General features: G+C 65.3%; 48 protein-coding genes (1 of these 48 only partly in view). 17 read left to right on the top strand and 31 right to left on the bottom strand.

Going from position 1 to position 57384, the window contains the following annotated elements; all coding sequences use genetic code 11:
* Both AC1RQP_RS21310 and AC1RQP_RS21305 read right to left on the bottom strand, forming a co-directional pair.
* Nucleotides 1-368: the 5' end (the start) of an alpha/beta fold hydrolase gene (locus AC1RQP_RS21310; RefSeq protein ID WP_492938390.1), read on the bottom strand. It extends 514 nt beyond the left edge of the window; only the first 368 of its 882 coding nucleotides appear in the window; the start codon lies at nt 366-368; the stop codon falls past the left edge of the window.
* 24 nt (nt 369-392) lie between these two features.
* Nucleotides 393-2012 carry a GMC family oxidoreductase gene (locus tag AC1RQP_RS21305; protein ID WP_492938389.1) on the bottom strand — a complete coding sequence of 540 codons (1620 nt, stop codon included), beginning with the start codon at nt 2010-2012 and terminating at the stop codon, nt 393-395.
* A gap of 174 nt (nt 2013-2186) precedes the next feature.
* Here AC1RQP_RS21305 and AC1RQP_RS21300 point away from each other — a divergent pair, with 174 nt between their 5' ends.
* Entirely contained in the window at nt 2187-3359 is a 1173-nt protein-coding gene (locus AC1RQP_RS21300; protein ID WP_492938388.1) for a M20 aminoacylase family protein, read from the top strand.
* 228 nt (nt 3360-3587) lie between these two features.
* Here the strand turns inward: AC1RQP_RS21300 and AC1RQP_RS21295 are convergent, their stop codons facing one another.
* The 3 genes from AC1RQP_RS21295 to AC1RQP_RS21285 form a co-directional block, all read right to left on the bottom strand.
* Entirely contained in the window at nt 3588-5216 is a 1629-nt protein-coding gene (locus AC1RQP_RS21295) for an inorganic phosphate transporter (RefSeq protein ID WP_492938387.1), read from the bottom strand.
* A 94-nt stretch (nt 5217-5310) separates the two neighbouring features.
* Nucleotides 5311-6753: a UdgX family uracil-DNA binding protein gene (locus AC1RQP_RS21290; RefSeq protein WP_492938386.1), complete on the bottom strand. Its 1443-nt coding sequence runs from the start codon at nt 6751-6753 to the stop codon at nt 5311-5313.
* Nucleotides 6753-7988, bottom strand: a complete 1236-nt coding sequence (locus tag AC1RQP_RS21285) for a putative DNA modification/repair radical SAM protein (protein ID WP_492938385.1) — start codon at nt 7986-7988, stop codon at nt 6753-6755. Before AC1RQP_RS21285 ends, AC1RQP_RS21290 begins: the two co-directional genes overlap by 1 nt.
* 162 nt (nt 7989-8150) lie before the next feature.
* Between AC1RQP_RS21285 and AC1RQP_RS21280 the strand changes: the two genes are divergently transcribed.
* The 3 genes from AC1RQP_RS21280 to AC1RQP_RS21270 are packed head-to-tail and all read left to right on the top strand — an operon-like array spanning nt 8151 to nt 14000.
* Nucleotides 8151-8957, top strand: coding sequence for an ImuA family protein (locus AC1RQP_RS21280; protein ID WP_492938384.1), 807 nt, complete (start codon nt 8151-8153; stop codon nt 8955-8957).
* On the top strand, nt 8854-10449 hold the full coding sequence (locus tag AC1RQP_RS21275; RefSeq protein WP_492938383.1) for a Y-family DNA polymerase: 1596 nt from the start codon (nt 8854-8856) through the stop codon (nt 10447-10449). The genes AC1RQP_RS21280 and AC1RQP_RS21275 overlap by 104 nt, the downstream gene beginning before the upstream one ends.
* Nucleotides 10446-14000, top strand: coding sequence for an error-prone DNA polymerase (locus AC1RQP_RS21270; RefSeq protein WP_492938382.1), 3555 nt, complete (start codon nt 10446-10448; stop codon nt 13998-14000). Before AC1RQP_RS21275 ends, AC1RQP_RS21270 begins: the two co-directional genes overlap by 4 nt.
* A gap of 155 nt (nt 14001-14155) precedes the next feature.
* Here the strand turns inward: AC1RQP_RS21270 and AC1RQP_RS21265 are convergent, their stop codons facing one another.
* Both AC1RQP_RS21265 and AC1RQP_RS21260 read right to left on the bottom strand, forming a co-directional pair.
* On the bottom strand, nt 14156-14926 hold the full coding sequence (locus tag AC1RQP_RS21265; protein WP_492938381.1) for an SDR family NAD(P)-dependent oxidoreductase: 771 nt from the start codon (nt 14924-14926) through the stop codon (nt 14156-14158).
* A gap of 172 nt (nt 14927-15098) precedes the next feature.
* Complete coding sequence (locus AC1RQP_RS21260; protein ID WP_197969196.1) at nt 15099-15386, bottom strand: hypothetical protein; 288 nt, start codon at nt 15384-15386, stop codon at nt 15099-15101.
* A 139-nt stretch (nt 15387-15525) separates the two neighbouring features.
* Between AC1RQP_RS21260 and AC1RQP_RS21255 the strand changes: the two genes are divergently transcribed.
* From AC1RQP_RS21255 to AC1RQP_RS21245, 3 genes are all read left to right on the top strand, one after another.
* Nucleotides 15526-16926, top strand: a complete 1401-nt coding sequence (locus AC1RQP_RS21255) for a CoA transferase (protein ID WP_492938380.1) — start codon at nt 15526-15528, stop codon at nt 16924-16926.
* Nucleotides 16927-17071: 145 nt separating this feature from the next.
* Nucleotides 17072-18316, top strand: coding sequence for an efflux RND transporter periplasmic adaptor subunit (locus AC1RQP_RS21250; RefSeq protein ID WP_492938379.1), 1245 nt, complete (start codon nt 17072-17074; stop codon nt 18314-18316).
* 219 nt (nt 18317-18535) lie between these two features.
* Complete coding sequence (locus AC1RQP_RS21245; RefSeq protein ID WP_239622351.1) at nt 18536-21652, top strand: efflux RND transporter permease subunit; 3117 nt, start codon at nt 18536-18538, stop codon at nt 21650-21652.
* A 10-nt stretch (nt 21653-21662) separates the two neighbouring features.
* On the opposite strand, the gene AC1RQP_RS21240 is transcribed toward AC1RQP_RS21245, so the two are convergent.
* The 5 genes from AC1RQP_RS21240 to AC1RQP_RS21220 all read right to left on the bottom strand — a co-directional run bounded on the left by AC1RQP_RS21240 (nt 21663) and on the right by AC1RQP_RS21220 (nt 26840).
* The gene (locus AC1RQP_RS21240) at nt 21663-22289 is read right to left on the bottom strand and encodes a LysE family translocator (RefSeq protein WP_492938378.1); all 627 of its coding nucleotides are present in this window, start codon (nt 22287-22289) and stop codon (nt 21663-21665) included.
* Nucleotides 22290-22488: 199 nt separating this feature from the next.
* Nucleotides 22489-23451, bottom strand: a complete 963-nt coding sequence (locus tag AC1RQP_RS21235; RefSeq protein ID WP_492938377.1) for an amidohydrolase family protein — start codon at nt 23449-23451, stop codon at nt 22489-22491.
* A 187-nt stretch (nt 23452-23638) separates the two neighbouring features.
* Complete coding sequence (locus AC1RQP_RS21230; RefSeq protein ID WP_239622353.1) at nt 23639-25069, bottom strand: TolC family outer membrane protein; 1431 nt, start codon at nt 25067-25069, stop codon at nt 23639-23641.
* Nucleotides 25070-25255: 186 nt separating this feature from the next.
* On the bottom strand, nt 25256-26035 hold the full coding sequence (locus tag AC1RQP_RS21225; RefSeq protein ID WP_194388492.1) for an enoyl-CoA hydratase: 780 nt from the start codon (nt 26033-26035) through the stop codon (nt 25256-25258).
* 145 nt (nt 26036-26180) lie between these two features.
* Nucleotides 26181-26840, bottom strand: a complete 660-nt coding sequence (locus tag AC1RQP_RS21220; protein ID WP_492938376.1) for a hypothetical protein — start codon at nt 26838-26840, stop codon at nt 26181-26183.
* Nucleotides 26841-27130: 290 nt separating this feature from the next.
* Here AC1RQP_RS21220 and AC1RQP_RS21215 point away from each other — a divergent pair, with 290 nt between their 5' ends.
* A complete protein-coding gene (locus tag AC1RQP_RS21215) occupies nt 27131-27676 on the top strand; it encodes a sigma-70 family RNA polymerase sigma factor (protein WP_239622355.1) in 546 nt (181 codons plus the stop codon).
* 2 nt (nt 27677-27678) lie between these two features.
* On the top strand, nt 27679-28317 hold the full coding sequence (locus tag AC1RQP_RS21210; RefSeq protein ID WP_492938375.1) for an NrsF family protein: 639 nt from the start codon (nt 27679-27681) through the stop codon (nt 28315-28317).
* A gap of 12 nt (nt 28318-28329) precedes the next feature.
* On the opposite strand, the gene AC1RQP_RS21205 is transcribed toward AC1RQP_RS21210, so the two are convergent.
* Entirely contained in the window at nt 28330-29433 is a 1104-nt protein-coding gene (locus tag AC1RQP_RS21205) for a DUF2336 domain-containing protein (RefSeq protein ID WP_239622357.1), read from the bottom strand.
* 63 nt (nt 29434-29496) lie between these two features.
* A complete protein-coding gene (locus tag AC1RQP_RS21200) occupies nt 29497-30654 on the bottom strand; it encodes a GGDEF domain-containing protein (protein ID WP_239622358.1) in 1158 nt (385 codons plus the stop codon).
* A 435-nt stretch (nt 30655-31089) separates the two neighbouring features.
* Between AC1RQP_RS21200 and AC1RQP_RS21195 the strand changes: the two genes are divergently transcribed.
* From AC1RQP_RS21195 to AC1RQP_RS21180, 4 genes are all read left to right on the top strand, one after another.
* Nucleotides 31090-31659 carry a sigma-70 family RNA polymerase sigma factor gene (locus tag AC1RQP_RS21195; RefSeq protein WP_239622359.1) on the top strand — a complete coding sequence of 190 codons (570 nt, stop codon included), beginning with the start codon at nt 31090-31092 and terminating at the stop codon, nt 31657-31659.
* Nucleotides 31656-32351: a hypothetical protein gene (locus AC1RQP_RS21190; RefSeq protein ID WP_492938374.1), complete on the top strand. Its 696-nt coding sequence runs from the start codon at nt 31656-31658 to the stop codon at nt 32349-32351. The genes AC1RQP_RS21195 and AC1RQP_RS21190 overlap by 4 nt, the downstream gene beginning before the upstream one ends.
* Nucleotides 32352-32367: 16 nt before the next feature.
* A complete protein-coding gene (locus AC1RQP_RS21185; protein WP_492938372.1) occupies nt 32368-34080 on the top strand; it encodes a S8 family serine peptidase in 1713 nt (570 codons plus the stop codon).
* 585 nt (nt 34081-34665) lie between these two features.
* Nucleotides 34666-35442, top strand: a complete 777-nt coding sequence (locus AC1RQP_RS21180) for a TIGR03809 family protein (protein ID WP_492938371.1) — start codon at nt 34666-34668, stop codon at nt 35440-35442.
* A 129-nt stretch (nt 35443-35571) separates the two neighbouring features.
* On the opposite strand, the gene AC1RQP_RS21175 is transcribed toward AC1RQP_RS21180, so the two are convergent.
* The 6 genes from AC1RQP_RS21175 to AC1RQP_RS21150 all read right to left on the bottom strand — a co-directional run bounded on the left by AC1RQP_RS21175 (nt 35572) and on the right by AC1RQP_RS21150 (nt 42017).
* A complete protein-coding gene (locus AC1RQP_RS21175; protein WP_492938370.1) occupies nt 35572-36942 on the bottom strand; it encodes a TIGR03808 family TAT-translocated repetitive protein in 1371 nt (456 codons plus the stop codon).
* A 200-nt stretch (nt 36943-37142) separates the two neighbouring features.
* Nucleotides 37143-37796, bottom strand: coding sequence for a pyroglutamyl-peptidase I (locus AC1RQP_RS21170; protein ID WP_492938369.1), 654 nt, complete (start codon nt 37794-37796; stop codon nt 37143-37145).
* Complete coding sequence (meaB, locus tag AC1RQP_RS21165) at nt 37793-38782, bottom strand: methylmalonyl Co-A mutase-associated GTPase MeaB (protein ID WP_492938368.1); 990 nt, start codon at nt 38780-38782, stop codon at nt 37793-37795. The genes AC1RQP_RS21170 and meaB overlap by 4 nt, the downstream gene beginning before the upstream one ends.
* Nucleotides 38783-38833: 51 nt before the next feature.
* The gene (locus tag AC1RQP_RS21160) at nt 38834-40345 is read right to left on the bottom strand and encodes a tripartite tricarboxylate transporter permease (protein WP_239622366.1); all 1512 of its coding nucleotides are present in this window, start codon (nt 40343-40345) and stop codon (nt 38834-38836) included.
* A 4-nt stretch (nt 40346-40349) separates the two neighbouring features.
* Nucleotides 40350-40841: a tripartite tricarboxylate transporter TctB family protein gene (locus tag AC1RQP_RS21155; protein ID WP_239622367.1), complete on the bottom strand. Its 492-nt coding sequence runs from the start codon at nt 40839-40841 to the stop codon at nt 40350-40352.
* A gap of 183 nt (nt 40842-41024) precedes the next feature.
* Nucleotides 41025-42017, bottom strand: coding sequence for a tripartite tricarboxylate transporter substrate binding protein (locus AC1RQP_RS21150; RefSeq protein ID WP_061878642.1), 993 nt, complete (start codon nt 42015-42017; stop codon nt 41025-41027).
* Nucleotides 42018-42234: 217 nt separating this feature from the next.
* Here AC1RQP_RS21150 and AC1RQP_RS21145 point away from each other — a divergent pair, with 217 nt between their 5' ends.
* The gene (locus AC1RQP_RS21145; protein WP_492938367.1) at nt 42235-42714 is read left to right on the top strand and encodes an SRPBCC family protein; all 480 of its coding nucleotides are present in this window, start codon (nt 42235-42237) and stop codon (nt 42712-42714) included.
* Between the two features lies 1 nt (nt 42715).
* Here the strand turns inward: AC1RQP_RS21145 and AC1RQP_RS21140 are convergent, their stop codons facing one another.
* The 10 genes from AC1RQP_RS21140 to AC1RQP_RS21095 all read right to left on the bottom strand — a co-directional run bounded on the left by AC1RQP_RS21140 (nt 42716) and on the right by AC1RQP_RS21095 (nt 51193).
* Entirely contained in the window at nt 42716-43495 is a 780-nt protein-coding gene (locus tag AC1RQP_RS21140; protein ID WP_492938366.1) for a DUF3298 and DUF4163 domain-containing protein, read from the bottom strand.
* Between the two features lie 22 nt (nt 43496-43517).
* Nucleotides 43518-43808 (bottom strand): nucleotidyltransferase family protein, encoded by a 291-nt coding sequence (locus tag AC1RQP_RS21135; RefSeq protein WP_492938365.1) that lies wholly within the window; start codon nt 43806-43808, stop codon nt 43518-43520.
* Between the two features lie 36 nt (nt 43809-43844).
* Nucleotides 43845-46001 (bottom strand): methylmalonyl-CoA mutase, encoded by a 2157-nt coding sequence (gene scpA, locus AC1RQP_RS21130; protein ID WP_492938364.1) that lies wholly within the window; start codon nt 45999-46001, stop codon nt 43845-43847.
* A 23-nt stretch (nt 46002-46024) separates the two neighbouring features.
* Nucleotides 46025-46489 carry a GFA family protein gene (locus AC1RQP_RS21125; protein ID WP_492938363.1) on the bottom strand — a complete coding sequence of 155 codons (465 nt, stop codon included), beginning with the start codon at nt 46487-46489 and terminating at the stop codon, nt 46025-46027.
* Nucleotides 46486-48357 carry a methylmalonyl-CoA mutase family protein gene (locus tag AC1RQP_RS21120; protein WP_492938362.1) on the bottom strand — a complete coding sequence of 624 codons (1872 nt, stop codon included), beginning with the start codon at nt 48355-48357 and terminating at the stop codon, nt 46486-46488. Before AC1RQP_RS21120 ends, AC1RQP_RS21125 begins: the two co-directional genes overlap by 4 nt.
* 81 nt (nt 48358-48438) lie before the next feature.
* Nucleotides 48439-48930, bottom strand: coding sequence for a 2-amino-4-hydroxy-6-hydroxymethyldihydropteridine diphosphokinase (gene folK / locus AC1RQP_RS21115; protein ID WP_239622375.1), 492 nt, complete (start codon nt 48928-48930; stop codon nt 48439-48441).
* Between the two features lies 1 nt (nt 48931).
* The gene (gene folB, locus AC1RQP_RS21110) at nt 48932-49300 is read right to left on the bottom strand and encodes a dihydroneopterin aldolase (protein WP_028176687.1); all 369 of its coding nucleotides are present in this window, start codon (nt 49298-49300) and stop codon (nt 48932-48934) included.
* Nucleotides 49297-50157 (bottom strand): dihydropteroate synthase, encoded by an 861-nt coding sequence (folP, locus tag AC1RQP_RS21105; RefSeq protein ID WP_492938361.1) that lies wholly within the window; start codon nt 50155-50157, stop codon nt 49297-49299. Before folP ends, folB begins: the two co-directional genes overlap by 4 nt.
* 237 nt (nt 50158-50394) lie before the next feature.
* Entirely contained in the window at nt 50395-50802 is a 408-nt protein-coding gene (locus AC1RQP_RS21100) for a DUF4332 domain-containing protein (protein WP_028176685.1), read from the bottom strand.
* Between the two features lie 25 nt (nt 50803-50827).
* A complete protein-coding gene (locus AC1RQP_RS21095; protein ID WP_239622377.1) occupies nt 50828-51193 on the bottom strand; it encodes a DUF2267 domain-containing protein in 366 nt (121 codons plus the stop codon).
* A 346-nt stretch (nt 51194-51539) separates the two neighbouring features.
* Here AC1RQP_RS21095 and AC1RQP_RS21090 point away from each other — a divergent pair, with 346 nt between their 5' ends.
* From AC1RQP_RS21090 to AC1RQP_RS21080, 3 genes are all read left to right on the top strand, one after another.
* Entirely contained in the window at nt 51540-53168 is a 1629-nt protein-coding gene (locus AC1RQP_RS21090; protein ID WP_492938360.1) for a helicase HerA-like domain-containing protein, read from the top strand.
* A gap of 156 nt (nt 53169-53324) precedes the next feature.
* A complete protein-coding gene (locus AC1RQP_RS21085) occupies nt 53325-54653 on the top strand; it encodes a glycosyltransferase family 87 protein (RefSeq protein WP_239622379.1) in 1329 nt (442 codons plus the stop codon).
* A gap of 24 nt (nt 54654-54677) precedes the next feature.
* Entirely contained in the window at nt 54678-56072 is a 1395-nt protein-coding gene (locus AC1RQP_RS21080; protein ID WP_492938359.1) for a M20/M25/M40 family metallo-hydrolase, read from the top strand.
* 406 nt (nt 56073-56478) lie between these two features.
* On the opposite strand, the gene AC1RQP_RS21075 is transcribed toward AC1RQP_RS21080, so the two are convergent.
* Nucleotides 56479-57258, bottom strand: coding sequence for a class II aldolase/adducin family protein (locus AC1RQP_RS21075; RefSeq protein ID WP_239622381.1), 780 nt, complete (start codon nt 57256-57258; stop codon nt 56479-56481).
* Nucleotides 57259-57384: the final 126 nt, after the last annotated feature.

The raw sequence follows: 57384 nt of genomic DNA, 5'->3' as shown, positions 1-57384 counted from the left end.
TCCATCACGAACATGCGCGTGAAGCGGCCGGGCAAGAGCTTCGCCGCGAGCAGGAGATCGGTCGCCCCCGCGCTGTGGCCAATGCCGTAGATGTCGCGGAGATCGAGCGCATCGATCACGTGGCAGACGTCCTGCGCATAGTCCAGGAAATGATAGGCACCGGGCTTGTGGCTCGCACCGTGGCCGCGACGGTCGAGTGCATAGACGGTGTAGGTCGATGCAAGCTCGCGCGCGACCTCATCCCAGACATGGGCGACGAAGCCGGTGCCATGCAGGAGCAGCGCGGGCGGCCTGCCGCTCTCGCCCCATTGCAACATGGCGATCTGCGCGTCGGCCGGGCCGATGGAAAAACGGTGCGGATTGATCATGGCAGTGATGCGCTGCGGGTTCGTTTACTTCGCGTCCTCCAGGATCATCGTGGCTCCTTTCTCCGCAATCATCGCCGTCGGCGTGTTGGTGTTGCCCGAGGTGATGGTCGGCATGATCGAGGCATCGACGATGCGTAAGCTTCCGAGGCCGTAGAAGCGCAGGCGCTCGTCGACCACCGCCATGGGATCGTTCGCCGTGCCCATCTTTGCGGTGCCGACGGGGTGGAAAATGGTGGTGCCGATATCGCCGGCGGCCTTGGCCAGCGAGGCGTCGTCGTCGCCGACGGAGGGGCCGGGCAAATATTCGCTGGGCCGGTACTTTGCGAGCGCCTTCTGCTGCATCAGGCGCCGCGTGGTGCGAATGGCGTCGGCGGCGACCTGGCGGTCGTCGTCGGTCGACAGGTAGTTCGGCGCGATGATCGGCTTCTCATCAGGTGTCGCCGCGCGCAAGCGAACGGTGCCGCGCGAGGTAGGCTGCAGATTGCAGGCGCTCACGGTGATGGCAGGAAAGCGGTGCAGGGGATCGCCGAACTTGTCGAGCGACAGCGGCTGCACGTGAAACTGGATGTTGGCGCGCGCGCGCGTCGCGTCCGAGCGCGTGAAGATGCCGAGCTGCGACGGCGCCATGGTCAGAGGACCGCGGCGGCGGAAGGCGTAGTCGAGTCCCATCAGGCCGCGGCGGAAGAGGTTGTAATAGGTCTCGTTCAGGGTGCGAACGCCCTCGACCCTGTAGATCGCGCGCTGCTGGAGGTGGTCCTGGAGATTGCGTCCCACACCGGGCTTGTCCATGACGATGTCGACGCCGAGCGGTGACAGCCAGTCGGCCGGTCCGATGCCGGAGCGATGCAGGACCTGCACCGAGCCGATCGAGCCTGCCGCGAGGATGACCTCGCGTTTCGCACGCGCCTCGACGATCTCGCCGTTCTGGATGAAGCGGACGCCGACGGCGCGGCCTTGCTCGATGATGAGGCGGTCGACCAGCACATGCTTCTCGAGCCGCAGATTGGGGCGGTTCAGTGCGGGCTTGAGGAAGCCGCGCGCCGACGACCAGCGCCGGCCGCGCTTCTGGTTGACGTGGAAATAGCTCGTGCCTTCGTTGTCGCCGGTGTTGAAATCCGGGATACGCTTGATGCCCATCTCCTCGGCGGCGTCACCGACGGCGTCGAGAACGGCCCATGACAGCCGCGGTGCCTCGATGCGCCAGCCGCCGCCGGCACCGTGATGCTCGCTGGCGCCGAGGAAGTGGTCTTCCAGCCGCTTGAACAGCGGCAGCACGTCATCATAGCCCCAGCCGGTCAGCCCAAGCTGGCGCCAATGATCGTAATCGGCGGCCTGTCCGCGCATCGAGATCATGGCGTTGATCGCCGAACAGCCGCCGATCACCTTGCCGCGGGGATAGGCGAGCGAACGGCCGTTCAGGCCGGGCTCCGCCTCGGTCTTGAACATCCAGTCCGAGCGGGGATTGCCGATGGCGAAGAGATAGCCGACCGGGATGTGGAACCAGATCCAATTGTCGTCGCCGCCAGCTTCGAGAATGAGGACCCGGTTGTTCGGATCGGCCGAGAGCCGGTTGGCGACGATGCAGCCGGCCGTACCGGCGCCGACGACAATGTAGTCAAACTCACCTTCGAGCCGCCTTGGCATTCTGTTTCCATCCGGATGGTCACTTTGCGTTCCGTCTAATAGGCAGACGCAGCGGATCGGGACAAGCCCGGCCATGACGAGAGAACAGAGCTACCCTGGACCCTCCGCCGGTTGGGTGGACCGGCGCTTGCATGGTAGACATTCCTGCATTGCTAACAAAGCTTGGGACCTTCCATGCCTATCGTGAACCGCGTCGCCGACCTTCAGCCCGACATCCAGACCTGGCGACGGGACATCCACCAGCACCCCGAGCTGCTGTACGACGTCCACCGCACCGCAGCATTCGTCGCGGACCGGCTGCGGGAGTTCGGCTGCGATGAGGTCGTGACCGGTCTCGGCCAGACCGGCGTGGTCGGAGTGATCAAGGGCAACAAGCCGGCCGGCGAGGGGCTCAAGGTGATCGGCATGCGTGCCGACATGGACGCGCTGCCGGTCGAGGAGCAGACCAATCTGCCTTACGCCTCCAAGATCCCCGGCAAGATGCACGCCTGCGGCCATGACGGCCATACTGCGATGCTGCTGGGGGCCGCCCGCTATCTCGCCGAGACCCGCAATTTTGCCGGCGATGCCGTGGTGATCTTCCAGCCGGCCGAGGAGGGCGGTGCCGGCGGCGCGGCCATGGTCAAGGACGGCCTGATGGAGCGCTTCGGCATCGACCAGGTCTACGGCATGCACAACGGGCCGGGCATCCCGATCGGCTCGTTCGCGATCCGGCCGGGTCCGATCATGGCGGCGACGGACGAGGTCGATATCATGATCGAGGGTGTCGGCGGCCACGCCGCGCGCCCGCACAGATGCGTCGATTCCGTGCTGGTCGGTGCGCAGGTGATCACGGCACTGCAGTCGATCGTCGCGCGCAGCGTCGATCCGCTTGAATCGGCCGTGATCTCGATCTGCGAATTCCACGCCGGCAACGCCCGCAACGTCATTCCGCAGACCGCGATGCTGAGAGGCACCATCCGCACCCTGTCGCCGGAGGTGCGCAAGCTGGTCGAGAAGCGCGTGCGTGAAGTTGTGGCAGGCGTGGCGCAGATCACCGGCGCCAAGATCGACCTGCGCTACAAGCGCAATTATCCCGTCGTGAACAATCATGCGGCGGAGACCGAAGTGGCGCGGCGCATCGCCGAGCAGGTCGCGGGCGAAGCCAATGTGCACGACATGGCCCCGCTGATGGGCGGCGAGGATTTCGCCTACATGCTGGAAGCGCGGCCCGGCGCCTTCATCTTCTGCGGCAACGGCGACAGCGCCGGCTTGCATCACCCCGCCTATAATTTCAACGACGAGGCGATCGTCTACGGCACGTCCTACTGGGTCAAGCTGGTCGAGGAACAGCTGGCGGCGTCGTAAGGCTTTTTCTTCACCTAGCCCCGCTTGCGGCCGGGCAATCCCGTATGAGGCTTGGGTTGGCACCGACAGTAACCACAGCGTCATGGCCGGGCCTGTCCCGGCCATCCACGCCTTTCCACGCAGCACTGAGAACGTGGATGCCCGGGACAAGCCCGGGCATGACGACGTCTGCTGAAGGTTCAAAAGCAATTGCCCTCTCCCCGTAAGAACGGGGCGAGGGAGAAGTCTTCAGAACATCCGCGAGAAGATCACGTAGAGAGTGGCCGACAGCATGATCGCACAGGGCAGCGTCAGCACCCAGGCCATCAGCAGGTTGCGGATCGTCGACCATTGCAGGCCCGAACCGTTCGCTGCCATGGTGCCGGCGACGCCCGACGACAGCACGTGCGTGGTCGAGACCGGCAGGCCGAACACGTCGGCGGCGCCGATCGTGGCGGCGGCCACGAGTTCGGCCGAGGCGCCTTGCGCGTAGGTGAGATGGGACTTGCCGATCTTCTCACCGACCGTGATCACGATGCGCTTCCAGCCGATCATGGTGCCGAGGCCGAGTGCGATGGCGACCGCGATCTTCACCCAGTTCGGGATGAACTTCGTGGCGGCGTCGAGCGAGCCCTTGTAGGCATTCAAGGTCGCGATCTCCTCCTTGTTGAGATCGTTTTCCTTGTCCTTCATCAGGAAGCGGATCGCTTCCGAGATCATGTACATGTCGTTGCGGGTGTTGCCGACGGCTTCCGCCGGCACCTTGTTCAGCGTGCCGTATTTGGCGACCTGGCCGCCGACATCCTTCACCAGCACGGCGAGCGAGGGATAGGTGCCCTCGTTGATGTGACGCAACGTGATGTACTGCGTCACGGCCGGACGGGGATCGCCGATGATGCTGTGGCCGGCGCCCTTCGCGGAGATCACCTTCGCGGCGGCATCCGAGGTCTTCTGGAACTGGACGACCTGGGATTCCGGCAATGCGCGGTTGAGCGCGTAGGCCGTCGGCACGGTGCCGATCAGGATCAGCATGATCAGGCCCATGCCCTTCTGGCCGTCGTTCGAGCCGTGAGCGAAGCTGACGCCGGTGCAGGTTGCGATCAGCAGGCCGCGAATCCAGAGCGGCGGCGGCTTGTTGCCTTCGGGGGCGGCATAGAGGGCCGGGTTGCGCACGATGAACTTGAGCAGCAGCAACAGCACGGCGGCGCAGATGAAACCGAACAGCGGCGACAGCAGCAGCGCATAGCCGATCTCGGTTGCCTTGCTCCAGTCCACGCCCGAGGTGCCGTCGCGGCCGCGCATCACGGCATTGGCGACGCCGACGCCGATGATCGAGCCGATCAGGGTGTGCGAGGAGGAGGCGGGCAGGCCGAAGAACCAGGTGCCGAGATTCCACAGGATCGCGGCGATCAGCAGTGCGAACACCATGGCGAAGCCGGCGCTGGAGCCGACCTGGAGGATCAACTCGACCGGCAGCAGCGAGACGATGCCGAAAGCGACCGCGCCGGAGGACAGGAGCACGCCGAGGAAGTTGAAGAAGCCAGACCACATCACCGCCACCTCCGCCGGCAGCGAATGGGTGTAGATGACCGTGGCCACCGCATTGGCGGTGTCGTGGAAGCCGTTGACGAATTCGAAGCCGAGCGCGATCAGGAGCGCAACGAACAGGAGGATGTAGGGCAGGTAGGTCGTCACCCGCACGCCCGTCGCGTTGACGTCGACATAGATGCTGTAGGCGACGAACAGCAGGCCGGCGGCGAGGATGCCGAAGAACAGGATCATCGTCAGCGGATTGAAGCCCTTGTCGAGATTTGGTCGCGAGGCTGGCTGGATCGGTGCGGGATCGGCTATTGCTCGGTCGAATGCAACATCGCTCATGTCTGGACGCCCCTTAACTTTCAGGTAAGGGTATTGTCCGCGATGGATTTGAAGGCCGGATGACACCTCAGGCGTGAAGGTCGACTTCCGGTGTTCAGGCAGCCCGGGCGGCCTTCTTCTGCAAGGCAGCGGCGATCTTCAAATCCTCGACAAAGCGCCGATACTCCAGCACCTTGGCTTCCGGATCCGGCAGCCGCAGCAGATAGGACGGATGCACCGTCACGAGTGCTTTGCGTCCGTCGGGAAGGTCCATGAGCCGACCGCGGTTCTTGCCGATTGGGGTGATCTTGCCGAACACGCTTTGCGCGGCGGTCGCGCCCATCGCCACGATGAGATCGGGCTGGATTGCCGCAACTTCCCGCTCGTACCATTGCCGGCAGGCTCGGATCTCAGGTGTGTTCGGCTTCTGGTGCAGGCGGATTTTTCCGCGCGGCACGAATTTGAAGTGCTTGACCGCGTTGGTGACATAGACCTTCTTGCGGTCGACGCCGGCTTCCTCCAGCGCACGGTCCAGCATCTGGCCGGCCGGGCCGACGAAGGGATGGCCGGTGAGGTCTTCCTTGTCGCCGGGCTGCTCGCCGACCAGCATGATGTTGGCGGACTTCGGGCCTTCGCCGAACACGGTCTGGGTCGCGTCCTTGTAGAGATGGCAGGCGCGGCAATGCGCGGCCTCCTCGCGGAGGGTTTCGAGATCGTCGGCAGCGGGCTTGCGTTTCATCGGTGCCTCCGGCCGCTTCTGGGGCTTGTGCGGATCGGTTGCGGCGTTGGCGATCATGGCACCGGTCATGCGCTCGGCGTCTTCGATCAGAGGCTTAATGATCGAAGCCTCGGGCAGGTTCCTCCAGTATTTCTTCGGCATCTCGGCCTGCATCGCCTTCACCTTGAGCCGCGCCGGATTGAAGATGCTGGCGTAGTAACGCCGCCAGGTTTCTTCCAGCCGGTCTTCGCTCGGTGCTTCGCTCCTGCTGACGCCGGATGTGAACGACAGTGCGTGGCCATCCCAATGCGCGCAGAGGTCCGGTGTCAGGATCGACCAGGGCATGTCGGCAAATCGCTTGGCGAAGAACGGCGCAGCGAGCTCGACGATATGATGCTCAGGCTCGAACCAGGCGACGTAATGCGCCTGGCGTTCCCGGCCGATCTCGCGGAAGCGGACGAAGGCATGCATCTTGTGCTCGTCGCGGTAAACCGCTTTTGCCATGGCCGTGACCTGTGCGACGTCAGGATCGGTCGCGACCTCGATGAGGTCGTGATTGTCCCTCAATCGCCAGAGCAGGCGATAGAGGATCGCAAAACGCTCGACATCGCGGTGCAGGATTGCGGCCTTGGCCAGCTCGACGAATTTTGCTGATACGTTGAAGGTGCCGTCGTTCACCTCCAGGATCGGAGACGGCGCGGGCGGTGCGAACAACTCCGCTTCGCCGCCTCGCACGGTCCAGGTGATATCACGCGGCTCCACATGATGTAGAACGAGCGTACGGGCGGCTTTGCGCCAGCCGTCGAAATCGGTTTCGGTATCGAGGGTGATGTACTGCATCAGAAGCCAAACCCCAGTTGCGTTGCCTTCGGCTTGAACCGTTCGATCAGCCCGGCAGCGTCGAGCCGATGGAGCGAGGGGCGGTGATCGCTGAGGACGATGAACGGCAGCGCCTTGTTCCGGGGCACGTGCAGCCGCGCGAGATCGGCGAGGCGGATCGTGGTGGTGCGCCGCGTCGCGATGATGCGTTCGACCGCCTTGGTGCCGAAGCCCGGCACGCGCAGCAATTCCTCGCGGCTGGCGCGGTTGACGTCGAGCGGGAAGCGGTCGCGATGGCGGAGCGCCCAGGCCAGCTTGGGATCGATGTCGAGCGGCAGCATCGCGCTGCCGTCGACGATCTCGCCGACGTCGAAGCCGTAGAACCGCATCAGCCAGTCGGCCTGGTAGAGTCTGTGCTCGCGCAGCAGCGGCGGCTGCACCAGAGGCAAAGCGCGGCTTGCGTCGGGGATCGGGCTGAAGGCGGAATAATAGACGCGTCGCAGCCGGTAGGCGCCGTAGAGATTGGCGCTGGTGTGGAGAATGGTGTGGTCGGAGGCGCTGTCGGCGCCGACGATCATCTGCGTGCTCTGGCCGGCCGGCGCGAAGCGTTGCGGCTTGGCCTTCGTCTTTGCGCTGCGGCCTTCCTCGGCCTCGTCCAGCTTCAGCCGCAGCCGGCCCATGGTGCGGCGGATCGCGCGCACGTCCTTCTCGGGCGCGAATTGCTGCAGGCTGGTCTCCTGCGGCATCTCGATGTTGATGGAGAGGCGGTCGGCATATTTGCCGGCCTCGGCGATCAGTGCGTCGTCGGCTTCGGGAATGGTCTTCAGGTGAATGTAGCCGCGGAAGTGATGCTCCTCGCGCAGCTTGCGCGCCACGCTGACCACCTGCTCCATGGTGTAGTCGGGGCTGCGGATGATGCCGGAGGAGAGAAACAGGCCCTCGATGTAGTTGCGCCGGTAGAAGTCGAGCGTCAGCTTGACCACCTCGTCGATGGTGAAGCGGGCGCGCGGCACGTTGGAGGAGGCGCGGTTGACGCAATAAAGACAGTCGTAATTGCAGGCGTTGGTCAGCAGCACCTTGAGCAGCGAGATGCAGCGTCCGTCCGGCGCATAGGAATGGCAGATGCCCATGCCGGGCGCGGTCGAGCCCATGCCCTTGCCGTCGCTGGAATCCCGCTTTTCGGTGCCGCTGGAGGCGCAGGACGCGTCGTACTTGGCGGCATCGGCCAGGATTTCCAGTTTGCGTTGCACGTCCATCTTGGAATCCCTTTGATTCAGCTCATGAATCCGAAAACGAGCCAATTCGATTGACTCTTCGAGCGCCGTTAGCTTTATATTAGAACATATCATGAACAAATGAGCCAGCCGTTGGTTCTTCTTTTGAAGGCCACGGCACCAATTCCTGAAGGAGCGGCGAGCATGAGCGGCGCACGTATGAGCGCGCTTGCGATCTTGCGCGGCCAGATCGAACGCATCGAGACCGCGGAGGTCGTCCATCAGCACGATCGCGTCGCGCTTGGCCATGGCGAGGCCGACAGCGTGCTGAAGGGCGGGCTCGCGCGCGCGGCGATTCACGAGGTGTTTTGCGAAGGGCGCCAGGGCGTGGCCGCAACGGGTTTTGTCATGGGGCTTGCGGGGCGCGTGGCGGCACGCAAGCCGCTGCTGTGGGTGCGGCAGGATTTTTCGGAAGTGGAAACAGGCGCGCTGTCGATGAGTGGGCTCAAAGAGCTCGGCCTCGATCCGCGCCGCGTGGTGATGGTGCGTGCCGCCGATGTCGAGAGCGCGCTGCGCACCTCGGCCGATGCGCTCGCCTGCGACGCGCTGGGCGCCGTCGTGCTCGAGCTCTGGGGAGAGATCAGACAGTTCGATCTCGTGGCAAGCCGCAAGCTGACGCTCGCCGCGCAATCTTCCGGCGTCACCGGGCTGCTCCTGCGCATGGCCGCACAACCTTTGCCCTCGACTGCGGAGACGCGATGGATGCTGCGCGCGGCGCATTCACCGCCGGGACCGGCTTCAATGCCTGCGGCGCCTTGGAGCACATGGGGCGCGCCGCGCTTCGATGCCACGCTCTTGCGCAATCGTCATGGCCCCTGCGGCCGGTGGATCATGGAATGGAATTGTGATGAGTGCCAGTTCAGCGAGCCGTCGACGTATTCTCAGCCTGTGGCTGCCGCGCCTGCCGATCGACAGGATTCAGCGGTTTTTCAACAGCGCCGGGCTGGGTAAAGCCAATCATGAGCCGAGCATCGTCGTCATCAAGGACAACAATGCGCTGGTGATCCATGCACTGGACGAGGCCGCCGAGCGCCTCGGCCTGTATATCGGCCAACCCCTGGCCAATGCGCGGGCGATGTGTCCCGACCTGAAGGTGTTCGATGCCGATATCGTGGCCGATGCGAAGACGCTCAGCGATATCGCCGACTGGTGCGACCGCTTCACGCCGCTGGTGGCGCTCGACGCGCCGCACGGGCTGTTCCTCGACATTACCGGCTGCGCGCATCTGTTCGGCGGCGAAGCCGCGCTGTTGCGGACGCTGGTCCGGGCGCTCGACCGGCAGGGCTTTGCCGTCAGCGCCGCGATTGCCGGGACCTCGGTCTGCGCGCGCACGCTGACGCGGCAGGCCACGGCAACCATCGTTGCAGATGGTGGGGAAGCGGCTGCAATCGACCAGTTTCCGGTGTCCGCACTCGGGGCGGGCGAGGCGATCACGACCGGCTTGCGCCGCGCCGGCTTGAAGACCATCGGCGATGTCGCCTCGCGCAGCTCCCACGAGATCACGGCGCGGTTTGGCGCGCGGTTCTCCACGCTGCTCGCGCATGCGCTGGGGCAGGGGGATGCGCCGATCAGCCCGCGCAAACCGCTGCCCGATTACATCGTGGAGAAGCGCTTCGCCGAGCCGATCGCAACCGACACCATGATCGCGATGACGCTGTCGCGGCTGGCGGACACGCTTGTTACATCCATGGAGAAGCAGGGCAAGGGCGCACGACGTCTCGAGGCCGCCTTCTTCCGCACCGACGGCGTGGTGCGCGCGATCACGGTCGAGACCGGACGTCCGGTGACGCGAAGCGCCGTGATCGACCGGCTGTTCCGCGAACGCCTCGATGCGCTCGCCGATCCCCTCGATCCCGGCTTCGGCTTCGACATGGTGCGGCTGTCGGCGAGCCGCACCGAGATCGTGGTGCAGGAGCAGCGCGATCTCGATGCGCATGTCCACGACAATGACGAGATTGCTGCGCTGATCGACCGCATCGCCGCGCGCATCGGGGGAAAGCGCGTCGTCGTGCATCTGCCGCAGGACACCCATATCCCCGAACGCGCGGTTTTGTCCGCCCCCGCCCAGCATCATCTCGCCGCCGCCATGCAGGCTGAATGGCCTGTTCGCACCGAGAGCGAGCCGCCGCTGCGCCCCTTGCGGCTGTTCGACAAGCCGGAGCCGATCAAGGTGCCGTTCGCGACCGTGCCGGATGGTCCGCCGCATCAATTCACCTGGCGCCGCGCGCTGCATGCGGTGGTGCGGGTGGAGGGGCCCGAGCGCATCGCGATGGAATGGTGGCAGCAGGACGGCAAGCAGCTGACGCGGGACTATTTCCGCATCGAGGATGCCGAAGGTCTGCGCTTCTGGATCTTTCGCGACGGTCTCTACGAGGGAGAGACGTTCGACGGCGAAGGCAAGCCCGTTTCCCCCAACTGGTATGTGCACGGTCTCTTCGCATGACCACGCCTGCCTATGCCGAGATCGGCATCACAACCAACTTCTCCTTCCTGCGCGGCGGCTCGGATCCGCGCGCCTATGTGCATCAGGCCAGCATCCTCGGCATTCCCGCGATCGGCATTGCCGATCACAACACGCTCGCCGGCGTGGTGCGGGCCTACAAGGAGCTCGACAATGCCGAAGTGCTGCACAAGCCGAAACTGCTGATCGGCGCGCGCATCGTCTTCGTCGACGGCACGCCCGACATCCTGGTCTATCCGCGCGACCGGGCCGCCTATGGCCGTCTGTGCCAGCTTCTCACCCGGGGCAAGCGCGGCGACGACGTCACGCGGATCGAGAAGGGCGAATGCCATCTCGCCTTCGCTGATCTCCTGGAATTTTCGGAAGGCCAGTTGCTGGTCCTGACGTTGCCGCATCGCTTCGAGCCCGCTCAGGCGCTGAATGTTCTTTCAAAGCTTAGGGATAGCCGCGCCGAGGGCGTGTGGCTGGCGGCGAGCCTGATCTATCGCGGCGACGACAGGCGTCGCCTGGCGCGGCTCGATGATCTCGCGGCAAAAGCCCAAGTGCCGCTGCTTGCGACCAACGAGGTGCTCTATCACCATCCCGCGCGCCGTCCCCTCCAGGACGTGCTGACCTGCATCCGGGAAAAGGCCACGATCGATGCAATCGGACGGAAGCTGGAGGCCAATGCCGAGCGGTTTCTGAAGCCGCCGCGAGAAATGGCGCGGCTGTTTCGCGATTTCCCCGATGCGATCGCGGAGACCATGCGCTTTGCAGACAAGATCGACTTCTCGCTCGACCAGCTCAAATACCAATATCCGGACGAGCCGGTGCCGCCGGGAAAGACCGCGCAGGGACATCTGGAGGATCTGACCTGGGCCGGCGTCGACAAATATTTCGGCGGCAAGATCGACGACAAGCTGCGCGCGACGCTGAAGAAGGAGCTCGCGCTGATCGCCGATCTGAAATACGCGCATTACTTCCTCACCGTGCACGACATCGTGCACTATGCACGCAGCCAGAACATCCTGTGCCAGGGGCGGGGATCGGCGGCGAATTCGGCCGTGTGCTACGTGCTCGGCATCACCTCGGTCGATCCGACCAAGGTCGACCTGTTGTTCGAGCGCTTCATCTCCAAGGAGCGACTGGAGCCGCCCGACATCGACGTCGATTTCGAGCATTCGCGGCGCGAGGAGGTGATGCAATATGTCTATCGCCGCTACGGCCGCCATCGTGCCGCGATCATCGCCACCGTCATCCATTATCGCCCGCGCAGCGCGATTCGCGACGTCGGCAAGGCGCTGGGCCTGACCGAGGACGTCACCGCCGCGCTCGCCGACACGGTTTGGGGCAGCTGGGGCAAGGGCCTCAACGACATGCAGGTCAGGCAGGCCGGGCTTGATCCGAACAATCCCATGATCAACCTCGCGGTCGAGCTTGCGACCGAGCTGATCGAATTCCCGCGCCATCTCTCCCAGCATGTCGGCGGCTACGTGCTCACCCAGGACCGGCTCGACACCTATGTGCCGATCGGCAACGCCGCGATGGACGACCGCACCTTCATCGAATGGGACAAGGACGACGTCGATGCGCTCAGCATGATGAAGGTCGACGTTCTGGCGCTCGGCATGCTGACCTGCATCCGCAAATGTTTTGACCTGATTGCGGACCACAAGGGCGAGCGTTTTGTGCTGGCGAGCGTTCCGCAGGACGATCCCAGGGTCTACGACATGCTGTGCCTCGGGGAGTCGCTCGGCGTGTTCCAGGTCGAGAGCCGCGCCCAGATGAACATGCTGCCGCGCCTGAAGCCGCGGACCTTCTACGATCTCGTCATCGAAGTCGCGATCGTGCGCCCCGGGCCGATCCAGGGCGACATGGTGCATCCGTATTTGCGGCGGCGGAACGGGCTCGAGAAGGTGAGCTACCCCTCGCCATCACCGGAGCATGGCGACAAGGACGAGCTCTACAAGGTGCTGCACAAGACGCTCGGCGTCCCGCTGTTCCAGGAGCAGGCGATGCGCATTGCGATCGAGGCTGCCCATTTTACCTCCGAGGAAGCCAACGGTCTGCGCCGTTCGATGGCGACCTTCCGCAACGTCGGCACCATCGGCCAATACGAGGAGAAGCTGATCGGCAATATGGTGGCGCGCGGTTACGACCCCAATTTCGCCAGAAGCTGCTTCGACCAGATCAAGGGATTTGGCTCCTACGGTTTTCCTGAGAGCCATGCCGCGAGCTTTGCGCAACTGGTCTACATCTCGTCGTGGCTGAAGCACTACCATCCCGACGCCTTCTGCTGTGGCCTCTTGAATTCGCAACCGATGGGCTTTTATGCGCCGGCGCAGATCGTCGGCGATGCCCGCAAGAACGGCGTCGAGGTTCGCGACATTGACGTGTCCTACAGCTTTGCGCAGAACACGCTGGAGGAAGGGAGTGGCAAATACTGCGCCGTGCGCCTGGGCTTTCGCCAGATCGACGGCTTTCACTGGCTCGATGAGGATGAGGAGAGGCTGAAGAGGGGGCAGCAGCTGCGCAAGCGAAGCGTGGATGAACACGAGTCAGGGGCGCACAAATGGTTGGGCTCTCTCCCCCCTTGCGGGGGAGAGTTGGAGAGAGGGGTAAGCCACGACCAGCGCCCGTGCGGCTCACCCCTCTCCCTAACCCTCCCCCGCAAGGGGGGAGGGAACCTATCCACCTCTCGTGCGGCCTTGGACCAGATGTGCATTGAAGAAGCTGAGCTTGACTGGGCCGACCGCATCGTCGCCGCCCGCAACCGCCGTCCCTTCACCTCGCTCGAAGACTTCGCTCGCGACACCGGCCTGCCCAAGCGCGCGCTGATCCTGCTGGCGGATGCCGACGCGTTTCGCTCGCTCGGGCTCGACCGCCGCGAAGCGCTGTGGCAGGTGCGGCGGTTACCCGACGACGTGCCGCTGCCGCTGTTCGAGGCGGCGACCGCGCGCGAGCAGCCGGACGAAGGCGCAAAGCCATTGCCGGCGATGCCGCGCGCCGAGCAGGTGGTCGCGGACTACCAGACCATCCGGCTATCGCTGAAGGGCCACCCGATGGAATTCTTGCGCGAGATGTTTTCGCGCGAGCGCATCGTCGCCTGCAAGGACATCAGTCACGAGAACGAGCGACGCCGCGTCCGCTGCGCCGGCGTGGTCTTGGTCCGGCAGCGGCCGGGCAGCGCCAGCGGCGTCGTGTTCATGACGCTGGAGGACGAGACCGGCATCGCCAATGTCGTGGTGTGGCCCAAGATCATGGAACAGTACCGCAAGGAGGTGATGGGCGCGCGCCTCATCCTGGTCGAGGGTTATATCCAGAGCAGCCCGGAAAAGGTGACGCATCTCATCGCCCAGCGCATGGCCGACCGCTCGCACGATCTGATCGGCCTCGCCAACGATGCGCTCGGTCGCAAGCATCCGGTGCCGGCAGGCGCCACCGTCGTCGAGCCGCTCAACGACGACCCTCGCGCTCATCCCGACGCTCCGGCGCAAAAAATCCGCCACCCCCGCAACGTCCGCATCCTGCCGCCCTCGCGGGATTTTCATTGAGGGTGTGAGGCGAGATACCGCCACACACCTACTGCCGTAGGGTGGGCAAAGGCGCGTCAGCGCCGTGCCCACCTCCCAGCAGCTTGTCGCGAAAGCCGTGGGCACGCTTCGCTTTGCCCACCCTACGCGTTCTGCGATGACGATGCAGCGCGCCCTCAAAAATTCACCCGGTTCGAGATCGCACCGTCCACGACGAGATTCGATCCCGTCGTGAATCCCGACACGGGGCTCGCCAGAAACACCGCCGCGCTCGCGATCTCCTGGGGCGTTGCCATGCGTCCCGTCGGGTTGCGGCCCATCGCATCCTTGTAGCGCTCGGGCATGTTCTGCTCGATCATCTCCCAGACGCCGCCCTTGAAATAGACCGTTCCGGGCGAGACCACGTTGACCCGGATCTTCTTCTTCGCATGTTGCCGGGCCAGCCCCTTGGCCATGTGGATCAGTGCGGCCTTGACCGGGCCGTAGGAACTGGCCGTGTCCGCCTGCGCCGCGGAGATCGACGAGATGATCACGAAAGCCGCATCGCCGCTTCTCGCGCCGCTGGCTTCGAGGAACGGTCGTGCGGCATCGAACGCATGCACGGCGCCGAGTACGTCGAGCCGGAAATTCTGCTCCCAAGACGCGGGATCGCCGCCTTGCGCCATCGCGCCGGCATTGGAGAACAGCAAGTCGATCCCGCCGAGCTCCTTCGCTGCATTCTCGATCCAGGATTGCAGCGCCGCGCCGTCGGTGACGTCGACCGGGCTGCCGGTGGCGTTGATGCCGCTCGCCTTCAGCTCTGCGACAGTGGCCGCAACCTGATCGGCGTTGCGCGCGCACACCGCGACATTGGCGCCTTCACCGGCCAGCGTCGCCGCAATCGCCCGCCCGATGCCGCGCGTGCCGCCGAGCACGATGGCGTTCTTGCCTTTGAGACCGAGATCCATTGTTAGCTCCTTATTTGGTGCTGCGGGTGCAGCTGTTTCGACACGTATGCTGAACTATCCACCTCGTCATTGCGAGCGTAGCGAAGCAATCCCGAAACGCGTCCGAGGCAACGGTCTGGATTGCTTCGTCGCAAGGGCTCCTCGCAATGACGCGGTGAGAGGCTCGCACCCCTTACTCCGGTGCCGCCCCCACCGGCGGACCGCCGGGCGGGCGGTGCAGGAAGGTCAGCGACGCATAGGCGCCGGCCCAGGAGCCGATCGCCGCGAACGCGACATAGAACGCGTTATCGGTGTAGCTGATCACCGCGTAGGAGGAGAGCAGGTACCAGACCGCGCTCCAGTTCGCCGCCGGCACGCGCTTGCGCGCGATCACCGCCGAAGTGAACATGACATAGACCGCGTCGGTGGCCGCCGTCGCGATGAACACGGCGCCTGCGGTGAGGGGATCGATGGCGGCCATTGCATTCCTTCTCGTGCTGATGGATGGTCGCGAAAATTAGAGCATGATCCGGAAAGGTGTGCAGCCGTTTTCCATCGCGACGAACACGGACCGCGTTTGCGCGGAGATCATGCTCAAGCTTCAAGGGAGGGCACCGGCCATGCAAAGCCCCGCCGACATTCTGAAGGCTATCTGGACTTCCGCCGGCGGCGATGCGGGTCCGCTCGATCGCGTGCGGTTGACCGGCACCGAGCCACAAATCCCATCCTCGTTTCGTGTCGCCGTCGCCGGCCAGACGACGATAGCTGCCGCCGGGCTCGCCGCCGCCGAAATCTGGCGACAGCGCAGCGGCGAGGTGCAGGACGTCTCCGTCGACATGCACCACGCCGTCGCCGAATGTCGTTCCGAGCGCTATTTGCGCGTCAACGACAAGCCGCCCCCGCCGGCCTGGGACGCGATCGCCGGCGTTTACAGGACCGGCGATCGCCGCTTCGTCCGCTGCCACACCAATTTCCCGCACCACCGCGACGCCGTCTGTGAGGTGCTCGGCTGCGAGGCGGAGCGCGAGAAGGTGCAGGCGGCGTTGATGCATTGGAAGGGGGAGGATTTCGAAACTGCGGCTTATGCGGCAGGTGGCGTCGTCGCCCTGATGCGCTCGTACGACGAATGGTCCGCCTTGCCGCAGGCGCGTGCGCTCGCGCAATTGCCGCTGGTCTCGGTCGAGAGGATCGGCGAGGCTCCGCCGAAGCCGTGGCCAGAAGGCGATCGTCCGCTCTCAGGTCTTCGTGTGCTCGATCTCTCTCGCGTCATCGCGGGCCCCGTCGCCGGCCGCACGCTCGCTGCGCACGGCGCGGACGTGCTGCTGGTGTCAGGGCCGGAGCTGCCCGCCATTCCCTGGCTCACCATCGACACCGGCCGCGGCAAGCTCACAACCTTCATCGAGTTGAAGAGCGAGTTCGGGCGGGCGCAGCTGCGCGAGCTGCTGAAGGACGCCGACGTCTTCTCGCAAGGCTATCGCCCGCGTGCGCTCGCCGCCCTCGGCTTCGCGCCGGAGGACGCAGCGCAAATCAATCCCGGCATCGTCTATGTCACGCTGTCGGCCTATGGCCACAGCGGCCCCTGGGCAGAGCGGCGCGGCTTCGACTCGCTGGTGCAGACGACGACCGGCTTCAATCATGCCGAAGGCCAGGCCGCCGGCATCGATGCTCCCAGGGAATTGCCGGCGCAAATCCTCGACCACGCCACCGGCTATCTGATGGCGTTCGGCGCGATGATGGCCAGGGCGCGCCAGGCCCGCGAAGGCGGCAGCTGGCACGTGCGCGTCTCGCTGGCGCAGACCGGGCGATGGTTGTGGAATCTCGGTCGGCTCGACAGCGGACTGAATACCCCGGATCTTGCGGGCGAGGCCGTACATGCTGCGTTCATCGAAGACATGCCATCTGGCTTCGGCAGGTTGAAGGCGGTGCGTCATTCGGCAGTGCTGTCGAAGACGCCGGCACATTGGACCCGTCCCGCGATGCCACTCGGCAGTCATCCTGCACAATGGCCTGCGCGAAGCTGACATGAAGCTGACACGTCGCAAAACTTTAACGCAAACCGCAAGAGGCTCAGCGTTTTTTAGGTTGTTTGAAATCCTAATTCGGCACTATTAGCGCGACCGATGAGGCAGTCATTTGCCGAGATCGTCGCAGACACGACCGGGCCCCATGGTAGTTGAAAAGACCAAGCGATTGCAGGTGCTTACAAAACAACGGGTGATCGCATCCGTAGTTCTACTCGCTCTTGCCGGCGCCGGTGCCTACGGCTTCCTTTCTTCCGGGCCAAAGCAAAAAAAGCACTCCGAGATCTCCAGCCAGTCGCGCAGGAATGCGCAGACCTTCACGCCCACGCCGTCCGAATGGGCGACGCTGACGATCGAGCCGGTCAAGGCCAAGAGCTTCCGAGCCGAGTACGTCACCGAGGGCAAGGTCGCGGTCGACGAGGACCGCTCGACGCCGGTGTTCTCGCCCTATGCGGGCCGGGTCACCAAGCTGCTGGCCAAGCCGGGCGAGATGCTGAAGCAAGGTCAACCGCTGTTTACGATCGAGGCCGCCGACACCGTGCAGGCCCAGAACGATTTCATCGCGGCGATGACCTCGCAGAACAAGGCGAAGTCCGCGCTCGAGCTTTCCGACATCCAGTTCAAGCGCGCCAAGGACCTCTATGAGGGCCATGCCATTCCGCTCAAGGACTATCAGCAGGCGGAAGCAACCCAGGTCCAGGCGCAGAACGACATGCGCTCCTCGGTGACGGCGCTGGAAGCCGCGCGCAACAAGCTGCGCATCCTCGGCTTCACCGACGAGACCATCAAGGCGTTCCAGGACAAGGGCACGATCAATCGGGAGGTCACGATCTATTCGCCGATCTCCGGCACGGTCGTGCAGCGAAAGATCGGCCCCGGGCAGTACGTCAATTCCGGCGCCAGCGATCCGGTCTTCGTCATCGGCGATCTCTCCACGGTCTGGCTCACCGCCTTCGTTCGCGAGAGCGACGCGGCCGCGGTGTGCATCGGGCAGGACATCACCGTCAACGTGATGGCGCTGCCGGGCCGTCCGTTCACCGCCAGGATCAACTACGTCGCCACTGCGATCGACCCCGCCACCCGCCGCCTTCTGGTTCGCGCCACCATCGACAACAAGGACGGCCTGTTGAAGCCCGAGATGTTCGCCAACGTCACGATCTATTCGGCGGGCGACCGCGCCGCGCCGGCTGTGCCGAAGCAGGCGTTGATCTATGAAGCCGACAACGTCCGCATCTGGGTCGCGCGCGAGGACAAGTCGGTCGAGCTGCGCAAGATCAAGGTCGGCCTCATCAACGGCGACCTGATCGAGGTCACCGGCAATCTCAAGCCCGGCGAGCAGATCGTCACCAAAGGCAGCCTGTTCATCGACCGTGCAGCCTCCGGCAGCTGATCCAGAATGAATGTTGACGTGAATCAGGTCGCGCACGGGCTCGCGTCACCTCGCCCCGCTTGCGGGGAGAGGTCGGATTGCGCTCGGCGCCGCGAAGCGTCGCTCGAAGCAATCCGGGTGAGGGGGACTCTCCGCAAGTCCAACTCTCACCGTCCCTGCGGAGACTCCCCCCCAACCCTCTCCCCGCAAGCGGGGAGAGGGGGAAGGCCGTTGACCTGAATGGATCGTCTCGTTGCCCTCGCCGTCGACCGGCGTTTCCTGATGGTCGGCATGTTCGCCGCCGTGCTGATCGGCGGCCTGATCGCGTTCAACCAGCTCAACATCGAGGCCTATCCCGATCCGACCCCGCCGATGGTCGACATCGTGACGCAAAGTCCGGGCCTGTCGGCGGAGGAGATCGAGCGCTACATCACGATTCCGATCGAGACCCAGGTCGCGGGTCTGAAGAATCTCACCACCATCCGCACCATCTCGCTCTACGGCCTCTCCGACGTCAAACTCCAGTTCTCCTTCGCCTACACCTATGACGAGGCGTTGCAGCAGGTGCTGAACCGCCTGGCGCAGCTCGCGCCGCTGCCGGGCAACGTGCAGCCGCAAATCTCGCCGCTCAGCCCGATCGGAGAGATCTTCCGTTATCGCCTGGTCGGCCCGCCCAATTACAGCGTGCTCGACCTCAAGACCATCCAGGACTGGATTCTCCAGCGCCGTTTCCGTGCCGTGCCCGGCGTCATCGACGTCACCGGCTGGGGCGGCAAGAGCAAGACCTACGAGCTCCAGGTCGACTTCAACAAGCTGGTCGCCAACGGCCTGACGCTGCCGCAACTGCTCCAGGCCGTCGGCAATTCCAACGTCAATGTCGGCGGCAACACCGTCGATATCGGCCAGCAATCGGCCGTGGTGCGCGGCGTCGGCCTGATCCGCTCGATCGACGACCTCGCCAACACCATGGTGGCGCAGACCGGCGGCAATCCGGTGCTGGTCAAGGACGTCGCAACCGTCACCGTCGGCCACAAGCCGCGTCTCGGCATCGCCGGCCTCGACGAAACCGACGACATCGTGCAGGGAATCGTCCTGATGCGCCGCGGCGAACAGAGCTCGCCGACCATCAAGCGGGTCGAGCAGCTCGTTCAGCAAATCAACAACTCCACCATTCTGCCGCCGGGCGTGCGCATCGAGCGCATCTACGACCGCAAGGACCTGATCGATCTCACCACCCACACCGTGCTGCACAACATGGTGGTCGGCATCCTGCTGATCGTGCTGTTGCAGTGGATATTCCTCGGCAATCTCCGCAGCGCGCTGATCGTCGGCGCCACGATTCCGTTTGCGCTGTTCTTCGCCGTGATCATCCTGGTGCTGCGCGGGGAATCGGCAAACCTGCTGTCGGTCGGCGCCATCGATTTCGGCCTGATCGTCGACGCCACCGTCATCATGGTGGAGGCGATCTTCCGCCGCCTGACGCAGACGACGCCGATCTCGGAATCCGAGCATATATCGCCCGAGACGCTGTTCGGCATGAAGAGCCATGCCATCCTCAGCGCGGCCGCCGACGTCTCGCGCTCGATCTTCTTCGCCGCGGCGATCATCATCGCGGCCTTCCTGCCGCTGTTCACGCTATCCGGGGTCGAGGGCAACATCTTCGGGCCGATGGCCCGCACCTATGCCTATGCGCTCGCCGGTGGGCTCCTTGCGACCTTCACCGTCACGCCGGCGCTGTCCGCGATCATCCTGCCCGCGCATGTCGAGGAAACCGAGACCAAGGTGATGCTGATCCTGCACCGGTTGTACTCGCCGCTGCTGCACTGGGCGGTCGCCAATCGCAACATCGTCCTCGGCGGTGCGGTCGGCCTCGTGCTGACGACGGTGGCGCTCAGCCGGCTGCTCGGCCTCGAATTCCTGCCGAAGCTGGAGGAGGGCAATCTCTGGATCCGTGCCACGCTGCCGCCGACCATCTCGCTCCAGGAAGGCAACAGCTACGTCAACGAGATGCGCAAGGTGATCCGCGCGCGGCCGGAGGTCGAATCCGTCGTGTCGCAGCACGGCCGTCCCGATGACGGCACCGACGCCGCCGGCTTCTTCAATGCCGAGTTCTTCGCGCCGCTCAAGCCCGTGAGCCAGTGGCCCGGCACGCGCGACAAGGAAGAGCTGACCGCGCAGCTGCTCAAGCAGCTCGACGACCGCTTTCCCGGCGTCGAGTTCAACTTCTCGCAATATCTCCAGGACAACGTCTCCGAAGCCGTCTCCGGCGTGAAGGGCGAGAACTCGATCAAGCTGTTCGGCAGCGACCTCCAGGCGCTGACCGACACCGCCAACAAGATCAAATCGGTGCTGGCCACCGTACAGGGCGTCACCGACCTTGCCGTGTTCACCTCGCTCGGGCAGCCGACCATCCAGATCGACATCGACCGCGCCAAGGCCGCGCGCTACGGCCTTGCACCGGGCGACATCAACGCCACCATCAAGGTCGCAATCGGCGGCGACACCGCCGGCGACCTTTATGAGCCCGGAAGCGATCGCCACTTCCCGATCATCGTTCGCCTCGCGCCGGAATACCGCCGGAGTGCCGAGGCGATCCAGAATTTGCGGATCGGCGCACCCGGGCCGAACGGCACCGTCACGCAGATTCCCCTGAGCGAGGTCGCCACCATCAGCCTCGTCTCCGGCGCGGCCTATATCTATCGCGAGCAGCAGGAGCGCTATCTGCCGATCAAGTTCTCGGTGCGCGAGCGCGATCTCGGCAGCGCCATCCGCGAGGCACAGGACAAGATCGCCGAGCAGGTACAGCTGCCGCCGGGCTCGCACATGGAGTGGGTCGGCGAGTTCGGCAATCTCCAGGACGCGATCCGGCGGCTGTCGATCGTGGTGCCGATCTCGCTGGCGCTGATCGGCGTGCTGCTCTGGTTCAATTTCGGCTCGATGACCGACACGCTGCTCGCGATGAGCGTGATTCCGATGGCGATCTTCGGCGGCGTGCTGGGCCTGCTGATCTCCGGCACGGCGTTCAGCGTCTCCGCGGCAATCGGTTTCATCGCGCTGTTCGGCATCGCCGTGATGGACGGCATCATCATCCTCTCGCAGTTCAACCAGCTCATCGAAGAGGGCATGGACCGCATGAGCGCGGTGGTCCGCACCGGCGAGCTTCAGCTCCGTCCCGTGCTGATGACCTGCGTCGTCGCAGGCGTCGGCCTGTTGCCGGCGGCGCTGTCGGAAGGCATCGGCTCGCAGGTGCAGAAGCCGCTCGCGGTCGTCGTCGTCACCGGCATGATGCTGGCGCCGCTCGTGATACTGGTGACCTTGCCGGTCCTGATCTCGTTCTTTTCCCGCCGCGCGCGCTGACGGCCGCCCGTCACAACATCCGCCGTGCGATCCGCACCAGCATCATGGTGCCGAGCCCGAGCAGCATCAGGCTGGCGAGCCGGCTGCTCAGCGACAGCATCCGGGGTGTCAGCCGCGACCGCGCCGTTGCGACCATCGTGCTCAGTACCGTCCACCAGATCGCTGAGCCGACGAATACGCCGGCGAGCAAAGGCGATGCGGCCGATGGCGTGGAGAACACGTGCAGTGCCGCCATGAACAGGATGATCGTGAGTGGATTGGTCGCCCCTAGCGCGATGGCACTGAGGTAGGCCCGCGCCAGGCGGATATTGTCGGTCTCGTCCGTCGTTTGAATCACGACGGACGAACGATGGGTGCGGATCGCGAACCACAGCAGCGTGAGGGCCGAGACGATCCCGAAGTAGGTCGCGTTCGCTTCGACCCATGGCCGTGCCAGCGAGCCGAGGCCCAGTACGGCGAACGTGCCGTATCCAAGATGCACCGTCGCTGCACCAAACCCCGTTGCCAGGCCCGTGGCCATGCCGGACGAGAGGGTACGCTGAATGCACAGCATGCCCATGGGGCCGATCGGAGCTGCGACGGTGAAACCAATTCCGATGCCGGAAGCAAGCGCGGCAAGATAAAATGACAAGGACATGCGACCGCACGAACAGATGAAATCTGTGCGTGCGTATCGGCGGGCGTGCGTCGCCGCTTCATCCAAATGGGTGAAAAGCGACCGCCGCTACAAACACGTTCGTGTGAATCCGATGCCGTCGTGCTGCTGTGACTGCGGTTCCATTGCGTAGCAGACAATCGATACTTACGTCGCTGAACCTTGCCGGCCTTGGCGCGACTCAGAACCCGTAGAGCCGCGCCGGATTGTCGACCAGGATCTTCTTGCGCACGTCCGCATCCGGCGCCCATACCGGCAACTGGTTGAGCAGGCGGCCGTCGTCGATCTGATAGAGAGGCGCGATGTCGGTGGGCTTGCGTCCCTCGACGCGGCTGGAATCCGGATGCGGCCAGTCGGTGCCCCAGACGATGCGGTCCGCATTGGCCGCGATCAGCGCGCGGGCATAGGGCACCATGTCCTGATAGTCGGGCGCGAGCTTCGAGGAGCGATAGGCGCCGGAGATCTTCACATAGGCGTTGCCGGACTTGACGAGGGCGATCAGGTCGGCAAATCCCGGCTGCTCCAGCCCAAGTGAGGCCTCGAGCCCGCCGAAATGGTCGAACACGGCGGGCACGGGCGACGCCAGCACGAGATCCTTGATCGCGGAGATCATCGCCGGCGTCGTGTAGAGCTGCACATGCCAGCCGCGCGCCTTCATGCGCTCGACGGCTGCGGTGAAGCGGGCGCGGCCGACATTGGGATCGTTGATGCCCCCGGTCGCCAGATTGATGCGGATGCCGCGGAAGCCTTCCGCCTGCATGGTATCGAGCTCTGCTTCCGTGGTCTTGTCGTCGATCACGGCGACCCCGCGCGCGGTCGCGCCACGCGCCTTCATGCCGAACAAGGTGGAGGAATTGTCGGTGCCGTAGACGCTCGGCGTCACGATCACCACGCGTTCGATATGCAGCGCCTTGTGCAGCGCCGCCATTTCTTCGGGGCTCGCCGGCTCCGGCGTATAGACGCGCCCCGCGAAGAACGGAAATCTCTGGGGGTCGCCATGAATGTGGGTGTGGCAGTCGCAGGCATGCGCCGGGATGTCGAAATTGATCGGCGTTGCGGGTTGCGCCGCACGGGCGCGGGCTTTGCTGGTCATGGCTACTCCGGCGGCAAGGGAGGCAAGCATGATGCTGCGTCGGCTGTGCATGGCTTCTCTCCCTGTTTCGTTCTTTGGAAATGCGGCTGGGACGGTATCAGATCCTCCGGGTCAGCTGCTGCGCCTGGCTGCATAGCTGCTCAACAAGGCCCGCAGGCGGACGTGAACCGTCAACGCGTCCGACCGGGAGCCGAAGACGGCGAGGGGGCAGAGCGCTAGAGACGCCGCGCGTCGGCGGCTATTGCCCTGACGGCGTACGCAGGCCGTGCCAGGCGTCGCGGACCTGGTGGTAATGCACCTCGGGCAGGTAGTCCGGCGTGTTCAGGTTCAGCGTCTTGACGTCGAGATGCCCGATGGCGCTGAGCAGCGTGTAGGAGGCGATCACGCGGTCGCGTTGCGCGCCGATAAGGCGGGCCTTGGCCTGGATCAAATCGGCTTGCGAGTTCAAGACGTCCACGGTCGTGCGCTGTCCGCCGGATGCCTCACGCTGCACGCCCTGGAGCGCGACGGTCGCCGCCTTCACCTCGGACTCCGAGGCCGAGACCGTGACCTTCGCACCTTCATTGGCAACCCATGCGCTGACCACCGCCGTGCGCGCCTGGTTGCGCACCTGGTCGAGCACGAGCCGGCTCTGTGCCGTGATCTCCTTGGCCTGCCGGGTCTGCGCTGCAGCCTGACCGCCGTCATAGATCGGGGCGGTGACGTTGGCGACGATCGAGGCCTGGTCTTCGGCGAAGGTGCCTAGCGTCGGGTCGTTGTTGCGGCTCTTGCTTGCGCTGCCCTGGATGCTGGCGCTCGGCAGCAGCGTGCCTTCGGCGATGCGGATGTTGGTGGAGGCGACATCGACGTCGAAGCTTGCGGCCATCACCGCCGGATGCTGGCGGATCGCCATCGTCACGGCGTCTTCGCGGCTCTTCGGCAGATAGCGGTCGACGGCCTCGGCGGGCCGAAGCTGCGACGGCGCATTGCCGATCACCTGCGCATAGGTCGCCTGGCTGACGGCGAGCGCGACCTCGGCCGCGTTGAGATCGGCAAGGCCGCGGTTGAGACGGGCCTCGGCCTGCGCGGTATCGGTCGGCGTGACGTCGCCTGCATTGAGACGGCGCTGGGTGACGGAGAGCGTTTCGCGCAGGAAGGCGACGTTGGAGCGCTGTGCCTCGACCAGCGACTGGTTGGCAAGCACGTTGGTGTAGGCGGTGACCGCATCGAGCAGGACGCCCTGGCCGACATTGCGCAGCGCTTCGCGGCCGGACTGCACCTGGAGTTCGGCGGCCCGCACGCTGTTGGCGGTGCGGAAACCGTTGAACAGGGTCTGCGTCACGGTGACGCCGATGATCCAGGGCTTCAGGTTGGCGGTCTGGATGGTGTTGTCGGGCAACAGATTGCGCACCGATTGCAGGCCGGCGCTGAGGCTGGCCACGATCTGCGGCCGATAGCCGGCGAGCGCCTGCGGCACATTCTCGTCGGTCGCGCGCTGGCGCGCACGCTCGGCATTGAGCTGGGGATTGGTCTGGTAGGCCTTGGCCAGCGCCTCCGGCAGAGCTTCGGCCCAGGCGGCGGAGGGCAGGGCGCACGAGAGCGCCAGCGTGGCCCATGTCGCAAACGCGGGACCCACGCCCGATCGGTGCCGCGTCACCCCGCGACCAGCTCTGGCGATACGCCCAGTCATATGTTCCCGCGAATTCCCGGCTGTCCGCCCCCGCCGACGGCGGTCCTCTTAGCTGTTTAACCAGCCGAGGTCCCGCAGGCAAACTGCCGCGGGCAAAACCCCCATGAAATCCGTGCTTGTTGCAGCTCCGTCACAGCATTCTGCGGGAGCGCGGGCAGAGCCTTACAGCAGCCTGACCGGTTTGCCTTACCGGTTCTTGTTCACCGGCTTGCGCTTCTCGATGAACGCAGCCATGCCCTCGGAGCGGTCCTCGAGCGCGAAGGTCGAGTGGAACAGGTTGCGCTCGACGCTCATGCCCTCGGCGAGCGTGGTCTCGAAGGCGCGGTTCACCGCTTCCTTGGCCATCGCGGCCGCAGGGCGCGACATCGCGGCGATCTTCTCGGCTGCCGCCATCACTTCGTCCATGAGCTTGTCAGCGGGTACGATGCGGCTGACGAGGCCCGAGCGCTCGGCTTCCGCCGCATCCATCATCCGGCCGGTGAGGCAGAGGTCCATTGCCTTGGACTTGCCGATCGCGCGCGTCAGGCGCTGGGTACCGCCGATGCCGGGAATGGTGCCGAGCGTGATCTCGGGCTGGCCGAACTTCGCGGTGTCGGCGGCGATGATGAAATCGCACATCATGGCGAGCTCGCAGCCGCCGCCCAGCGCATAGCCGGCAACGGCCGCGATCGTCGGCTTGCGGCAACGCGCGACGCGGTCGCCGCCGATCGCGGCGAAATCCTCCGAGAACATGTCGATGAAGCCCTTGGGCTGCATCTCCTTGATGTCGGCGCCGGCGGCAAAGGCCTTCTCGTTGCCGGTCACGACGATGCAGCCGATGGCATCATCGGCCTCGAGATCGTCGACCGCCGCGGCGATCTCGCGAAAGACGCCGAAAGAGAGTGCGTTGAGCATCTTCGGCCGGTTCAGCTTGACGATGCCGACCGCGCCTTTGCTTTCGACGATGATGTGTTCGAACGTGCTCATGCTCCACCCACGCTTTTGATTGGGTGGGCAATGTGCCCGCTGGCGCGATGGGCTTCAAGGGGCTGCAGGCCGCCGGAACGCGACGAGGGGCGCGTTCCGGACGAGGTCCGTCAGGCCGGTACCCGGGCCGGGAAGCGGCCGGCAATCACGCCATGAACATCCGCGCGGCGGACGCCAGCGTCAGCAGCGTGCCGACGCCGATGAAGATCTTGCCGATCAGGGAGCTCTGGTCCCAGGCCGAGCTCTGGTGGCTGCTTGCCATCACCGGCGCGGGCCGCGGCTGTGCCTCGGTCGCGGCAATCACCGCCTTCTGCCCCGGCGTCTCCTGTTGCAGGGCGCGATCGATGTCGTTGAGCTGATCGGGCGCGACGACCTGGCTTTCGGCTGGCGCGACGTTGGTATTATCGGCTGCAGCCTGGACATTGTCGTTGGCGCGGTTCGTCATCGCGGAGGCGGCAGCCGCGGTCGGCGTATCCGTGGCGAGCTGCGCGTTGGCATTGGCGACCTCCGGCGGCATCTGGCTCGACACCGGCACCTCACTGCCTGTCTTGTTGCCGTTCCTGCCCTCGTCCGCCCTTGCTGCGGCACCCTTCTTGTCGGCCTTGTCGTCGGATTTCTGCGTCGTCTTGCTGCTGCTGGTGCGGCGCGAGTCTTGGCGCCGGTGCTTGGCCGTGTCGGCCTGCTGGTCCGCGCTGTCCGCTTTGTTGCTTGCGGCCGAAATCGGCGCCGCCTGTGCAATGCCTCCGAACAGCAAGAAAAGCCCGGCCAAGACAATCAGGACCGCGCGTGCGCTGGCTTTCATCATGTTGACGATCTCCCCAATTCCGCCCGTCCCGGCAGCGAACAGAGACCCCGGGGCGTGACGACACCGGGGCAGAAAATGGGAATCTTCGGGCTAGACCCGGCAAAAACGGGGCAAATTGCGTTGCATTGTTGCCGCCGGATGCGGTACGGGCCGATCGGTGTTATGAGCCGTCAGGGATCTCTGCGGCCGAATTGATCGCGTCGTTCGATCGCGCATCACGAATTCGTGATGTGATGGGTGTCCGCGTAACAAATTGAAAGAGCGGCCGAATTGCATGGTGAGGGGCGCGGGTGCGCGGACGTGAGGACGAATGGACCGGCCTGATGCGGTCGGCCATGGCTGGCGATGACGCGGCCTATCATCGCCTGTTGAAGGCAATCACGCCGGTGCTGCGCGCTGCCGCGAGGCGAGGGTTGGCGCGGGCAGGTCAGCCTCCCGACCAGGCCGAGGACGTCGTGCAGGAGATTCTGTTGGCGGTGCATCTGAAACGGCACACCTGGGACAGCGAGGCTCCCTTCGCACCTTGGCTGTTTGCGATCGGCCGCAACAAGCTGATCGACGCGCTCCGCCGGCGCGGCAAGCGCGTGTTCGTCAACATCGACGATTTCGCCGAGACGCTGCCGGGCGAGGTGCCGCAGGAGACCGCGTCGGCTGGCGAGGTCGCCGCCCAACTGGGCACGCTGCCGCAGCGTCAGCGCGACGTGCTGCAATCGATCGCGGTCGAGGCCGCCTCGATCAAGGATACGGCGGCGAAGTTCTCGATGAGCGAGGGTGCGGTGCGGGTCGCGCTGCATCGCGGACTTGCGGCGCTGACGGCCAAACTGCGGGACCATTAGTCATGGACACCGATCAACTCATTCGCTCGCTCGCAGCCGACAACGCGCACCGCGCTCCACGCGTCGGCGCCGTGCTGACCATGGCGCTGCTGGTGGCTGCGCCCTTGTCGATCCTGATTTTCGCGACATTCCTCGGCGTGCGCGCCGACGTGATGAGCGCCATGCACAACCCGTTCTTCGACATGAAGTTCGCCGTGACGCTGTCGCTCGCAATACCCGCGATCATCGTCAGCCTGCATTTGTCGCGTCCCGAAGCCCTGCTGCGCGGCTGGGGCTGGCTGCTGCTGCTGCCGGTCGGGCTGCTGGCGGTTGCGATCGGCAGCGAGGCGATGATGGCCCCGGCCATGCCGATGACGATGCGCTTGATGGGCAAGAACTCCCGGGTGTGCCTGGTCGCGATCCCTGTGATGTCGCTGCCGCTGCTTGCAGGGGCGCTGTTCGGCCTGCGCCACGGCGCGCCGTCAAGCCCCGCGCTGGCTGGTGCACTCGCCGGGCTGGTGTCGGCCGGCCTCGCCGCGACCCTCTATGCCTCGCACTGCACCGACGACTCGCCCCTGTTCGTCGCGACCTGGTACACGCTCGCGACCGCGTTGGTGACCGCGATCGGCGCGCTGGTGGGATCGAAGGTCCTAAGATACTAGGATTCCGCGGCTTCACGCCGCCGGCGTCGCGCCCAGTTGCATGCGGTGGAAGCGCAGCACCTGCTGCGCGGTCGATGGGCGCAGCGCCTCATAGCTGTCGCGCAGCGTCAGAATGTCGGTCTGCGACCCGCCGGAGAGCTTCTCGCGCATGGCGATGATGGCGCGCACGCTCGACCATTGCATGCCAGCGACCTTGGCGAGGATCATCACGCCTTCGGTACGGCTCTCGATCATCATGGTCTCGGCCGTCTCGACCGCGACGCCTGCGAGTGCAGCCAACCCCGCATTGGTCTCGTCGAACTTGCCCTGCTCGGCGAAGGTTGTGACCTGGAACTCGTTGAGCCGGCCGTCGTCGTGCAGCGATTTCACCAGCGCGCGGGCCATCTCGGTCTGCTTCGTCATGGCGGCAGCGCGAACCCGTTGGGCCGCTTGCTGGACTACGCTCGAGACTTCGTCCGCAAGCTCGGGATGCGCGGCCGCAAGCTTCCTGCGCACGCTCGAGGATGCCTTGGCGACCAGCCTCAAATAGTGATGGCGCGGCAGGTCGGGCCGCAGGCCGATGCAGCCGGCGAGGTCGTCGTCGCGCTCGGCGCGGATGACGAGCTCGGTGAGACTTCCCTCGGAAAGCCGCGCGCCCGGATTCCTGACGGTCGACTGCACCACGTCCTCGTTGCCGCGCGTCACCAGCACGTCGGTCAGCGCTTCCGACAGCATCCGCCGCAGCGAGATCGCCTTGAGATGCGCCTGGCCCCTGGTGCGGGCGATCTCGAGCAGGGTCGCCTCGTCCAGCCGTTCCGATTTCGACAGCACCGGGCCGGAGACCTCGATGACCTCGTCGAGCGCGAGCGTGCGGATGATTTTCGGCGGCGCAGCCGCGATCGGTGCGAGGCGTTCGGCGAGCAGCGCCCTGGCCGACGTCTCGATCTGCCCGACCAGGCATTGGAACACGTCGTCGAACACGCGGATGTGGTCGTCGGAATAGTCTACTGCGTTGCCCACGAACAGATCGGTGACGCGGCGCAGCGTCTCGACCCGGCGCGCAACGGTGCCGTGCGTGAGGGCAGCCTGCAATTCCTCGAGCAGGTTTTCGGATGGTCTTGGGGATCTGGATCTCATTGCCCTGTCCTGGAGCGTTCGGCCCTGCAACGGCTTCTGCCGCGCCGGGAGAAAATGGATTGGTCAGCTCGTCACAATAGAGTTGCGCCCTTGCGCCTTGGCGGAATAGAGCGCGCGATCGGCGCGCGCGAGAAATGTGTCGGCAGTATCAATGTCGCGCAGCGTCGCGACGCCCGCGGAAATGGTCACCCGCATGCCCGGAGAGAACGCGCTCCAGTCGAGATCGGCAACGATGCCGCGCAACCGCTCCAGCATGCGCTGCGCGGCGTCGCCCGACATGCCCGGCAGCAGCAGCAGGAATTCCTCGCCGCCGTATCGGCCGAAACTGTCGGCCGGGCGGATGTTGGCGAAAATGGTGATCGCGAAGGTGCGCAGCACCTCGTCGCCGACGGGATGGCCGTAGGCGTCGTTGATGCGCTTGAACCAGTCGAGATCGATCAGCGCGATCGCGCACGGCGTGGATGCCTGCCGCGACTTTTCGATCTCGGCGTCGAGAAGCCGCATGATGCAGCGGCGGTTGTAGGCGCCGGTGAGTTCGTCGAGCTCGGCGAGTTCCTCGATGCGCTGATAGGCCGCCTTCAGTTCGATGCTGCGCCGGTACAGGATCTTGCGCAGGGTGGCGCCGAACAGGCCGAGGAAGGCGCACTGGCCGATCACCAGCACGAAGCAGAGCATCGAGGCGGCTCGCTGCAGCCGGGTCGTGACCGGCAGTCCGATCGGAAGGTCCGATCCCAGGAAGACCGCGGCGAGCCCGCAGGTGGCAAGGCCCCAGGTGAGCATCGCCTGACCCGACGTCATACGCAGTGTGCCGAACGCGAAGATCAGGAACAACACGGCCAGGAACGCGACCCCGACGGTCGGCACCGCGAGCAGGAACACCAGTTGCAGCGCCATATGCGCCGAGATCTGATACACGGTGAGGTAATGATCCTCGAACCGGTCGCCGAAGCCGGCTTCGGACAGCACCGTGAACGTACCGATGATGAGGAGGCCGCCGATCCAGAACAGCGACGGAACGCCCATCGAGATCGTGCCGTCATAGGCGTAGAGCAGCAGGACCGAGGCGCCAAGCGAGTAGCTCGCGACCTGGCCCATATACATCTGGCGGCGCTGCCGGGCCCGGCGCGCCCTGACTTCGGGGGCTGCCGCCTCAGGCGCGAGGACGAGGTCCGCGGCCTCTGCGGCATTCCTCTCGGGAAAGGACGTCGCGGCCGTGCTCATGGTCCCGCCAATGGTGGATGTCAGCGCAAAATTCTACGTGGCAAGCCTTTAGGTTTGGTATCCTTTGGAACCGAATCCGAAACCTGCAGCACGGAACAAGATGATCAGCCATCGCGCGATCTTACCGGCGATCCTGCATCGTGTGCGATGCGGTCGAGCCAAAGCAGGGCTTGGTGCGACAAACCTGGTGCAGGGCTGCTATGGAACCCGACCAGGCCGGCGCCTGTGCCGGAAAGGTCTTCCGCAGGGAAAGTATCTCAGTATTATGTTACCGATCTGGATGGACGCCGCTGATCGCTGCGGATGGGACGACAAAAATGCGCATATGTGGGGTAGCTCACACTGGCCCCCGGATGATTGCGGTAATTTGAACAATTTTGCACCCCCCGTCGAACCGCGCGCCGTATCGACCCGACCAACCTTGCGAGACGGCCATTGAGCGCGACACAGGCGGCTTCCGACGAGGTCCTGATCTCCAGGATCGCCCAAGGTGACCGGCTCGCCATGCAGGTGCTGTACGGGCGGCACCATGTCAGGGTTTACAGGTTCGGACTGCGGCTCGTGCGGGACGAGCAGGCGGCGGAAGACCTCATCAGCGAGGTGTTTCTCGACGTCTGGCGTCAAGCCGGCAAGTTCGAGGGCCGATCGGCGGTTTCCACCTGGCTGCTGGCAATCACCCGATTCAAGGCCCTGTCTGCGCTCCGGCGCAGGAAGGATTTCGAACTGGACGAAGAAGCCGCGAACGCGATCGAGGACACGTCCGACGATCCGGAAACGGTGGTGCAAAAGAAGGACACCAGTGAGGCGTTGCGGGAGTGTCTGACCAGCCTCTCGCCGGAACACCGGGAAATCGTCGATCTCGTCTACTACCACGAGAAGTCCGTGGAAGAGGTGGCCGGAATCGTCGGAATTCCCGAGAACACTGTGAAGACGCGCTTGTTCTATGCGCGCAAGAAACTGGCCGAACTGCTGAAGGCAGCCGGCGTTGAGCGAGGCTGGCCATGATGGCATTGAGCAAGAAGATGCTGGAGCGAGAGCCCAGTGAAATTGAACTGCTGCTGCCGTGGCACGCCGCCGGTACGCTGAGCGCGCGCGATGCGCGCCGCGTCGAGGAAGCGCTGGCGCGCGATCCCGAGCTCGCCAGGCAATATGCCGCGATCCGCGGCGAGTACGAAGAGACCATCCATCTGAACGAGAGCCTGGGGGCTCCGTCGGCGCGGGCGATGCAGAAGCTGTTCGCCGCGATCGACGCCGAGCCGGCACGGGAGAGCGGCTCGTTGCCGCTGTCGGCGCGGATCTCGACCTTCTTTGCGAGCCTGTCGCCGCGCACGCTGGCGTGGTCGGCGGGCCTCGGCGCCGTCGCACTCATGCTGCAAGCCGGAATCATCGGCGCCGTGCTGATGAGAAACCAGCCGGCGACCTTCCAGACGGCTTCGCTCTCGACCGGCGCGCCGATCACACGCGAACTTGGCAGCACGGCCGCGCCGGCGCGCGCGCTGGTGCGATTCACGCCGGAGGCGCGCGTCGGCGACATCACGGCGCTGCTCGACAGCTATCAGGCTTCGATCATCGGCGACGCCAAGGGCGGCATATTCCGCCTCCAGTTCGACAAGGCGATGAGCCAGGACGAGCTCGCCTCGCTGCTCGGCAGGATGCAGCGCGAGAAGGTCGTCAACCTCGCCGTCGCGGCGCCCTAGGCGCGCCGCTGAGCCGATGACGGGCAATTCCGAGAGCAGGGTGCGTGCGGGGGCCTGCGCTTCATCCATCGGAGCCGCGCTTCTGCTCGCCTCTTGTCTCGGCGTCGAGGTCGCCCAGGCGCAGGCGATCATGCGTACGCCCACGATCAGCGTTCCCTCGCGCACGCCGACGATCTCCCCGAGCATTGCTCCGCGCGTCAGCCCGACCCTATCCGCCAGGGCGGTGTCGGTCGACCGCGGCCCGCGTCCGATTACGACCGTCCGGATTCCTTCGGCGCGGATCGGGTTGACGCCGGTGCTGCCCTATGCGCGCTACTCTCCCAACCTCTATCCGGCCTGCACGGCGCCCTATCGGGCTGCCGACGGCGAATGCCTGGCACAGGCGAACGCGGGCGGCGAGGGCAGCGGAAAATCGGGCAACAAGAAGAGCGCCCGCAAGGGGCGCGGCAACAACACGCCGGTCGCGGCGAACCAGCGCAGCTTTGCCAACGAATTCGTCGCCGAGATCGACGGCAGTCTGTCGGTGACGGAGGCCGATGAGCTTGCGCGTCGCCACGGCCTCGCGCGCGTCGCATCCGAGAATTTTCCGCTGATCGGGGCGACGTTCGGCCTGTTCCGCATCACCGACGGCCGGCCTGCCGAGACGGTACGGCGCGAGTTCGCGGCGGACGGCAACGTGCGCTCCGTCCAGCCGAACTTCCGCTACGTGCTCCAGGACCAGAAATCGTCCGTGCCGGTCGAGGGCGATCCCGCGCAATATGCGCTGGCAAAACTCCGCCTGCCGCAGGCGCATGCACTGGCGCACGGAGCCAACGTTACCGTTGCCGTGATCGACTCCGGCATCGACGCCAAGCATCCCGAACTCGCCAATTCCGTCGCCGATCATTTCGACGCGCTCGGCAGTGCCGAGGGGCCGCACGTCCACGGCACCGGCATCGCCGGTGCCATCGTGGCGCATGCCCGCCTGATGGGCAGCGCGCCCGAGGCGCGCATCATCGCCATCCGGGCCTTCGGCGGCGCCAACGGCGGCTCCGAGAGCTCGTCCTACATCATCCTGCGGTCGCTGAATTACGCCGCCGAGCACGGCGCGCAGATCGTCAATATGAGCTTTGCCGGCCCGAAGGACGCGATCATCGAGCGTGCGATCGCGGCGACGGCTGCACGCGGCCTCGTGCTGATCGCGGCCGCCGGCAATGCCGGCGCGAAATCGCCGCCGCTCTATCCGGCTGCCAATCCCAATGTGATCGCGGTCAGCGCGACGGATCAGCAGGACAGGCTGTTCTCCGCCTCCAACCGCGGCAACTTCATCGCGGTCGCAGCCCCCGGCGTCGACATCTTCCTGCCGGCACCCGCCGGCAAGTACCAGATGACGTCGGGAACCTCGTTCTCGGCCGCCTATGTCTCCGGCGTCGCGGCGCTGCTCCTAGAGCGCAACCACGCCTTGAAGCCGGAGGTGCTGCGCATGACGCTGGCGAAGACCGCGCGCGACCTCGGCTCACCCGGACGCGACGACCTTTTCGGCGACGGTCAGGCCGACGCCTTTGCCGCGGTCATGGCCGTTCCCGCCGACAGCGCGACGCCGGTTGCGGCTGCGTCCGATACAACAAAACGTGAAGATGTCGAGAAGCGTCGTGGCGAGCCCGGCAGCCGTGCGATCGAGCAACCGTCGTTGTCGGGCTCGGACGAAAAGTCCGCGGTTTCTCAGGCATATAGGCCGGCGGCGAGATAGCGGCTGCGACAAGGATGCGCGGGGGCCGAAGCTCAAAAAAGCGAGCCCTCGCATTGAACGTTCAGCCAGCTGCCACGACCAACTGATGTGGGAGCGGTCATCCCTCCCCATCAGTCATATCAGGCGCGAGCGCCCATCCACCCCAAGCGCCCATATGGCTTGACCCGTCCGGTTGTCCCCCCGGACGGGTCTTTTCTTTTCAGCGCGTACTTGAGCGAAGTGGGCGCCGGCTCGCGGGAAGAAAACGCGTCAAACCAAGAATCCAGAGCGTCGGTTCTGATTCAATCGGAACCGAAGCTTTGGGCATCCGATCTTTTGAAGCGTCGCATTCGTTCAGCTTGCGGTTGAGGATCACCGCAGACGTCCGTTGCCGTCGCGCGCGCAACGCGCCGCAACTCCGTTATGCTTGTGCGAAGCTTGACTCGAAAACCCAGCAAATTTCCGGAGGACTACGGTATTTGATGACGAATGCCGTGTCGCTGCTGGACAAGTCAAATCTTTTCCACAAAATATTCATGTCGCGTCTAAATTGATTCGTGTGCGTTGCGTCCCCCGCGTCCGTATTTTTTCCTGACGGGCTGGTTCATGACACATCGCCAAGAGTTCGTTCGCGACGCAGTCGCTGGCCGCGCCATCGCGGCGCGCTGGTGCGCTCTCGCCGAACAGCGCCTGCAACATCTCTCCGAGATGTTCGAGACCGGCCGCTGGCGCCGGTATCATTCCGAGATCGAATTCCTTGAAAACATCCAGGAAGCCAAGCGTGCGGTCCAGACCTGGCGCGCGCTCGCAACCGGCGGGGACGTCGCCGAGGCGGCTGCAAGCGTGATGCCCGCATTCGGTTGGTCGCCGGCGACGATGCCCCGCATGGCACCGCGCGAGCAGCAGGCGCAGACCGTCCAGCCCAAGGCCGTTCACATTGCGCCTGAGACCGCTGTGGCGGTCAGGCTCGATCAGAAGCCGGACGTGCTCGCGGAGATCACCGAGGCGCCGATCGCGGCGGTGTTGCCATCCGTCGCGATGGCGCCGCCCACTGCACCTGCCGCGGTAGCTTCGTTTACCGCCCCCGCCGAGATGCCGCCGCTCAAGGCTCCCGCTGCGAGGGCGCCGCTAAGCGCACCTACCGTGAGATCACCCCTTGCGCCCGCCGCCATGAGGCAGTTCACCGCGCCCGAAGTGAGGCCGCCGCTCGCGGTGCCTGCCGCGAAGCTGCCGAAGGCGGCGCCTGCGGCGATGGCGGCGCTCCTCCCGCAGTTCGCCCCGCCCGCCGCCGAAATCGTCGCAGCCCCCGAGCGCGTCGTCGAATTCACCTTCAGCCTCGACGGTCTCCAAGCCAAATACCCGCTGCTCAGAAACGCGTTCTAAGGCGGTGGGTGAGGCCCGAGCAGAGTCGGCCGCCTCCCTCGCCCGGTCATCCTGAGGTGCGAGGCATGGGACGCGACGCGTCCCATAAGGAGCCTCGTAGGATGTACGGTCCGTCCGCCGGTTGTGCGCCTAACGTCGCACCGCATTGCCGCCGACCAGCACCTGCGTGAAGCGTTGCGCCCCTTCGGCCGACAGATCCGACGTCACCGCCCGCGCGTGGTCGAGCCCGACCACGGCGCCTCGTGGCGTTTCCGAGATCATGTTGTTGTTGACGAGCGCGGTGCCCGCGCCCGGCACGACCGAGACCCCGACGCCGGCCAGCGCCTTGCGGATCACGTTGCCGGTGATTGCAACGTCGCGCAGATATTTGCCCCAGCCGGCGACGATGCCGTAGGACGGCGCATTCTCGATCACGTTGCCGGTGACCGATGTGTCAGCCTCGATGTAGATGCCGACGCCGGCATCGTCGTCCGGCGCGGTGCCGATCGGCCGCTTCGGGATCAGATTGCGGATGATGTTGCCCTGGACCACCGCGATGCGGCCGCCTTCGTTGAAATTGCACACGGAGACGCCGACGGCGGCGCCATCCACCGTGTTGTTGGCGATCACCGCGGCTTCGAACGCGAACTCGGAATAGAGCGCGACCTCGCGCACGTCACTGACGCTGTTGCCGGTGATGTGGATGTTCGAGGCCGAGTTGCCGCGCACCGCCGAATAGTCGCAATTCCTGATGCGGTTGCCGCGCACGATCACGTTGCCGGCGCGAAACGCGTTGATGGCGTTGCCGTACTGGCCGGAGCCACCGGGGCCGGCCTTGATGTCCTCGATGCGGTTGTCGGCGACCAGCGTACCGTCATCGCCGATCGCGGTGCGCAGGATCTCGATGCCATTGTCGTTGGTGCCGATGATGGTGTTGCGCGAGACGCTGAGCCCCCTGGCGTCGAACGAGACCACCGCAGTCAGAGCGATGTTGGTGAAGATGTTGCCGGAGACGTCGCCCGCGACCTGCTCGAGCCAGATGCCGCTGCCGCCCGATTTCGTGATCTCGCAATCCGCCATGCGCACATCTCGTCCGCCGAGAACATGGATCAGGCCCCGCCGGGTCGGCAGCGGAATGTTGCCACCGTCGAAGGTGATGCCGGTGAGGCCGATCGCATCGGAGCCGTCGCTCTGGATCATCGAGGCTCCGCCCGTGAAGACCAGCTTGGTCGCACCGCGCACGCCGATCAGTTGCGACCCGTTCGGCAGCCGCAGCAATCCGCTGCGATAGACGCCCGGCGGCAGCGCCAGCGGCATTTGCGCCCGCGCAGCCTCGTCGATCGCACGCTGCAGCGCTCGCGTCTGATCCTCGCTGCTGCCGGGCCGCACACCGTATTGCGTGGCGTCGCGCCCGAGCAGGGACGTCAGCGGCGCCGCGCGCGCAGCATCGGCCGGCATGGCGAGCGCGCCGGCGATGCCGACGGTCGAAGCCCCGATGAGATGACGGCGATTGAGGTCCATGACGCGTCCTCCGGCGGACGCGGGATGTCCGCGGAGACTAGGTAGCGCAGGGCAGTCGGTGGCGCCGGGATTGTTGGCAGTAGGGTTAAATGTTTACCGCAAAGACGGTGCCGTAGGGTGGGCAAAGCGAAGCGTGCCCACCATTATCGCCGCGAATGCGGATGCATGGTGGGCACGGCGCAAGCGCGCCTTTGCCCACCCTAAGAGACCGAGGTGTTCCGCGCCTTCCTTGCCAATTGCACCATCTCCATCAGCATGGCCTCGCCGGCATCGACCAGTTCCTCCAGCGTGATCCGGGCGGCGCCCTTGCGCCGCACGGCGCCGCCGCGCGCAAGCAGCGGAATGTGGATGAAGGCCGCAAGCTTCGGCCCGCCCGACCTGACGTTCTCGATCGCGCGCCAGCTCAGGTAATTGCAGAGATAGGCGCCGGCATCGCGCGAGGGCCGCGCGTCGATGCCGGTGAGGCGCGCGGCGCGCAGCAGCCTTGCGGTGTGCGGGCCGAACGTCATCGCATCGGCATGGCCGGCGATGCCGCGCTTGCTCGAGCGGGTGTTGGCGGCATCCGGCCACAGCATGGTGACGGCGTTGCGCGCGCGGGTCTCGATCCGCAGATAGGGTGTGCGCGCCGCGAGGCCGAACATCAAGAGCGCGTCGGGCTTCGCCGTCGCGAGCACGTCCGGCAATTGCCGGTCGACGGCAGCATAGGTGACCGGGAAGATGTGGCTCGACAGCTCGACATCGTCGAGCGCCGGCCGGCGCAACTGCATCAGCCGGGCCACCAGCGCCTGGGTCGGATTGTAGGGCGCGCCCGGAAATGGCCCGAAGCCGGTGAGGAGAATGCGGGGCCCGGTCATTGCAGCAACTCCAGAATGCGCTCGGCGGCGAGCGCCGGCGTGAGATGGCCCTCGGCGACCTCGGCCTCGATCTTCCGGACCTTGGTCCGCACCGACGCTTCGCTCCGCAACCTTGCCAGCATGCGCTGCTCCAGCATCGACCACATCCACTTCACCTGCTGGTCGCGCCGCCGCGCGGCGAAATCACCGGACGCATTCATCGCCTTGCGGTGGTCCAAAACCTTCTGCCAGAGCTCGGCGATGCCGGTGCCGGCCAGCGCCGAATAGGTGACAACGGGCGGGTGCCAATGCTCGGATCGCGGCGCCAGGATGTGCAGCGCGCCGCGATAATCCGCGGCGGTGATGTTGGCGCGCTTGAGATTGTCGCCGTCGGCCTTGTTGATGGCGATCATGTCGGCGAGTTCGACCAGGCCCTTCTTGATGCCCTGCAGCTCGTCGCCGCCGCCCGGCAGCATCAGCGCCAGGAAGAAATCCGTCATGTCGCAGACCGCGGTCTCGGACTGGCCGATGCCGACGGTCTCGACCAGCACGACGTCGAAGCCGGCCGCCTCGCAGAGCAGCATCGCCTCGCGCGTCTTCGCCGCGACGCCGCCGAGCGTGCCCGAGGACGGCGAGGGGCGGATGAAGGCATCGCTCGATGCCGACAGCCGCGCCATCCGCGTCTTGTCGCCGAGGATCGAGCCGCCGCTGCGTGCCGAGGACGGATCGACCGCGAGCACCGCGACCATGTGGCCCTGCTCGATCAGATACGTCCCGAGCGCATCGATCGTCGTGGATTTGCCGACGCCGGGCGAGCCGGTGATGCCGACGCGAAACGCCTTGCCGGTGTCGGGCAGCAGCATCTGCACCAGCTCGCGCGCCAGCGCCTGATGATCGCCGCGCCGGCTCTCGACCAGCGTGATGGCGCGGGCGAGCGCCGCGCGGCTGCCCGCGCGCAAGTCGCGGGCGAGGGATTTGATGTCCAGCGAAGCCTTCTTCTCAGTCATGCCCTGCTTTACAACGGCCCGGCGGGGCAGGCGAGGGCCGCCCGCGCCATATCACCGGGATGTTGCTGCCGCAGTCTGCGCCGGTTTCAGCTTCCGCCACGCCCACACCATAACCGGCCAAAGCAGCGCGCCGATCGCCATGGCGGCGAGGATCGCCGCGACCGGCCGCTCGAAGAACGGCAGGATGCTGCCGTCGGACTTGATCAGCGAGGTGACGAAGGCCTGCTCGACCATGGTGCCCATGACGATGCCGAGCACCATGGCCGCGACGGGATAACCGTTCGCCTCCATGACGTAGCCGATCACGCCGAAGGCGGCGACGGTGACGACGCCGAACATGTTGTTGCCGATCGCGAACGAGCCGACCGCGCAGCACAGCATGATGACCGGCATGATGGCCGATCGCGGCGCCAGCAGGATGTAGGCCGCGACCCGGATCATGGCGATGCCGAGCGGGATCATCATGATGTTCGCGATGATGAACATCAGATAGATCGCGTACATGCTCGACGCCTTCTCGGTGAACAGCGTCGGGCCGGGATTGAGACCCTTCATGTAGAGCACGCCGATCGCGATCGCGGCGATGGTGTCGCCGGGGATGCCGAACAGCAGCGAGGGCACCCAGCCGGAGGCGATACTGGCGTTGTTGCTGGCGCCGGCCTCGACCAGGCCCTCGACATGGCCGGTACCGAACTTTTCCGGCTCCTTGGAGAAGCGCTTCGACATCGCGTAGGAGACCCAGGCGGCCATGTCGGCGCCGGCGCCGGGCAGCACGCCGATGATGATGCCGACGATGTTCCCGCGCGTCATCTGCCAGCGATACAGCTTCGTCAGCTTCCACTGGCCGGCCAGAATGCTTCCGAATTTTCGGCGCGGCAGCGGCGGCGGCTCGGGCGTCAGCATCGCGCGCATCACCTGCGCCACCGCGAACACGCCGACCAGCGCCGGGATCGGCTCGATGCCACCGAACAGATCGGTGAGGCCGAAGGTGAAGCGCGGGACGCCGCCGGGATTCTCGATGCCGATGCAGGCGACGAGCAGGCCGATGAACATGCCGGCGATCGCCTTCACCGGCGAAGAGCGCGCAACCAGGGTGGCGCACATCAGGCCGAGCAGCGCCAGCCAGAAATATTCGAAGGTCGAGAACGACAACGCGATCTCGGCGAGCGGCGGCGCCAGGATCATCAGCGACAGCACGCCGGCGATGCCGCCGACCGCGGAGAACCACACGCCGGCCCCCAGCGCGAGCTCGGCCTGGCCCTTGCGCGTCATCGCGTAGGCTTCGTCCGCATAGGCGGCGGAAGCGGGCGTGCCGGGAATGCGCAGCAGCGCGCCGGGAATGTCGCCGGAGAAGATCGCCATCGAGGAGGCCGCGACGATGGTCGCGATCGCCGCGATCGGCGAGAGATAGAAGGTGACGGGGACGAGCAGGGCGGTCGCCATCGTCGCCGACAGGCCCGGCAGCGAGCCGATCACGAGCCCGTACACGGACGCCGCGAACATCGCGATGATGACCTCCCAGGTGGAGATCAGCGCGAACGCATCGATCAGGGTTTTCAGCATGGGATTACCAGGGCGCCGGCAACAGGCCGGCGGGCAGCGGCACGCGGAGCAGCTTGCCGAAGATGAGGTGGATGGCGAAGGGCGAGAGCGCCGCGAGCGGCAGGGCCAGCTTCCACCTGGCCCCGAGCGCGGTCGAGGTGACGTAGACCATGATCGCCGCGGTGATGATGAAACCGAGCCGGTCGGCCGCCGCGACATAGAACAGCAGCAACGCCGGTGGCAGCAGCGCGCGCAGGCCGTAGAGCTTGCCCTGCGGTGGCGGGGCAGCTGCCTGGCCGTCCTCCAGCGGGACCAGCGCTTCCTCCTCCTCGAAGGAACGGCCGATGCCGAACACGATCGCGAGCCCGCATAGTGCAAGGCCGCAGCCGATCACCAGCGGGAACACGTTGGGGCCGACCGGCTGGCCCGGCACCGGCGGCAGGATCCAGCCGCCATAGGCAGCTGCTGCGCCGAGCACGACGAGAAACGATCCCGTCACGGAGTCGGGAAGACGCATGGGTGGGGTCCTGTGGAGTTTCTTCTCCCTCTCCCCATTCTTACGGGAGAAGGTTGGGGTGAGGGGACTTTCCGCGCGCGTGGTGAGAGTTGGACTCGCGAAGATTCTCCCTCACCCGAATTCGAGCGGAGCTCGAATTCGACCTCTCCCCGCATCCGCCGTCGCGCGGGGAGAGGCGAAACATCACGCCTTGCTCAGGCCTGCCGCCTTCATGGCTTCGCCCATCTGGGCGTCGCCCTTGTCCATGAAGCTGGCGAAGTGAGCGGCATCGCCCCACACGGTGCCAAAGCCGCGATTGCTCATGAAGTCCTTGTACTCGGCGGAATCGTAAACCTTCTTCAGTGCCGCGGTGAGCTTCGTTGCGATCTCCGGCGGAAGGTTCTTTGGCCCGGCAATGCCGCGCCAGGCGCCCGTCGCGTAGTCGATGCCCATCGCCTCCTTCAGCGTCGGCACGTCCTTGAAGATCGGGTTGCGGGCCGGCGCCATGATGGCGAGGCTCCTGGCCTTGCCCGCCTCGATGATGGCGCGCGCCTCGGGCACCGAGCAGGTGGTGAGGTCGAGGCCGCCGGCGGCGAGATCCTGCATCGCCGGCGCCGCACCGTTCGAGGGCACCCACGCGACCTGATTGGCAGGCAGGCCCATGGCCTGCATCCAGCCGACCAGGGCCAGATGCCAGATGCCGCCCTGGCCGGTGCCGGAGGCCTTGAACTTGCCGGGAGGCGCCGCCTTGATCGCATCGGCGAGTTCCTTGACCGTCTTGTAGGGCGAGGAGGAGGAGACCTGGATGCCCGGAGGGTCCTCGTTCATCAGCGCCAGCGGGGTGTAGCTCTTCGGCGTCAGCTCGGTCAGGCCCTGCCAGTGCATCATCGAGATTTCGACCGTGAGCATGCCGATGGTGTAGCCGTCGGGCTGGGCAGTCGCGATCGCGCTGTGGCCGACCACGCCGGAGCCGCCAGTGCGGTTGACCACGTTGAAGGGCTGGCCGAGGTCCTTCTCCAGCAGCGCCGCAACGATGCGCGCCGTCGCGTCGGTGCCACCGCCGGCGCCCCAGGGCACGATCACGGTGACCGGCCGGGCCGGATAGGCTTGTGCGAGCGCGGGCTTGAAGCCGAAGGCGGCGGATGCGGCGACTGCGGCGGTTGAGGCCGCAAAGGTGCGGCGCGTAATCTTGGACATGAATCCTCCCAGCGGCGCCCGTGACGCCGGGCGCTCTTGTCAATGCCGGCATTCTAGTCGGCTTTGCGGAGCCGCCGCAAGATAGCGCTACCAACGAGATTGTCGCGTTGTGCGTCAAAGCTGGATGGCTATCGGATGGGCAGTCGGAAACCGGGTGGGTTTTGCCCGCGCGAGCAGCCAACCTCAGCGCGTAACGGAAACCGAAGGCAAGCCACCGATGACCCGAGCCTATTACAGCGCCGTGCTGGACCACCCGCTGGACGAAGTCTGGTCGCTGATCCGCGACTTCAACAACTATCCCGCCTATATCGACGGGGTGAGCGAGAGCGTGATCGAAGACGACAAGCGCGGCGATGAAGTCGGCGCCATCAGGCGCTTCTGCTATCTCGGAAACTGGATCCGTCAGCGTCTGGTCGATCACTCGGACCAGAAGCACACCTTGACCTATGCCGGTCTCGACACGCTGCAATATCCGCATGATGACAGCGGCCGGTGCCCGGCGCCGGCGCGCTACCAAGGCACCATGCATCTGCGCCCGATCATCGCGGACGATCGCACCCTCATCGAATGGTCGGTCGCCCTTGAGACGGAGCCTGCGGATGCCGATCGCTGGCAGGCCCTGTTTGCCTCCTGGATTCCCGATTGGACGGATTCACTTGCGCGGGCATTGGCTCGGGGCAGCCCGCGATCCGGTTAGCTCACTGCCCGTCCGCGTCGCCCTTCGGCCGCGTGCCGCCGAAGATGCGGGTGCCCTCAGTGGTCAGGTAGGGTTTCAGCGTTTCCCACGGCACGAAAGCGACATATTCGCCTTCGGCGTAGGGGCCGACAGCATAGGGCGGGTAGTGGAAAGTCAGGCCGGAGCTTTTGCCAGCTTCGGTCGAGGGCGCGAGCGTCACCGCGCCGATCCTGAGCAGGCTCGGCTTCAGCTCCTTGAACCACTCGTCAGTCGCGGTCTCGCTGGTGCCGCGCTTTGCCTTCTCGGCCTTGAGTGAGGCGATCACGGCCGTCACCATCGCCTTCATGGTCGCCCCGTTATCGGTGGTCTCGGTGAAGAACGGGCGGATCGAGATGCGCCTGTTGTCGGCCTTGTCCCACAGGATCGTGTTCACGTCCGAGTTCGGATGCGCGCCGCGGGTGTTCATGTAGTCGTTGCGGAGGATGCTGACGTAGCGGTCGGCGACCACCGAGCGGATCTCATATTTGCGCTCGAAGTCCCAGCCTCCGTCCCTAGAGAACTGCGGATCCTCCTTGCGCGAGGCCGCGGCCTCGGCCGCATTCTTGTCGAGCCATTTCTTGCCCTCCGCCAAGCAATTCGCCGTGAGCGCGGCATTCGCCTTGATGCCGTCGTCGAGGAAAACGCGCGCCTCGATGCTCTTGGTCTTGACGACGGTGTCCGGTTTGGGCTCGGCGGCATGGGTGGAAAACACGCATGTTGCGCTCAACGCCAGGGCGACGCTCAAACCGGCGACGAATTTCAAGGATAGTGCTCCTGCGTGAGCGTCAGAGTATTTCGACAATGTCGTCAGCGCTGTGCGGCGCAAAGCGGGGGGACGTCGAGCGGCGAACGGTTGCCTGCGTTTGCAAGCCGGTCGCATCTTCGATGATGTTTTCGACATCGATCAGCTTGAGCAGTGAAAAAGACGTATCCGGTTCGATCTCGACCAGAATGTCGATGTCGCTGTTGTAATCTTCGTCGGCCCGCGAGCCAAGAATGGCAAGCCTGGATACGCCCTTGCCTTTGATGGCTTCCGCGTTCTTGCGTATGGCAGCGATGATTTCGTCACGCGTCATGGAGACACCTGGCCGGTCATGCGGCCAGTCTACCAGCTACTCCGCAGCCTCGCTATGTCCAAGACGGGCGTTGAGCTTGCGGATCAGCTCCTCGGCTGCGTCCGCGATGACCGTGCCCGGTGGGAAGATGGCCTCAGCGCCGGCGGCGTAGAGCGCGTCGTAATCCTGCGGCGGCACCACGCCGCCGACGATGATCATGATGTCGTCGCGGCCCTGCTTCTTCAGCGCGGCCTTCAATTCGGGCACGGCGGTGAGGTGGGCGGCGGCGAGCGAGGAGACGCCGAGAATGTGGACGTCGTTCTCGACCGCCTGCCGCGCGGCTTCGTCGGCGGTGGCGAACAGCGGCCCGATGTCGACGTCGAAGCCGATGTCGGCAAAGGCAGACGCAATCACCTTCTGGCCGCGATCGTGGCCGTCCTGGCCGATCTTGGCGACGAGGATGCGCGGGCGGCGGCCTTCCGCCTCCTCGAACGCGTCGATCAGCGCCTGAACCTTCTCGACCTGGTTGCCCATGCTGGACGCCTCCCGCTTGTAGACGCCGGTAATGGACTTGATCTCGGCGCGGTGCCGGCCGAATACCTTCTCCATCGCGTCCGAAATCTCGCCGACAGTCGCCTTGGCCCGCGCCGCATCGATCGCGAGCGCGAGCAGATTGCCGTTGCCTTCGCCGGCCGAGCGCGTGATCGCCGCGAGCGCGGCATCGACGTCCTTCTGGTTGCGCTCGGCTTTCAGCCGCGTCAGCTTGTCGATCTGCAAGCGGCGGACGTTGGAATTGTCGACCTTCAGGATCTCGATTCTGTCCTCGTCGGTCGGCTTGTACTTGTTGACGCCGATCACCGCCTGCTTGCCGGCGTCGATCCGCGCCTGCGTCTTGGCGGAAGCCTCCTCGATGCGCAGCTTCGGCAAGCCGGCCTCGATCGCCTTCGCCATGCCGCCGAGTTCCTCGACCTCCTGGATATGGCCCCACGCCTTGGCGGCGAGGTCACGCGTCAGCCGTTCGACGTAATACGAGCCGCCCCAGGGATCGATGATGCGGGTGGTGCCGCTCTCCTGCTGCAGGAAGAGCTGGGTGTTGCGCGCGATGCGCGCCGAAAAATCCGTCGGCAAGGCGAGCGCCTCGTCGAGCGCGTTGGTGTGCAGCGACTGGGTGTGGCCTTGGGTGGCCGCCATCGCCTCGACGGTGGTGCGCATCACGTTGTTGAAGACGTCCTGCGCGGTCAGCGACCAGCCAGAGGTCTGGCTGTGCGTGCGCAGCGAGAGCGAGCGCGGGTCCTTCGGGTTGAACGGCTTCAGCAGCTTCGCCCAAAGCAGGCGCGCTGCGCGCATCTTGGCGACTTCCATGAAGAAGTTCATGCCGATCGCCCAGAAGAACGACAGGCGCGGAGCGAAACGGTCGACGTCGAGCCCTGCGGCAAGGCCTGCGCGCAGATATTCGACGCCGTCGGCGAGCGTGTAGGCGAGCTCGAGGTCCTGCGTCGCGCCGGCCTCCTGCATGTGATAGCCGGAGATCGAGATCGAATTGTATTTCGGCATCTTCTGCGAGGTGTAGGCGAAGATGTCCGAGATGATCCGCATCGAGGGCGCCGGCGGATAGATGTAGGTGTTGCGCACCATGAACTCTTTCAGAATGTCGTTCTGAATGGTGCCCGAGAGTTTCTCCGGCGGTACGCCCTGTTCCTCGGCGGCGGCGACGTAGAGCGCGAGGATCGGCAGCACCGCGCCGTTCATGGTCATGGACACGCTCATCTGGTCGAGCGGGATCCCCGCGAACAGCGTGCGCATGTCGTAGATGGAATCGATGGCGACGCCGGCCATGCCGACGTCGCCGCCGACGCGCGGATGATCGCTGTCATAGCCGCGGTGGGTGGCGAGATCGAATGCGACCGAGAGGCCCTTCTGCCCCGCCGCGAGGTTGCGTCGGTAGAACGCGTTGGAATCCTCCGCCGTGGAGAAGCCGGCATATTGCCTGACGGTCCAGGGCTGATTGACATACATGGTCGGGTAGGGGCCGCGCAGGTACGGCGCGATGCCGGGATATGTCTCGAGGAAATCGAGCCCGGCGAGATCGGCCTCGCCATAGGCGGGCTTGACCAGGATGCCCTCGGGCGTCAGCCATGGTTCGGCGCTGCCTGACGGCGCGGCTGTGGCGGCTCGCTCGAAAGCGACATCGGCAAAATTGGGAATGCGGCTCATGGTTTCAACCATATCATAGACGCTCAATCATGGTCCGGATGCTGATGGCTGACGATGGTCGCCATCTTCTCCGGTCCGTAATTCTGCTGCGTGGTCTGGCTTGGCAGGTTGGCGATGCCGACCACCCAGCCGAGGCGGGATTCGGTGCCGAACTGGCGCGTCGGGATCACCCAGTCGGGGTGGTCGAAGGTGCCGGTCATGATCTCGATCCGGTCGCCGTCGATGCGGCCGAAGCTCAGCGGCGTGCCGCAGGCGGCGCAAAAGCCGCGCTCGGCGATGGTGGAGGAGCGGAAGAACGACGGCTTCCCCTTGGTCCAGGCGAAGTCGGTCTTGTTGATGTCGGCAAAGGAGGCGAACGGCGCGCCGGCTGCCTTCTGGCACATCCGGCAGTGGCAGATCGAGACCCTGGACGGCGCCGTCATGACGGCGAAGCGCACGGCCCCGCATTGGCAGCCGCCGGTGAGAACGGGTTTGCTGGTGCCGGTCATGGCTGCTCCATTCGTCGATAGGCGTCTTGCAGCGTCGCAAGCGCATCGCCTCCGGCGAAGACAAAACCCGTGACGCCGGCGGCCCGCAGCGCCGCCTCGGCATCAGTCGGGCGGCCCGCCAGATAGATATGTCTGCTGCCTGCCGTTTGCAGGGCCCGGGCGGCGGGTTCCGCCTGACCGGCATAGACCTTGTCGCTGGAACAGAGGCACGCAAGCTCCGCACCTGAAGCCTTGAACGCGGCTGCCAATTTGGCCGGATCGGCAAAGCCCTCGCTGTCCAGGGCCTCGATGCCGCCGGCCTCGAAGAAGCTTTTCGCGAAGGTGGCGCGCGCGGTGAAATCGGCGGGCGTGCCGAGATTGGCCAGGAACACCTTTGGCCGCGCGCCACGTGCCTTCAACGCCGCGTCGGATTTGTCGCGCAGCGCCTCGAACGGTTCCGCCAGCCGGATCGGCGGCAGCGCATCGAACTTGTATTTCTGTTCCCCGTAGGGCGGAAGCGCGATCGGCGTTGCCTTCAGCACGGTGGCTTCGCGCTCATGCAGGTTCGGAAACTCGCTGGCGCCGGTCAGCACGTCGCGGCGCTTTGCGATGTTGGCGTCGCGCGCCTTTCGCGTGGCCGCCACCTTGCTCTGGAACACGCCCTGCTGAAGTGTCGCGAAAGCACCACCGGCTTTCTCGCTTTCCTGAAACAGTGCCCAGGCGGCGTCGCAAAGCTGCGCCGTCAGCGTCTCGATGCCGCCTGCGCCTGCCGCGGGATCGCTGACCCTGGCGAGGTTGCTTTCTTCCAGCAAGAGAAGCTGCGTGTTGCGCGCCACGCGCCGCGCGAACGGATCGGGCAGGCCGAGCGCCAGCGTATGCGGCAGCACCGTGATCGCATTGGCGCCGGCGAGCCCGGCGGCGAACGTCGCCATGGTCGCGCGCAGCATGTTCACGTAAGGGTCGCGCTGCGTCAGCATGCGCCAGGCCGTGTCGGCGGCAATGAACAGCGGTTTCGGCGTCAGCCCGCAGGCCTGCTCGATGCGTGCCCACAGCAGCCGCAGCGCGCGGAATTTGGCCATGGTCAGGAACTGGTCGGCATCTGCAGCAAGCCGCGCATAGACCATGCCCTGCGCCTGCTCGAGGGGAATGCCGGCGCCTTCGATCGCGCGCAGATAAGCGACGCCGCAGGCAAGCACGAAGGCAAGCTCCTGCACCTCCGAGCCACCGGCATCATGGATCACGCGCCCGTCGGCGGGCGCAAACGGTCCCTTGAAGCCGAGCGCGGCAAGGCCCTTGATGGCGCCGGCGACGGCAGGAACGATCTCGTCCCAGGTATAGGGGCTGTGGCCCCACGCAGCGGCGGCCGCGAGCGGATCGAGGCCGAAGCGGATGTTGCAGGCTGCCGGATCGAACCCCTTGCTCTTGACATATTCCGCGACATGGATCGCGGCCATCCGCGATTGCGGGCCGATCTGAAGCTCGAGGCCGATGCCGGCGTCGAGATGAATGTCTTTCAGAACCTTTGCGACCGCATCCGCCGAAGGTTCCAGGCCGAAGCCATGGGCGCCGCTGCCGCCGGCGAACACCAGCGCGAGCCCCGTCGCGCCGTTCTCGAGGTCGGTGAGGGCCTGTGCATTCGCGAGCGCCGCGTCGGGATGGTCGATCCGCTGCACGATCTGCCACGGCGCAGCCGGCGGGCGTCCCGCCACGGGCGCAACGCCCTTGGCGCGCGGATAGAGCGGATCGATCTTGATGCCGTCATAGGTCTTGCCGACCAGCTTCTCGAACGGCGCGCCCTTCAGCACGCCGTCGACCAGCTTGCGCCAGTCCTCAGGCGTCGCCTTGGGAAAATCCGCCGCCAGCGGCAGGTCGTCAGTCACGGAGGTCATGCGGCGAGGGGCTCCCAAACGTCTCGTTGTTCTCAGGCGAAATTGCCACGGCAGACCGTCCCTGCAAACGGTTGTTTTTGGTTAACCGGTATCCGGAAGCCGCTCAATGCCTTGCGTGGAGACGCTGGCGAGGCCGTCACGCACACGAATGCCTGAGATCACGCGGTCGGGCGCGATCTCGGCCAGCGGCACCAGCACGAAGGCGCGCTCGAACAGGCGGGGATGCGGCAGCGTAAGGTCGGGCTTCTGCAAGCTGACGTCGTCATAGGCGATCATGTCGAGATCGAGCGTGCGCGGGCCCCAGCGTCGCTCCTTGGTTCGCACGCGGCCGAATTTCTGCTCGACTTTCTGCAGCACGAACAAGAGCGCGTGCGGATCGAGACCGGTCTCGATCTCGATGCAGGCGTTGATGAAGGGATCCTGGTCCTCGTCGCCCCAGGGTGGGGTGGCATAGTCCGAGGAGCGTGCGATCAGCGCGCCTTGCGCCATGCCGCAGATATGGGCGATCGCCTTGCCGAACGTCGCGCGGACATCGCCGACATTGCCGCCCAGCGCGATCAGCACGCTCGCCATCTCAGGGATGCCGCGAGCGCGTCAGCATGATGCCGACATCGTCGAAGATCGCGGCGATCGGCGCATGCGGCTTGTGCACCGTGATCTTCACGGCGCGGACGCGCGGGAAGTTCGACAGGATGGCGTCGGCCACCGCGCCGGCCGCGCGCTCCAGCAGCTTGTAATTGGTGTTCTTGAACGCCGCCGTCGTCGTCGCCACCACGTCGGCGTAGGACACCGTGTCCGCGAGCCGGTCGCTGCGCGACGGCTCGGACAGGTCGGTATAGAGTTCGAGATCGATGACGAAACGCTGGCCGACTTCGGTTTCGTGATCCATCACGCCGTGGCGGGCATGGATCGACAGGCCGGTGACGAAGATCGTATCGGTCATTGCTTGCTCTCGATTGCATGCGCCACCCGCAGGGCCTGCAGGGTTTCGCCGACGTCATGGGTCCGGATGATCTTCGCGCCGCGCTGCGCGGCGATCAGATGGGCCGCGATCGAGCCGGCGAGCCGCTCCGATGGTTCCGACGGCGACACCGAGGCGATGAAGCGCTTGCGCGAGGCGCCGACCAGGATCGGCAAGCCGAACATGTCGAGTTCGCGTAAGCGCGCCAACGCGGTCATGCTCTGCTCGGCCGTCTTGCCGAAGCCGATGCCGGGATCGAGCACGATCTTGTCGCGTACGATGCCGGCCTGCGCGGCGATATCGAGCGAGCGCCGAAAGAACGCCTGCATGTCCGCAAGGATATCGATCGCGGGATCGACGCTGTCGCGGTTGTGCATGGCGACGACGGGAACGCCTCTTGCGGCGATCAGCGGCGCCATGTCGGGATCGCGTTGCAGGCCCCAGACATCGTTGGCGATCACCGCGCCCTGGTCGAGCGCGAAGGCCACCACTTTCGCCTTCATGCTGTCGATCGAGACCGGCACGCCGAGCGCCACCACGTCGGCCAGCACCGGCTTTAATCGCGCCAATTCGTCTTCCGCGGTGACCGGCCGGGCGCCCTTGTAGGGCCGGGTGGATTCGGCGCCGATATCGATGATGTCGACGCCATCGGCGATCATCGCCCGCGCCCGCTCCAGCGCCCGCGCGGGCGCGATGAACGCGCCGCCATCGGAGAAGGAATCCGGCGTGATGTTGAGCACGCCCATCACCGCGGGAAGAGGCCGTTCCAGCAGCGTCCGCAGCGCATCAGGCCCGGCCGAGCCGGCCGGCGGGACGGAAGGGGAGAGCGAGGCGTTCATGCGGCCCGCTTTAGCGGTCGGGCAGGGGGAGTCAAGACGGGATTGGGTGGAGGAGCACCGCTCTAGCACCGTCACCCCGGCGCAACGGCGAAGCCGTTGTCGCTGGAGGTGGCCGCTTCTTAGCGGCCCTCGAAGGGCGACGGCCCGGCGCTCTCCGTGCGGATGCGGCGGTGGCCGTGCATCCTTCGAGGCTCGCCGAAGAGGCGAGCACCTCAGGATGACGGAGAGGGAAGCGGGCTAATACGTGATCTTCGGCGGCAGCTTCTTGGCCTTGGCGATGATGTCGCCGACCGACTTCTCGGAAGGCAGGATGCGGACGAGCTTCTTCTTCTCGTTGGCTTCGCGCATGCTCTGGGCAAGCCTTGCGGGATTTCGATAGGCGAGCTCGCGCACGGTGGTGACGCCGGCGGCGCGGACCAGGCCGACCTTGGCCTTGCCCATGCCTGGAATGCGCATGTAGTCGGAGACGTTGGCCCATTCCAGCAGCGATTGCTCGCTGATGCCCGTCTTGGCGGAAAGCGCCTTGCGGCCCTTCACGGTCGAGGCCGCCTCGAGCAACGCGTCGGTGGTGCGGATTCCTTGCGCCTTCAACTTGTTGGCTGCAAAGGTCGACAGGCCCTCAATCTCGGAGATTGGATATGTCATGACACTCGGTGTGAAATGCGTGGCTTCAGGCGAATTGGCTGAGGCCCGGAGTCCCAGCGATGATCTTGCCCATCTGATCCGCTCCGATTTTGTCTCGCCCGTAGCGGAAAAGTTCACGGGCGACCTTTTGAATATCGGACATGCCGAGTCCCAGGCCCATCAGGCGCGTGCCGACCGCCATCAAGCCGCCACCCATCAGCCGCGACAGGCCGCCGCCGCTCCTGGACGCCTCGATCGCAGCTTCCGCTCCTGGGATCTGGTCGATCAGGGCCTGCACGCTCTCGGAAGGACCCTCGCTGCGGAGGAAGCCCAGGATAATGCCGACGGTCTTTTCAGCGACAGCACCATCTATGCCGGCGCTTGCCGCCAGCCGTCCGATCAGCTCGTCCATAAGGCCCCTCAGCCGGTTTGCACGCCGGAGTATTGCTTTCGAAAATTGATCTTGAGCCGGTGTGATGTGAAATTCAAGCGATGAACGCACGCGCGGTCGCGATTCATCCTCGAACGCGAGAAAAGTGTTGCAGCCGTGCACGAGCCGAGATCGAATCGGCAAAAAATTGCCGCGCTGCGAATACCTCGTTCCTACTTTCGGCTGATGTTGTCCATTCGTGTCCGACAATGTCGCATGCTCGGGGCGCGTGGAACGGTTTTAATCGGTACGCGACATGCGTTAAACTACGGAACTGGTGCACTTGAGTTTCAACACGCGAAACTCGGCAGAGAGATCAGAGAGAATAATGACCGCACAGGACAGCAAGCTCGGCGATACCGACGACAAGATTTTCGTCGGCAAGGGAAACGAGCAGGCATGGCTGACGCTGGCGCTCGCCAATCGCCACGGCCTCGTCACGGGTGCAACCGGAACCGGCAAGACCGTGTCGCTGCAAGTGCTGGCGGAAGGATTTGCGCGCGCCGGTGTTCCTGTATTCGCGGCCGACATCAAGGGCGACCTGTCTGGGATCTCGGAAGTCGGCGAGGCCAAGGACTTCATCCTCAAGCGCGCGGGCGAGATAGGCCTCAAATTTCAGCCGGACCAGTTCTCGACCGTGTTCTGGGACGTGTTCGGCGAGCAGGGCCACCCCGTGCGCGCCACCGTCACCGAAATGGGGCCGTTGCTGTTGGCGCGGATGCTCGACCTGAACGACGTGCAGGAAGGCGTTCTCAATGTCGCATTCCGTGTTGCCGACGAGAATGGTCTGCCATTGTTGGATATGAAGGATCTGCGGTCGCTCTTGGATGCGATCGTTCCCGCCAGCGGCAAGAAGGCAGCGGATGCCGAGGAAGATCCATTTGCCGAGATCCGCAAGGCCGCGCAGAGCTTCGGCAATGTCAGCAAGGCGACGGTTGGAACCATTCAACGCCAGCTCCTGGTGCTGGAAAACCAGGGCGGAACGAAATTCTTCGGTGAGCCGGCACTGGAGCTGAAGGATTTCATGAAGACCGATAGCGACGGTCGCGGCATCGTCAACATTCTGGTTGCCGACAAGCTGATGGAGAGCCCCAGGCTCTACGCTACCTTCCTGTTGTGGTTGCTGTCGGAGTTGTTTGAGGAACTGCCTGAAGCCGGCGATCTGCCGAAGCCGAAGCTGGTGTTCTTTTTCGACGAGGCGCATCTGCTGTTCAACGATGCGCCGAAGGCACTGATGGACAAGATCGAGCAGGTGGTTCGTCTGATCCGTTCCAAGGGCGTCGGCGTCTATTTCGTCACGCAGAATCCGATCGATGTGCCGGACAAGGTGTTGGCCCAGTTGGGCGGTCGCGTGCAGCATGCGCTGCGCGCCTTCACGCCGCGCGACCAGAAGGCGGTCGCCGCTGCGGCGCAGACCTTCCGGCCCAACCCGAAGCTCGACACGGCCAAGGTGATCACGGAGCTCGGCAAGGGCGAGGCGCTGGTGTCCTTCCTCGAGGGCAACGGCACGCCTTCGATGGTGGAGCGGGTGATGATCCGGCCGCCGTCGGCCCGCATCGGACCGATCACGCCCGAGGAGCGCAAGGCGATCATGAGCAGGAGCCCAGTGAAGGGCAAATACGATACCGCGGTGGATCGAGAGTCCGCCAGTGAGATGCTGCAGAAGCGCGTGGCCGGCACGGCTGCGCATGCGGACGCACAAAACGGTGGAGCCGGCGCAGGCGGCGGAATCCTCGGCCAGATCGGCTCGATCGTCGGCACCATCTTCGGCACCAACGTCAAGCGAGGCCGTCTGTCGACCGGCCAGGTCATTGCGCGGGACGTGACACGATCGGTCACCAATCAGGTGATCGGCGGGATGGCCGCCAATATCGGCAAGTCGGTCGGCGGCCAGCTCGGCGGCTCGATCGGCCGCACGCTGGTCCGCGGCGCGCTCGGTGGATTGCTGCGGCGGTAGGCAGGACGCCCGACGGGAAGGCAATTCGTCCGCCGAGCTCATCGATCTGTCCCTCGATCGAGGCGGCGAACGTCGCACACATTCAGGTGAGGGGGCTCTCCAAGCCCCTGCGGGTCTGCTACGTCCTGTTTCGTCGCCGCACCGGACCCCCGCCCCGTGACCCCGCCCGCCCCCTTAGCCAAGCCTGATGCGCCGAGACGTCTGTCGCCGCGTGCGCCGCTGGATCTGCTTTTTCTGTTCTGCTGCGTCCTCCTGACGGCTGACGTGCTCGTCCCCGAGATTTTCGGCCACGGCAAGACCAAGGATTATGTGCTCTGGTACTGGGCCGGACAGCAGGTCTTGCAGGATGGGCCGCTCTATCCTGCCACGGCCCGCGACTATTTCGACTTCATCTATCCACCGCTCCCCGCGATCCTGCTGGCGATCCCGAGCTGGTTCGGCAAGATCCCGCTCTATGTCGTCCTGTCGATCTTGAATGCTGTGGCGTGGTGGTACACCGGGACGCTCTCCCAAGTCATGGCCGGCTCGCACCGCAAGCCTGGCCGCTGGCTGGAAGCGCTGCCGGTCCTGGTCACCGTGGCCTTCGTGTTCGACATGTTCGATCTGGGCCAGCCGAATCTCGTCCTGCTCGCGATGATGCTCTATGGCTTCTGGAGCCTGCGGCATCAGCGGCCGTGGCTCGCCGGCTTCTTGTTCGCGCTCGCCGCCGCCATCAAGGTGTTTCCGATCGCTGTGCTGCCCTATCTGCTCTGGCGGCGGAAGTGGGCCGCCCTCGTCAGCACGATCGCCTTCACCGGCATCCTGCTCTATGTCGTGCCGGCGCCGATCCGCGGTTTCGAGCGCAACGCGGCCGAGCTTGCGGTCTGGTATCAGGGCATGGTCGGGACGAGCTCGGAAAAGGGCTTCGGCCAGCGCGCGGAGCAGAACTGGTCATGGGTCAACCAGTCCCTCATTGCCGTCACGCATCGCCTGGTCCGTCCGATCAACTACAATCAGGATGATCGCAACAAGCCGCCGCGGACGATGAACGTCATCGACGTCGATTACAGGACGGCGAACTGGATCGTGCTGGCGCTGTCGGCACTGCTCGGGCTCGGCTTCGTCGCGATCATGCCGCGGGAGGCGCAGCGGACCGAGCGCTCGGACGCCGAGGAGCTCGGCATCCTGTTTTGCCTGATGACGGTGGCCTCGCCGCTGGCGCGGCAATACTACTTCATGTGGCTGTTCTTCCCGATGACGGTGCTGATGCATCGCGCCGCCTTCGACGCGCGGGCGCATGTGCGCCTGGGAACCTGGCTCGCCCTGGGCGCCGCGGGCATCCTCATGCTGCTGTCGCTGCCGTGGTTTCCCAAGGTCATCCAGGCCTGTGGCAACAACCTCGCTGCGACGGCCGTCCTCGCAGGGTGTCTCGCCTGGCACATCCGGCATCCGGCGGTTGCGGCTGGCCCCCAGGCCGCGGCGGCGTTAAAAGCGCAGACACCTTGAGATCCCGCAATCAGGAACACGACAATGTCCAACACGCAGCTTCAATCCGTGCTCGACCACATCGACAAGGATTTCGACAACAGCCTGGAGCGCCTGTTCTCGTTGTTGCGGATCAAGTCGATCTCGGCCGATCCGGCCTTCGCGGATGATTGCAAGGCTGCGGCCGAGCATCTTGCCAAGGACATCGCCAGCTTCGGTGTCGCGACCGAGGTGAGGTCGACCGCGGGCCATCCCGCCGTCGTCGGCAGGACCGGAGCGGGCGGGCGGCCGCACGTGCTGTTCTACGGCCATTACGACGTGCAGCCGGTCGATCCGCTCGATCTCTGGCACCGTCCGCCGTTCGAGCCCGTCGTCGCGGATCATGCCGACGGCCGCAAGATCATCGTCGCGCGAGGCGCCGAGGACGACAAGGGACAGGTGATGACCTTCGTCGAGGCCTGCCGCGCCTGGAAGAAGGTGACGGGCTCGCTGCCGGTCGACGTCACCTTCCTGATCGAAGGCGAGGAGGAGGTCGGCTCGAAGAATTTCGTGCCCTTCATCGAGGCCAACAAGCACGAGTTCAAGGCAGACTACGTGCTGGTCTGCGACACCGGCATGTGGGACTCCAATACGCCGGCGATCACGACCTCGCTGCGCGGGCTGCTGTATGAAGAGCTGAAGATCACCGCAGCCAATCGCGATTTGCATTCCGGCGTGTTCGGCGGCACCGCGATGAACCCGATCCGGGTGCTCACGAGAATACTGGGCGGCCTGTTCGACGACGACAACCGCATCACCATTCCCGGCTTCTATGATGGCGTGAAGGACACGCCGCCCGACGTCCTGGAGCAGTGGAAGAAGCTCGATTTCACCCCCGAGACCTTCCTCAAGCCGGTCGGGCTGTCGCTCCCGGCTGGCGAGAAGGGCAGGCTCCTGGTCGAGCAGGCCTCGACGCGTCCGACCTGCGACGTCAACGGCATCTGGGGCGGCTATATCGGCGAAGGCTCCAAGACCGTGATCCCGTCACATGCTTCGGCCAAGGTGTCGTTCCGCCTCGTGCAGGGCCAGGATCCTGCGAAAATCCGCAAGGCCTTCCGCGACTACGTATCGGCGCGCATTCCCGGCGACTGCAAGGTCGAGTTCGGCGACCATTCCGCCGCGCCTGCGGTCGCGCTCGACTGGACCATGAAGCCGCTCGCCGCCGCCAGCAAGGCGCTGGCCGAGGAGTGGGGCAAGCTGACCGTGCTGATGGGCTCGGGCGCCTCGATTCCAATCGTCGCCGACTTCAAGCGCACGTTGGGCCTCGACTCGCTGCTGGTGGGCTTTGGCCTCGACGACGACAATATCCACTCGCCGAACGAGAAATACGACCTGCGCAGCTTCCAGAAGGGCATCCGCTCCTGGGCCCGCATCCTCGCCGCGCTGGCGGAGGTGAAATAGGCGCGGTGCCGGAGGGTGGGCAAAGGCGCAAAGCGCCGTGCCCACGATCTCTCCTTGGATCGATAGAAGTGTCGCGCACGCTTCCGCCGTCGCTCGTCGAGCTATGGCGGACAAGTCGCTCTGCCCAGACTGCGAAACTTGCAACGACCGAACTGCGCCTCCCGTCATCCTGAGGTGCGAGCCGTGGAGCGCAACGCGCTTCACGGTGAGCCTCGAAGGATGTACGGCCCTGATGCAGCCGGGCCATCGCCCTTCGAGGCTCGCCGAAGAGGCGAGCACCTCAGGGTGACGGTGATGTATTGTGACGAACGGTCCAAACAAAAACGCCGCCCGGGATTGGGCGGCGTTTCATTCCAAAAGGCGTAGAGGTTAGTTGAGAACAACCTACGCCAAATTCGTGAAAATCTCAAGTCCGATAGCCCGGAAGCTCACGGTCGAGCTTGCGGAGCAAGGGCGGCCACACGAGGTTGGTCGCGCGCAGCTCGGCGCGGTCGCGGTTCGACAGCAGCTCGGTGTTCTTGTCGATCGCGATGTCGTCGACCGGATAGACCGGCGTGCCCAGCGCGCGCGTGCGCACCTGCATCGAGCAGGCGCGCTCGAGGTGATACATGCGCTCGAAGGCGGAGGCGACCGAGCGGCCGACCGTGAGCGTGCCGTGGTTGCGCAGGAGCATGTGGTTGTGGTCGCCGAGATCCTTCTGCAGCCGCGGCCGCTCGTCGTGGTCGAGCGCAATGCCTTCATAGTCGTGATAGGCGAGGTCGTGGGTGACGAGCTGGGCAGTCTGGTTCAGCGGCAACAGGCCTTCGGCGCTGCTCGACACCGCAGTGCCGTCGAGCGTGTGGAGATGCAGCACGCAGATCGCGTCCTCGCGCACCTCGTGGATCGCCGAATGGATGGTGAAGCCGGCCGGGTTGATGCTGTATTCGCTCTCGGAGAGCTGGTTGCCGTGCAGGTCGACCTTGACGAGGCTCGAGGCCGTGATTTCCTCGAACATCAGTCCGTAAGGGTTGATGAGGAAGTGATGGTCGGGGCCGGGCACGCGCGCGGAGATGTGGGTGTCGACCAGATCGTCCCAGCCGTACAGCGCGACGAGGCGATAGCAGGCGGCGAGATTGACCCGTTGCTGCCACTCCGCCTCCGTCATGTTCGACGGCACTTCCCTGAGGCGCGCTTCCGCTGGCGACATGGCTGGTCTCTCCGAAACATCGTTGTTGCGGGGCGCAAACCTAGTCTTGCTGCGGGCTGGCAGCAAGACGGCCAAAAGCGCGGCAGTTCAGCGTAGCCCGCATGAGCGCAAGGGATAGGCGGGGCT

Source organism: Bradyrhizobium sp. GW821-FHT13H06 (assembly GCF_058803975.1).
Note: the sequence above shows the minus strand (reverse complement) of the source record. Positions and strands in the feature narration are given on the sequence as shown.

Bases quoted from the DNA above. Each gene is read 5' to 3' on its own strand.
- AC1RQP_RS21145 (WP_492938367.1), top strand. From the start codon at position 42,235: ATGACCCGAGCCTATTACAGCGCCGTGCTGGACCACCCGCTGGACGAA.
- AC1RQP_RS21290 (WP_492938386.1), bottom strand. From the start codon at position 6,753: ATGCAGTACATCACCCTCGATACCGAAACCGATTTCGACGGCTGGCGC.
- AC1RQP_RS21190 (WP_492938374.1), top strand. From the start codon at position 31,656: ATGATGGCATTGAGCAAGAAGATGCTGGAGCGAGAGCCCAGTGAAATT.
- AC1RQP_RS21240 (WP_492938378.1), bottom strand. From the start codon at position 22,289: ATGTCCTTGTCATTTTATCTTGCCGCGCTTGCTTCCGGCATCGGAATT.
- AC1RQP_RS21260 (WP_197969196.1), bottom strand. From the start codon at position 15,386: ATGGCCGCCATCGATCCCCTCACCGCAGGCGCCGTGTTCATCGCGACG.
- AC1RQP_RS21230 (WP_239622353.1), bottom strand. From the start codon at position 25,069: ATGACTGGGCGTATCGCCAGAGCTGGTCGCGGGGTGACGCGGCACCGA.
- AC1RQP_RS21160 (WP_239622366.1), bottom strand. From the start codon at position 40,345: ATGCTGAAAACCCTGATCGATGCGTTCGCGCTGATCTCCACCTGGGAG.
- AC1RQP_RS21235 (WP_492938377.1), bottom strand. From the start codon at position 23,451: ATGCACAGCCGACGCAGCATCATGCTTGCCTCCCTTGCCGCCGGAGTA.
- AC1RQP_RS21200 (WP_239622358.1), bottom strand. From the start codon at position 30,654: ATGAGCACGGCCGCGACGTCCTTTCCCGAGAGGAATGCCGCAGAGGCC.
- AC1RQP_RS21170 (WP_492938369.1), bottom strand. From the start codon at position 37,796: ATGACCGGGCCCCGCATTCTCCTCACCGGCTTCGGGCCATTTCCGGGC.
- AC1RQP_RS21125 (WP_492938363.1), bottom strand. From the start codon at position 46,489: ATGACCGGCACCAGCAAACCCGTTCTCACCGGCGGCTGCCAATGCGGG.
- folK (WP_239622375.1), bottom strand. From the start codon at position 48,930: ATGGCGAGCGTGCTGATCGCGCTGGGCGGCAATGTCGGCGATGTCCGC.
- AC1RQP_RS21280 (WP_492938384.1), top strand. From the start codon at position 8,151: ATGAGCGGCGCACGTATGAGCGCGCTTGCGATCTTGCGCGGCCAGATC.
- AC1RQP_RS21250 (WP_492938379.1), top strand. From the start codon at position 17,072: ATGGTAGTTGAAAAGACCAAGCGATTGCAGGTGCTTACAAAACAACGG.
- AC1RQP_RS21155 (WP_239622367.1), bottom strand. From the start codon at position 40,841: ATGCGTCTTCCCGACTCCGTGACGGGATCGTTTCTCGTCGTGCTCGGC.
- AC1RQP_RS21090 (WP_492938360.1), top strand. From the start codon at position 51,540: ATGACCGCACAGGACAGCAAGCTCGGCGATACCGACGACAAGATTTTC.
- AC1RQP_RS21120 (WP_492938362.1), bottom strand. From the start codon at position 48,357: ATGACCTCCGTGACTGACGACCTGCCGCTGGCGGCGGATTTTCCCAAG.
- AC1RQP_RS21245 (WP_239622351.1), top strand. From the start codon at position 18,536: ATGGATCGTCTCGTTGCCCTCGCCGTCGACCGGCGTTTCCTGATGGTC.
- AC1RQP_RS21075 (WP_239622381.1), bottom strand. From the start codon at position 57,258: ATGTCGCCAGCGGAAGCGCGCCTCAGGGAAGTGCCGTCGAACATGACG.
- AC1RQP_RS21080 (WP_492938359.1), top strand. From the start codon at position 54,678: ATGTCCAACACGCAGCTTCAATCCGTGCTCGACCACATCGACAAGGAT.
- AC1RQP_RS21180 (WP_492938371.1), top strand. From the start codon at position 34,666: ATGACACATCGCCAAGAGTTCGTTCGCGACGCAGTCGCTGGCCGCGCC.
- AC1RQP_RS21295 (WP_492938387.1), bottom strand. From the start codon at position 5,216: ATGAGCGATGTTGCATTCGACCGAGCAATAGCCGATCCCGCACCGATC.
- AC1RQP_RS21265 (WP_492938381.1), bottom strand. From the start codon at position 14,926: ATGGATCTCGGTCTCAAAGGCAAGAACGCCATCGTGCTCGGCGGCACG.
- AC1RQP_RS21150 (WP_061878642.1), bottom strand. From the start codon at position 42,017: ATGTCCAAGATTACGCGCCGCACCTTTGCGGCCTCAACCGCCGCAGTC.
- AC1RQP_RS21210 (WP_492938375.1), top strand. From the start codon at position 27,679: ATGGACACCGATCAACTCATTCGCTCGCTCGCAGCCGACAACGCGCAC.
- AC1RQP_RS21270 (WP_492938382.1), top strand. From the start codon at position 10,446: ATGACCACGCCTGCCTATGCCGAGATCGGCATCACAACCAACTTCTCC.
- AC1RQP_RS21225 (WP_194388492.1), bottom strand. From the start codon at position 26,035: ATGAGCACGTTCGAACACATCATCGTCGAAAGCAAAGGCGCGGTCGGC.
- AC1RQP_RS21300 (WP_492938388.1), top strand. From the start codon at position 2,187: ATGCCTATCGTGAACCGCGTCGCCGACCTTCAGCCCGACATCCAGACC.
- AC1RQP_RS21095 (WP_239622377.1), bottom strand. From the start codon at position 51,193: ATGGACGAGCTGATCGGACGGCTGGCGGCAAGCGCCGGCATAGATGGT.
- AC1RQP_RS21285 (WP_492938385.1), bottom strand. From the start codon at position 7,988: ATGGACGTGCAACGCAAACTGGAAATCCTGGCCGATGCCGCCAAGTAC.
- AC1RQP_RS21185 (WP_492938372.1), top strand. From the start codon at position 32,368: ATGACGGGCAATTCCGAGAGCAGGGTGCGTGCGGGGGCCTGCGCTTCA.
- AC1RQP_RS21305 (WP_492938389.1), bottom strand. From the start codon at position 2,012: ATGCCAAGGCGGCTCGAAGGTGAGTTTGACTACATTGTCGTCGGCGCC.
- AC1RQP_RS21220 (WP_492938376.1), bottom strand. From the start codon at position 26,840: ATGATGAAAGCCAGCGCACGCGCGGTCCTGATTGTCTTGGCCGGGCTT.
- scpA (WP_492938364.1), bottom strand. From the start codon at position 46,001: ATGAGCCGCATTCCCAATTTTGCCGATGTCGCTTTCGAGCGAGCCGCC.
- AC1RQP_RS21255 (WP_492938380.1), top strand. From the start codon at position 15,526: ATGCAAAGCCCCGCCGACATTCTGAAGGCTATCTGGACTTCCGCCGGC.
- AC1RQP_RS21100 (WP_028176685.1), bottom strand. From the start codon at position 50,802: ATGACATATCCAATCTCCGAGATTGAGGGCCTGTCGACCTTTGCAGCC.
- folP (WP_492938361.1), bottom strand. From the start codon at position 50,157: ATGAACGCCTCGCTCTCCCCTTCCGTCCCGCCGGCCGGCTCGGCCGGG.
- folB (WP_028176687.1), bottom strand. From the start codon at position 49,300: ATGACCGATACGATCTTCGTCACCGGCCTGTCGATCCATGCCCGCCAC.
- AC1RQP_RS21205 (WP_239622357.1), bottom strand. From the start codon at position 29,433: ATGAGATCCAGATCCCCAAGACCATCCGAAAACCTGCTCGAGGAATTG.
- meaB (WP_492938368.1), bottom strand. From the start codon at position 38,782: ATGACTGAGAAGAAGGCTTCGCTGGACATCAAATCCCTCGCCCGCGAC.
- AC1RQP_RS21135 (WP_492938365.1), bottom strand. From the start codon at position 43,808: ATGACGCGTGACGAAATCATCGCTGCCATACGCAAGAACGCGGAAGCC.
- AC1RQP_RS21175 (WP_492938370.1), bottom strand. From the start codon at position 36,942: ATGGACCTCAATCGCCGTCATCTCATCGGGGCTTCGACCGTCGGCATC.
- AC1RQP_RS21275 (WP_492938383.1), top strand. From the start codon at position 8,854: ATGAGTGCCAGTTCAGCGAGCCGTCGACGTATTCTCAGCCTGTGGCTG.